At 69.8% G+C, this 53,695-nt stretch carries 50 protein-coding genes and 9 pseudogenes; 36 read left to right on the plus strand and 23 right to left on the minus strand.

Features of this window, described 5'->3' with window-relative positions:
• A pseudogene (locus ACFYYN_RS41630) lies at positions 1-1,653 on the plus strand (hypothetical protein); the annotation flags it as partial.
• Between the two features lie 272 nt (positions 1,654-1,925).
• On the opposite strand, the gene ACFYYN_RS41635 reads toward ACFYYN_RS41630, so the two are convergent.
• Together ACFYYN_RS41635 and ACFYYN_RS41640 are read right to left on the minus strand one after the other, a co-directional pair.
• Positions 1,926-2,960, minus strand: coding sequence for a hypothetical protein (locus ACFYYN_RS41635; protein ID WP_500549944.1), 1,035 nt, complete (start codon positions 2,958-2,960; stop codon positions 1,926-1,928).
• Between the two features lie 243 nt (positions 2,961-3,203).
• Positions 3,204-4,007, minus strand: a complete 804-nt coding sequence (locus ACFYYN_RS41640; protein WP_500549945.1) for a hypothetical protein — start codon at positions 4,005-4,007, stop codon at positions 3,204-3,206.
• Positions 4,008-4,036: 29 nt separating this feature from the next.
• On the opposite strand from ACFYYN_RS41640, the pseudogene ACFYYN_RS41645 reads away from it, so the two are divergent.
• Positions 4,037-4,255: pseudogene (locus tag ACFYYN_RS41645) on the plus strand (transposase); the annotation flags it as partial.
• Positions 4,256-4,400: 145 nt separating this feature from the next.
• Here the strand turns inward: ACFYYN_RS41645 and ACFYYN_RS41650 are convergent.
• The 3 genes from ACFYYN_RS41650 to ACFYYN_RS41660 form a co-directional block, all read right to left on the minus strand.
• Positions 4,401-4,562, minus strand: a complete 162-nt coding sequence (locus ACFYYN_RS41650; RefSeq protein WP_500549946.1) for a hypothetical protein — start codon at positions 4,560-4,562, stop codon at positions 4,401-4,403.
• Positions 4,563-5,255: 693 nt separating this feature from the next.
• Positions 5,256-6,005 carry an aquaporin gene (locus ACFYYN_RS41655; RefSeq protein ID WP_500549947.1) on the minus strand — a complete coding sequence of 250 codons (750 nt, stop codon included), beginning with the start codon at positions 6,003-6,005 and terminating at the stop codon, positions 5,256-5,258.
• A gap of 37 nt (positions 6,006-6,042) precedes the next feature.
• A complete protein-coding gene (locus ACFYYN_RS41660; RefSeq protein ID WP_500358350.1) occupies positions 6,043-6,357 on the minus strand; it encodes an ArsR/SmtB family transcription factor in 315 nt (104 codons plus the stop codon).
• 71 nt (positions 6,358-6,428) lie between these two features.
• On the opposite strand from ACFYYN_RS41660, the gene ACFYYN_RS41665 reads away from it, so the two are divergent.
• Both ACFYYN_RS41665 and trxB read left to right on the plus strand, forming a co-directional pair.
• Positions 6,429-6,842, plus strand: a complete 414-nt coding sequence (locus ACFYYN_RS41665) for an arsenate reductase ArsC (protein WP_500549948.1) — start codon at positions 6,429-6,431, stop codon at positions 6,840-6,842.
• Positions 6,839-7,774, plus strand: coding sequence for a thioredoxin-disulfide reductase (gene trxB / locus ACFYYN_RS41670; protein WP_500549949.1), 936 nt, complete (start codon positions 6,839-6,841; stop codon positions 7,772-7,774). The genes ACFYYN_RS41665 and trxB overlap by 4 nt, the downstream gene beginning before the upstream one ends.
• Before the next feature lie 86 nt (positions 7,775-7,860).
• Here the strand turns inward: trxB and ACFYYN_RS41675 are convergent, their stop codons facing one another.
• Positions 7,861-8,451: a hypothetical protein gene (locus ACFYYN_RS41675; protein WP_500549950.1), complete on the minus strand. Its 591-nt coding sequence runs from the start codon at positions 8,449-8,451 to the stop codon at positions 7,861-7,863.
• Positions 8,452-8,542: 91 nt separating this feature from the next.
• Here ACFYYN_RS41675 and ACFYYN_RS41680 point away from each other — a divergent pair, with 91 nt between their 5' ends.
• Positions 8,543-8,881 (plus strand): PadR family transcriptional regulator, encoded by a 339-nt coding sequence (locus ACFYYN_RS41680; protein WP_500549951.1) that lies wholly within the window; start codon positions 8,543-8,545, stop codon positions 8,879-8,881.
• The gene (locus ACFYYN_RS41685) at positions 8,863-9,435 is read left to right on the plus strand and encodes a hypothetical protein (protein ID WP_500549952.1); all 573 of its coding nucleotides are present in this window, start codon (positions 8,863-8,865) and stop codon (positions 9,433-9,435) included. The genes ACFYYN_RS41680 and ACFYYN_RS41685 overlap by 19 nt, the downstream gene beginning before the upstream one ends.
• Before the next feature lie 335 nt (positions 9,436-9,770).
• On the opposite strand, the gene ACFYYN_RS41690 is transcribed toward ACFYYN_RS41685, so the two are convergent.
• Positions 9,771-10,136, minus strand: a complete 366-nt coding sequence (locus tag ACFYYN_RS41690) for an ArsR/SmtB family transcription factor (protein ID WP_500332056.1) — start codon at positions 10,134-10,136, stop codon at positions 9,771-9,773.
• Positions 10,137-10,404: 268 nt separating this feature from the next.
• Here ACFYYN_RS41690 and ACFYYN_RS41695 point away from each other — a divergent pair, with 268 nt between their 5' ends.
• From ACFYYN_RS41695 to ACFYYN_RS41715, 5 genes and pseudogenes are all read left to right on the plus strand, one after another.
• On the plus strand, positions 10,405-11,775 hold the full coding sequence (locus ACFYYN_RS41695) for an NAD(P)-binding domain-containing protein (protein ID WP_500549953.1): 1,371 nt from the start codon (positions 10,405-10,407) through the stop codon (positions 11,773-11,775).
• A 31-nt stretch (positions 11,776-11,806) separates the two neighbouring features.
• The gene (locus ACFYYN_RS41700) at positions 11,807-12,355 is read left to right on the plus strand and encodes an ArsI/CadI family heavy metal resistance metalloenzyme (protein ID WP_500549954.1); all 549 of its coding nucleotides are present in this window, start codon (positions 11,807-11,809) and stop codon (positions 12,353-12,355) included.
• Between the two features lie 329 nt (positions 12,356-12,684).
• Positions 12,685-13,454, plus strand: a pseudogene (locus ACFYYN_RS41705) (TSUP family transporter).
• 118 nt (positions 13,455-13,572) lie between these two features.
• A complete protein-coding gene (locus ACFYYN_RS41710; protein WP_500549955.1) occupies positions 13,573-14,946 on the plus strand; it encodes a rhodanese-like domain-containing protein in 1,374 nt (457 codons plus the stop codon).
• Between the two features lie 154 nt (positions 14,947-15,100).
• A complete protein-coding gene (locus ACFYYN_RS41715; RefSeq protein ID WP_500549956.1) occupies positions 15,101-15,844 on the plus strand; it encodes a sulfite exporter TauE/SafE family protein in 744 nt (247 codons plus the stop codon).
• 58 nt (positions 15,845-15,902) lie between these two features.
• Here the strand turns inward: ACFYYN_RS41715 and ACFYYN_RS41720 are convergent, their stop codons facing one another.
• Positions 15,903-16,181, minus strand: coding sequence for a metal-sensitive transcriptional regulator (locus tag ACFYYN_RS41720; protein WP_500332061.1), 279 nt, complete (start codon positions 16,179-16,181; stop codon positions 15,903-15,905).
• 56 nt (positions 16,182-16,237) lie between these two features.
• On the opposite strand from ACFYYN_RS41720, the gene ACFYYN_RS41725 reads away from it, so the two are divergent.
• Positions 16,238-16,822 carry a rhodanese-like domain-containing protein gene (locus ACFYYN_RS41725; protein ID WP_500549957.1) on the plus strand — a complete coding sequence of 195 codons (585 nt, stop codon included), beginning with the start codon at positions 16,238-16,240 and terminating at the stop codon, positions 16,820-16,822.
• Positions 16,823-17,386: 564 nt separating this feature from the next.
• Here ACFYYN_RS41725 and ACFYYN_RS41730 read toward each other — a convergent pair.
• A complete protein-coding gene (locus tag ACFYYN_RS41730) occupies positions 17,387-20,161 on the minus strand; it encodes a heavy metal translocating P-type ATPase (protein ID WP_500549958.1) in 2,775 nt (924 codons plus the stop codon).
• Between the two features lie 186 nt (positions 20,162-20,347).
• On the opposite strand from ACFYYN_RS41730, the gene ACFYYN_RS41735 reads away from it, so the two are divergent.
• The 6 genes from ACFYYN_RS41735 to ACFYYN_RS41760 all read left to right on the plus strand — a co-directional run bounded on the left by ACFYYN_RS41735 (position 20,348) and on the right by ACFYYN_RS41760 (position 25,662).
• A complete protein-coding gene (locus ACFYYN_RS41735) occupies positions 20,348-20,689 on the plus strand; it encodes an SHOCT domain-containing protein (protein WP_500549959.1) in 342 nt (113 codons plus the stop codon).
• 16 nt (positions 20,690-20,705) lie between these two features.
• Positions 20,706-20,978, plus strand: coding sequence for a hypothetical protein (locus ACFYYN_RS41740; RefSeq protein ID WP_500549960.1), 273 nt, complete (start codon positions 20,706-20,708; stop codon positions 20,976-20,978).
• A 97-nt stretch (positions 20,979-21,075) separates the two neighbouring features.
• Entirely contained in the window at positions 21,076-21,486 is a 411-nt protein-coding gene (locus ACFYYN_RS41745; RefSeq protein WP_500549961.1) for a DUF6153 family protein, read from the plus strand.
• A gap of 90 nt (positions 21,487-21,576) precedes the next feature.
• Positions 21,577-22,236 (plus strand): DUF305 domain-containing protein, encoded by a 660-nt coding sequence (locus tag ACFYYN_RS41750; protein ID WP_500549962.1) that lies wholly within the window; start codon positions 21,577-21,579, stop codon positions 22,234-22,236.
• Between the two features lie 632 nt (positions 22,237-22,868).
• Entirely contained in the window at positions 22,869-24,407 is a 1,539-nt protein-coding gene (locus ACFYYN_RS41755) for an alkaline phosphatase D family protein (RefSeq protein ID WP_500549963.1), read from the plus strand.
• On the plus strand, positions 24,400-25,662 hold the full coding sequence (locus tag ACFYYN_RS41760) for a hypothetical protein (protein WP_500549964.1): 1,263 nt from the start codon (positions 24,400-24,402) through the stop codon (positions 25,660-25,662). The genes ACFYYN_RS41755 and ACFYYN_RS41760 overlap by 8 nt, the downstream gene beginning before the upstream one ends.
• A gap of 1,363 nt (positions 25,663-27,025) precedes the next feature.
• On the opposite strand, the gene ACFYYN_RS41765 is transcribed toward ACFYYN_RS41760, so the two are convergent.
• The 3 genes from ACFYYN_RS41765 to ACFYYN_RS41775 all read right to left on the minus strand — a co-directional run bounded on the left by ACFYYN_RS41765 (position 27,026) and on the right by ACFYYN_RS41775 (position 30,070).
• Complete coding sequence (locus ACFYYN_RS41765; RefSeq protein WP_500549965.1) at positions 27,026-27,850, minus strand: enoyl-CoA hydratase/isomerase family protein; 825 nt, start codon at positions 27,848-27,850, stop codon at positions 27,026-27,028.
• A 511-nt stretch (positions 27,851-28,361) separates the two neighbouring features.
• Positions 28,362-28,730: a DoxX family protein gene (locus ACFYYN_RS41770; RefSeq protein WP_500549966.1), complete on the minus strand. Its 369-nt coding sequence runs from the start codon at positions 28,728-28,730 to the stop codon at positions 28,362-28,364.
• 803 nt (positions 28,731-29,533) lie between these two features.
• Positions 29,534-30,070 carry a GNAT family N-acetyltransferase gene (locus ACFYYN_RS41775; RefSeq protein WP_500549967.1) on the minus strand — a complete coding sequence of 179 codons (537 nt, stop codon included), beginning with the start codon at positions 30,068-30,070 and terminating at the stop codon, positions 29,534-29,536.
• A gap of 603 nt (positions 30,071-30,673) precedes the next feature.
• Between ACFYYN_RS41775 and ACFYYN_RS41780 the strand changes: the two genes are divergently transcribed.
• The 3 genes and pseudogenes from ACFYYN_RS41780 to ACFYYN_RS41790 form a co-directional block, all read left to right on the plus strand.
• Positions 30,674-30,919, plus strand: a complete 246-nt coding sequence (locus ACFYYN_RS41780; RefSeq protein ID WP_499516439.1) for a plasmid mobilization protein — start codon at positions 30,674-30,676, stop codon at positions 30,917-30,919.
• Positions 30,916-31,290: a fic family toxin-antitoxin system, toxin component gene (locus tag ACFYYN_RS41785; RefSeq protein ID WP_499516440.1), complete on the plus strand. Its 375-nt coding sequence runs from the start codon at positions 30,916-30,918 to the stop codon at positions 31,288-31,290. Before ACFYYN_RS41780 ends, ACFYYN_RS41785 begins: the two co-directional genes overlap by 4 nt.
• 238 nt (positions 31,291-31,528) lie before the next feature.
• Positions 31,529-31,763: pseudogene (locus ACFYYN_RS41790) on the plus strand (IS110 family transposase); the annotation flags it as partial.
• A 119-nt stretch (positions 31,764-31,882) separates the two neighbouring features.
• Here ACFYYN_RS41790 and ACFYYN_RS41795 read toward each other — a convergent pair.
• The gene (locus tag ACFYYN_RS41795) at positions 31,883-33,112 is read right to left on the minus strand and encodes a serine/threonine-protein kinase (protein WP_500549968.1); all 1,230 of its coding nucleotides are present in this window, start codon (positions 33,110-33,112) and stop codon (positions 31,883-31,885) included.
• An 801-nt stretch (positions 33,113-33,913) separates the two neighbouring features.
• Positions 33,914-34,288, minus strand: coding sequence for a cupin domain-containing protein (locus ACFYYN_RS41800; RefSeq protein WP_500549982.1), 375 nt, complete (start codon positions 34,286-34,288; stop codon positions 33,914-33,916).
• Between the two features lie 468 nt (positions 34,289-34,756).
• On the opposite strand from ACFYYN_RS41800, the pseudogene ACFYYN_RS41805 reads away from it, so the two are divergent.
• Positions 34,757-34,927, plus strand: a pseudogene (locus tag ACFYYN_RS41805) (transposase); the annotation flags it as partial.
• Positions 34,928-34,952: 25 nt separating this feature from the next.
• Here the strand turns inward: ACFYYN_RS41805 and ACFYYN_RS41810 are convergent.
• Positions 34,953-35,855 carry a LysR family transcriptional regulator gene (locus ACFYYN_RS41810; RefSeq protein ID WP_500549969.1) on the minus strand — a complete coding sequence of 301 codons (903 nt, stop codon included), beginning with the start codon at positions 35,853-35,855 and terminating at the stop codon, positions 34,953-34,955.
• A gap of 124 nt (positions 35,856-35,979) precedes the next feature.
• Here ACFYYN_RS41810 and ACFYYN_RS41815 point away from each other — a divergent pair, with 124 nt between their 5' ends.
• Together ACFYYN_RS41815 and ACFYYN_RS41820 are read left to right on the plus strand one after the other, a co-directional pair.
• Positions 35,980-36,861: an NmrA family NAD(P)-binding protein gene (locus ACFYYN_RS41815; RefSeq protein ID WP_500549970.1), complete on the plus strand. Its 882-nt coding sequence runs from the start codon at positions 35,980-35,982 to the stop codon at positions 36,859-36,861.
• Positions 36,862-37,091: 230 nt separating this feature from the next.
• Positions 37,092-37,364 (plus strand): annotated as a pseudogene (locus ACFYYN_RS41820) (transposase); the annotation flags it as partial.
• Between the two features lie 22 nt (positions 37,365-37,386).
• Here the strand turns inward: ACFYYN_RS41820 and ACFYYN_RS41825 are convergent.
• Positions 37,387-37,764, minus strand: a complete 378-nt coding sequence (locus ACFYYN_RS41825) for a MerR family transcriptional regulator (protein WP_499516444.1) — start codon at positions 37,762-37,764, stop codon at positions 37,387-37,389.
• Between the two features lie 76 nt (positions 37,765-37,840).
• On the opposite strand from ACFYYN_RS41825, the gene ACFYYN_RS41830 reads away from it, so the two are divergent.
• Complete coding sequence (locus ACFYYN_RS41830; protein WP_500549971.1) at positions 37,841-38,569, plus strand: SDR family oxidoreductase; 729 nt, start codon at positions 37,841-37,843, stop codon at positions 38,567-38,569.
• 168 nt (positions 38,570-38,737) lie between these two features.
• On the opposite strand, the gene ACFYYN_RS41835 is transcribed toward ACFYYN_RS41830, so the two are convergent.
• Positions 38,738-39,907 (minus strand): alpha/beta hydrolase family protein, encoded by a 1,170-nt coding sequence (locus tag ACFYYN_RS41835; RefSeq protein ID WP_500549972.1) that lies wholly within the window; start codon positions 39,905-39,907, stop codon positions 38,738-38,740.
• A gap of 100 nt (positions 39,908-40,007) precedes the next feature.
• Between ACFYYN_RS41835 and ACFYYN_RS41840 the strand changes: the two genes are divergently transcribed.
• The gene (locus ACFYYN_RS41840; RefSeq protein WP_500359969.1) at positions 40,008-40,628 is read left to right on the plus strand and encodes a TetR/AcrR family transcriptional regulator; all 621 of its coding nucleotides are present in this window, start codon (positions 40,008-40,010) and stop codon (positions 40,626-40,628) included.
• Between the two features lie 332 nt (positions 40,629-40,960).
• Here ACFYYN_RS41840 and ACFYYN_RS41845 read toward each other — a convergent pair whose 3' ends face one another.
• Both ACFYYN_RS41845 and ACFYYN_RS41850 read right to left on the minus strand, forming a co-directional pair.
• Positions 40,961-41,272: a hypothetical protein gene (locus tag ACFYYN_RS41845; RefSeq protein WP_500549973.1), complete on the minus strand. Its 312-nt coding sequence runs from the start codon at positions 41,270-41,272 to the stop codon at positions 40,961-40,963.
• A gap of 130 nt (positions 41,273-41,402) precedes the next feature.
• Positions 41,403-41,563 (minus strand): annotated as a pseudogene (locus ACFYYN_RS41850) (IS256 family transposase); the annotation flags it as partial.
• Positions 41,564-42,532: 969 nt separating this feature from the next.
• Between ACFYYN_RS41850 and ACFYYN_RS41855 the strand changes: the two are divergent.
• The 5 genes and pseudogenes from ACFYYN_RS41855 to ACFYYN_RS41875 all read left to right on the plus strand — a co-directional run bounded on the left by ACFYYN_RS41855 (position 42,533) and on the right by ACFYYN_RS41875 (position 44,263).
• Positions 42,533-42,733 (plus strand): hypothetical protein, encoded by a 201-nt coding sequence (locus tag ACFYYN_RS41855; protein ID WP_499516492.1) that lies wholly within the window; start codon positions 42,533-42,535, stop codon positions 42,731-42,733.
• Between the two features lie 123 nt (positions 42,734-42,856).
• Entirely contained in the window at positions 42,857-43,147 is a 291-nt protein-coding gene (locus tag ACFYYN_RS41860; RefSeq protein ID WP_500549974.1) for a hypothetical protein, read from the plus strand.
• 66 nt (positions 43,148-43,213) lie between these two features.
• Positions 43,214-43,504: pseudogene (locus ACFYYN_RS41865) on the plus strand (uracil-DNA glycosylase family protein); the annotation flags it as partial.
• A gap of 280 nt (positions 43,505-43,784) precedes the next feature.
• Positions 43,785-43,991, plus strand: a pseudogene (locus ACFYYN_RS41870) (hypervirulence associated TUDOR domain-containing protein); the annotation flags it as partial.
• The gene (locus ACFYYN_RS41875) at positions 43,919-44,263 is read left to right on the plus strand and encodes a DUF3140 domain-containing protein (RefSeq protein WP_500549975.1); all 345 of its coding nucleotides are present in this window, start codon (positions 43,919-43,921) and stop codon (positions 44,261-44,263) included. The pseudogene ACFYYN_RS41870 and the gene ACFYYN_RS41875, both read left to right, overlap by 73 nt.
• Positions 44,264-44,357: 94 nt before the next feature.
• On the opposite strand, the gene ACFYYN_RS41880 is transcribed toward ACFYYN_RS41875, so the two are convergent.
• Both ACFYYN_RS41880 and ACFYYN_RS41885 read right to left on the minus strand, forming a co-directional pair.
• Positions 44,358-46,607: a catalase gene (locus ACFYYN_RS41880; RefSeq protein WP_500549983.1), complete on the minus strand. Its 2,250-nt coding sequence runs from the start codon at positions 46,605-46,607 to the stop codon at positions 44,358-44,360.
• A gap of 378 nt (positions 46,608-46,985) precedes the next feature.
• Positions 46,986-47,546, minus strand: a complete 561-nt coding sequence (locus ACFYYN_RS41885; RefSeq protein WP_500549976.1) for a hemerythrin domain-containing protein — start codon at positions 47,544-47,546, stop codon at positions 46,986-46,988.
• A gap of 343 nt (positions 47,547-47,889) precedes the next feature.
• Here ACFYYN_RS41885 and ACFYYN_RS41890 point away from each other — a divergent pair, with 343 nt between their 5' ends.
• Positions 47,890-48,345, plus strand: a complete 456-nt coding sequence (locus ACFYYN_RS41890; protein WP_500549977.1) for an HD domain-containing protein — start codon at positions 47,890-47,892, stop codon at positions 48,343-48,345.
• Positions 48,346-48,700: 355 nt separating this feature from the next.
• Here ACFYYN_RS41890 and ACFYYN_RS41895 read toward each other — a convergent pair whose 3' ends face one another.
• Both ACFYYN_RS41895 and ku read right to left on the minus strand, forming a co-directional pair.
• Positions 48,701-49,672 (minus strand): TIGR03557 family F420-dependent LLM class oxidoreductase, encoded by a 972-nt coding sequence (locus ACFYYN_RS41895; protein ID WP_500549978.1) that lies wholly within the window; start codon positions 49,670-49,672, stop codon positions 48,701-48,703.
• A 324-nt stretch (positions 49,673-49,996) separates the two neighbouring features.
• Positions 49,997-50,716, minus strand: coding sequence for a non-homologous end joining protein Ku (ku, locus tag ACFYYN_RS41900; protein ID WP_500549979.1), 720 nt, complete (start codon positions 50,714-50,716; stop codon positions 49,997-49,999).
• Positions 50,717-50,809: 93 nt separating this feature from the next.
• Here ku and ACFYYN_RS41905 point away from each other — a divergent pair, with 93 nt between their 5' ends.
• The 4 genes from ACFYYN_RS41905 (at position 50,810) to ACFYYN_RS41920 (ending at position 53,218) form a co-directional block, all read left to right on the plus strand.
• On the plus strand, positions 50,810-51,097 hold the full coding sequence (locus ACFYYN_RS41905; protein WP_326570015.1) for a hypothetical protein: 288 nt from the start codon (positions 50,810-50,812) through the stop codon (positions 51,095-51,097).
• A 400-nt stretch (positions 51,098-51,497) separates the two neighbouring features.
• Entirely contained in the window at positions 51,498-52,106 is a 609-nt protein-coding gene (locus ACFYYN_RS41910) for a hypothetical protein (RefSeq protein WP_326570011.1), read from the plus strand.
• 366 nt (positions 52,107-52,472) lie between these two features.
• Entirely contained in the window at positions 52,473-52,913 is a 441-nt protein-coding gene (locus tag ACFYYN_RS41915; protein ID WP_500549980.1) for a CBS domain-containing protein, read from the plus strand.
• Between the two features lie 101 nt (positions 52,914-53,014).
• The gene (locus ACFYYN_RS41920) at positions 53,015-53,218 is read left to right on the plus strand and encodes a hypothetical protein (RefSeq protein WP_500549981.1); all 204 of its coding nucleotides are present in this window, start codon (positions 53,015-53,017) and stop codon (positions 53,216-53,218) included.
• Positions 53,219-53,695: the final 477 nt, after the last annotated feature.

The following is a 53,695-nucleotide window of genomic DNA, read 5'->3' on the forward strand; positions in this document are numbered from 1 at the left end:
GCGCCCGCCGGCATGTTCACCGCGGACGACCAGGTCACCGTCCCGGCGCACGGCGAGGCGACGGTGAAGGTCACCGCCGACACCCGCCTCGGCGGCGACGCGGTCGGTCTCTTCACGGGACGGATCACGGCCACTGGCGACGGGCAGACCGTAGGCACCGCGCTGGCTGTGCAACGTGAGTCGGAGATGTACACCGTCACGGTGAAGCCGCTGGACCGCAAGGGCGAGCCCGCGCCCGCCCCCGCCTGGGACGTTCAGATGCAGGGCCTGTCAGGACCCGCGATGGGAGTCGGCGCCGTGCTGTACGGCGACACGTACTCGGTGCGTGTCCCCAAGGGCCGGTACTTCCTCAACAGCATGGTCCGGGTCGACCCGGCGGGTTCGAACGACCTCGGCGGTGACTGGTTCAACCAGCCCGACCTCGAGGTCAGCAAGGACACCGTGGTGACGGTGGACGCGCGCACCGCCAAGCCGCTCGACATCACCGTCCCCGACCGCTCCGCCCAGCAGGTATTCGGCTACTTCGGCGCAGGCGTCGAGCTGCCGGACGGATCCGGTGCCTACTTCGGGGTCTTGACCAGCACCCTCGCGAAGTACCGCACCGGCCACCTGGGCCCCAAGGTGGCCGCGGACGACAAGCTGAGCCAGAAGCTCGTCGCCAGCTTCTCCACCGGCGGCAACGGGCACGACGAGTACCACCTGGTGTACCAGCCGACCGGTGACAGGTACCTCACCGGCTTCACCCACCACGCCAAGTCCAGGGAGTTCGCCGAGGTCCAGGTGAAGCTCGGCGCACCCGCCAAGGGCAAGTTCGGATTCATCACGCCGATCACCGAGGGCGGTGGCGGCCGCGGCACCGTCCACGCCCTGCCCTACACCGGCACCCTGCATCTGCTCTCGGGGACCAACGCGTGGCAGCTGGGCTTCATGCAGGTCGACGCGAACGACTCCTATGAGACCCGCTATGACGCACTCACCAGGACCTTCAAGCCAGGACGTTCCTACCAGCACGTTTTCAACGTCGGTGTCTTCGGTCCCGATCTCCCGGAAGGCACCGGACTGCTCCGGGCCGACGAGGCGATCGACGGACGGCTTCCGCTGTTCTCGGACAGCGAGGGGAACATCAGCAACAACCGCTCACCGATCGAGAGCGCGCGAACGTCCCTCTACCGCAACGGTGAGCTCGTCAACACCAGCTCCAACCCGATGGACGTCTTCTACATCGCGGAGAACGAGCGGGCCGACTACCGGCTGACCGTCTCGGTCAAGCGCGGCACGGTCGCCGACGTCTCCACGAGCATGACCGCGAGCTGGACGTTCTCCTCCGAGTTCGCCCCGGGGATCACCAAGCTCCCCACCTCCGTCGTGCGCTTCACCCCCGCCCTGTCCCTCGACAACACGGGCAAGGCACGGGCGAAGGTGTGGGTCCCGGTGACCGTCCGCGGCACCGCCGCGGGCAGGAACCTCAAGTCCCTGAGCGTGTGGGCCTCCTACGACAAGGGAGCCCACTGGCAGAAGCTGAGCGTGTGCGACGGCCGGGTCCAGGTCACCAACCCCAAGGCCGGCGACAGCGTCTCGTTCAAGGCCCAGGCCGTGGACAAGCAGGGCAACACCGTCGACGAGACCATCGTCGACGCCTACCTGACGAAGTAGCCCACGCGCGGGCCGGAACAGCGGTACAAGGCTCGTGCCCTCCGTGGTTCCGGCCCGCGGACGTCGCTGCACCGACGGGCCCCGCAACGGCGGGGGCCTCTCCCGTCATGGCCAACGGGCGGCCTACCAGGCCACCAGGCTCGCCCGCGTTCCCAAAGGGTTGGCCGAAGCCCGTTGGGACGCGGCAGACAGCAGGTCACACCGCATCCCAGTGCTAAAGACGCCAAGAGCACCGCAGGGGACCGCGGCTGGCCATCGGCCGAGGTCGTGCGCTATTGGATGGCGCAGCGGTGTGGGTGTCCGGGGTTATCGGGGCAGGTGAAGATGTTGAGTTCGCCCCAGCGGCCCACGGTGATCTGGGTGGGGGTGGCGGTGTGGTCTAGGGGTAGTACCTGGTCCTCCTCCAGGGGCCGCCAGCTGCGGCTGCCGCCGTCCCACTCGGAGCTGTCGATGGTCAGCAGCAGGTGCATCGGTGTCGTGCAAGTCAGGCAGTCCATGGGGTACGGGTCGGTTGCGTGCCATGAGGCGAAGCCCCCCACGCGCCAGCCGGGCGGGATGGACAGGTCGTACTGGTAGGCGAGCTGCTCTTGTGTGGTCTCGCCTGCCGATTGCTCGCCCCCCTGTTCAAGGGCGTCTTCCCAGGTGTCGATCCGGGCGAGCAGTTTCTCGGGCAGCAGGCCGGCATAGGGGTAGGTGTCCACCTGCTCCGGATGGAGCACGCAGGGCTCGGGCACGAAGCCGTCGGACTCGACGACCAGCGGCTGTGGCGGCGCGGTCAGTACCTTGCTGACCTCCCGTGACCGCCGCCAGCGCAGATGCACATTGAGGTCGTACCGGCTTGGGCCGTGCGCGTTGAAGGGGCACCAGAACACTTGGAGTAGATCGCAGTTGCCCGGCCCGGCCGGCAGGTCGGGGACATCCCGCCGGTACAGCTGCGCGAGGCCGATCATCGGCAGCGGGTCGGCCTCGGATGCCCCGGGGATCCGGTGTTCGCGGTGCAGTTCGTGCAGGAGCTCCCGTTCTTCGTCTGTAGGGCCGGTGGCCTGTTCGCGGGCCCATGCAGCAGCCAGGATCTGCCGGTAGCGGTGGATGTCGGCTGGCCGTCGCCCCCGCCCGCGCCCGTGGGCCTCGTCGCATACCGGCCATGGCTCGTCCGCCGGCCACAGCATGGGACCGCCCACGGAACTGGCTGACAGGTCGGGTGTGCCCGGCCGTGGATGAAGCCGGGTTGTCGTCCCCCGCAAAGCGCCCAGCTCCGGGAAGAGCGCCTCGACAACGACAGGGCGCGGCGGCGTGGTCCTCATCATGGCCGCGACCTTAGACATCTGACAACCCCGGCCATCAAAGACCCCCGGCAGCGCCCCCTCGCACCGGTGCCGGCGACGCCTTTCCTGCCGGCAGAAAGCCGAAGGCTTGGGCTGCGCCCCGGCTCGGCCTCCCGTGGGCTGAGGCCGCAGGGCCAGATGCACCCTCACGCATCCCCAGGATGGTGTGCAGCCAGTCCGGATTGTCAGTGGTGGGGGCAAGGATGTTCGTGTCATGACGGGCGATCAGGGAGGGGCAGGCGTGAAAAGCACGAGGAGGGCCGTGGTGGCCGCGGTGCTGGCGGCCTTTGTGGTGGCTGGGGCGGGCCCGGCGATGGCGGTGGCTGCTGGTGCGGCCGGCATGACCGGTGCCGACGCTGTGGCGACGTCCGTGGCGGCTGGGGGACTTCTTCCGCGTCCGGGTCCGGAGGGTCTGGTGTGGGTCGAGGAATGGCGGGGCGATGGGGGAATGGTGTCCGGGGGAGCGTGGGAGGGACTGCCGACGGTGCTCACGGTTGCTTGCGAGGGCGCGGGCAGTGTGGCGGTGACGATGCACTGGCAGGGGGAGCAGGTAGCCGAGTTCCCGGTGGACTGTCCGGTCGGTAGCCCGGCGGTGGGTTCGGTGACGATGGATGCTGGTGTGGTGGGGTCGGGATCCTTCTCGGTGGGGGTTGACGCATCGGATGAGAACATCCGGTGGGCCCTGACGGTGACCCAGCCCGAATAACCCAGCCGGCCGGGCATCTCCTCGCAGCCGCAGCCGGAGGCACTGCGTGCGGAGGTGTAGAAGTCGTCGATGTCCCTCGCGGCGCGCTGGACCAGCTCGATCGCCTGCCGTTTGCCGTTGCGGGTTCTGGTGGCTCGCCCGATCGCGGTCTGCACGTCCGCGAATGAGCCGCGTGCCGCCTCGAGGGCAGCCAGCCTCTTCAGCGTGTGGGAGCGTCGGCGGGTCGGCAGGTCCAGTTCCGTGTCGCCTGGATACAGGTTCGAGGCCCCCTTGGTGCGGTAGGCGATCCGCTCGACCTGCAGCGCGCCGAACTGCGTGAACAACAGCCGGCGGCGTACCACTCCGTCGCTATAGGCAGATCCGCGGCACCTTCCGCTCACACCCACAAGCCCAGATCATCGAATCGCTGCCAGGCATGGGGACCATCCTCGGCGCCGAGTTCGTCGTTGCCGCGGGAGACCTCGCCTCCTTCGCCGACGCCGGGAACCTCGCCTCCACCGCCGGCCTCGTGCCCGTCCCGCGAGACTCCGGACGCCGCACCGGGAATCTTCACCGGCCAAACCAGCATCATGTCCAGCATGGGCACATCGTCGCTGGTGGCCGCCCAATGCAGCGCGGTCTCCGAATGCGAGCCTGCGAACGAACCGGCCTTCCAGATCTGCCCCTGCCTCGACCAAAGCCGTCACGACAGCCGGGCCGTTGGGGTAGTTGCCAGGTCAGTCCGTGGCCACGTGCAGCAGGGTCCGCGACATCCTCTCGTCGCCCAGCCGCACCGACGCCAGGCCCGGATGCTCCGACAGCAGCACGTGCAGCGCCGGGACATCACCTGCCTGGATGGCCTCCACCGCTGCGATCGCCAGCGGATCGTCCGTACTCATCAGCACCGCGTCACCCCCTCTTCCCTCCCTTGGGCACCACCTTTGGCACCCGTAGGCAGCAGACCCGGCGGTTGGTGAGCGGGCCGTCAGGCGATCGCGGCAGCACCGTTCGAGACCCTCCGGCAAGGGCAGAGCGATGGCGTCGCCCGGCAGGCAGGGCTTGGGCCGGCGCGGCTCGCGGACGCTAGCGCCACCTGGCCCCGGGCCGCCACCAGGGGCTGGGCAGGTGGGCGCGAGTCGCATGATCCGCAACGTCCATGCCACCCAGGTCAGGGCAACACCAGCAGCGACCAGCCCGGTCGACGGCAAAACCCCTGCGACCCCGCTGCCCACCAGCAGTCCGACAACCACCAGCCAAGCCGCAACAGACCGACGCAGGCGCCCGCGATAGGTGATGACAGTGCGACCGAGGCGGGCGACGCTGCGTGGCACCTGCCAGGTGGAACAGGGTGTGCGCTCACAACGCAGACACGACGAACAACGCGCGGACCGACGGGAACGACCTGTACCCACCGCCACCTCCAGGGCCTGGAGCCCGGTGCTGTGCTCACCATCAAGGGTGGGCTGGGCGTGGCAGGCCCCTCCCGGGGTGTTCTGTGCGTCGAGGATGACGAGGTTGAGACGACGCAGGTGGTAGCCGGAGGCGAGGCCCGGTCGGCCTACGCCGAAGGACGACCACCTGCGTCGTACGGATCACTTCTCGGTGCGGGCGAAGAGCAGCGCGACCAGGGCCAGGCCCACGACGCCGCCGACGAGTTGCATGCCGATGAAGCCGGGCACGGAGGCCGGGGCGATGCCGGCGAAGGTGTCGGAGAAGGCCCGGCCGATGGTGACTGCGGGGTTGGCGAAGGAGGTGGAGGAGGTGAACCAGTAGGCGGCGCCGATGTAGGACGCGACGGCGACCGGTGCGAAGTGCAGTCGCTGTGTGCGGGCCAGGCCGAAGATCAGCAGCACCAGGCCCGCGGTGGCGACGACCTCGCCGAGCAGCAGATGCCCGGCGGAGCGGTCGTGGGTGGACCACTTCACCAGGGGCTCGGCGAACATGGCATCGGCCAGGATCGCGCCGGCGATCGCCCCGACGATCTGAGCCGGTATGTAGGCGGCGGCTTCGCGGGCCGTGACGCCGTCCCCGCCCTCGCGGCGGGAGGTCCACCACTCGGCGAGGGTGACGACGGGGTTGAAGTGCGCGCCGGAGACCGGGCCGAGCAGGGCGATGAGCACACCCAGGCCGAAGACCGTGGCGATGGCGTTGGCCAGTAGTTGGACCCCCACGTCCTTGCTGAGCTCGGTGGCCTGGATGCCGGAGCCGATCACGATGGCGACCAGGGCGGCGGTGCCGACCAGCTCTGCGGCTGCCCGGCGGGTCAACGGGACACGCGGTGTGGGGACGACGGCGGGGGCGGGTTCCGCCGTGATCTCGGGGGCGGTCTCGGTGGCGCTCAACGGGACTCCTGTCGGCGAGGCGCGAGGGGGACGGGGATCAGGGGCAGGCGCGTTTGGTGTTGTTCTCGGCGGTGGCCCGCGCGGTGGCGGCCAGATCGGTGAAGGACCCGGCCAGGCTCTCGATGACCTCCGGCCGCAGCCGGTAGTACGTGAACCGGCCGCACGGCTCGGTCTCGACAACACCGGCCTCCCTGAGCACCTTCAGGTGGTTGGAGAGGTTGGTCTGACGGGCGCCCGTCTCCTCCACGAGATGCGTCGTGCACAGCGTCTCGCGGGCGAGCAGGCTCACGATCCGGAGCCTGAGCGGGTCCGCCAGAACCCGGATCAGATCAGTGTCGACTGACGTCAGCATGGGCTGATACTGTCACATCAGCCGGGGCTGATGCCAGCCCGGGCATCCCGTCGTAGACAAGAGAGACCACCATGTCCGACAAGCCCTCCGTGCTCTTCGTCTGTGTCCACAACGCCGGCCGCTCCCAGATGGCCGCCGCGTGGCTCACCCACCTTGCCGGGGACCGCGTGGAGGTCCGCTCGGCCGGCTCCGCCCCTGCCGACCAGGTCAACCCGGCCGTCGTCGAGGCGATGAAGGAGGTGGGCATCGACGTGTCGGCCGAGACCCCGAAGGTGCTGACCGTCGAGGCGGTCCAGGCCTCGGACGTGTGCATCACCATGGGCTGCGGCGACGCCTGCCCCGTCTTCCCCGGCAAGCGCTACCTGGACTGGACGCTGGAGGACCCGGCCGGTCAGGGCGTCGAAGCCGTCCGCCCCATCCGTGACGAGATCAAGACCCGGATCGAGGGCCTGATCGCCGAGATCGCCCCGGAGCCGAAGGCATGAGCGAGCAGGTCCGCGAGGTCATCGTCATCGGCTCCGGTCCCGCCGGGTACACCGCCGCGCTCTACACCGCCCGCGCCTCTTTGAAACCGCTGGTCTTCGAGGGCTCGGTCACCGCCGGCGGCGCGCTGATGCAGACCACCGAGGTCGAGAACTTCCCCGGTTTCCGCGACGGCATCATGGGCCCGGACCTGATGGACGACATGCGGGCCCAGGCCGAGCGGTTCGGGGCCGAACTCGTCCCGGACGACGTGAGTGCGGTCGACTTCAGCGGGGACGTCAAGACCGTCACCGACTCCGAGGGCACCGTCCACCGGGCCAAGGCCGTGATCGTCGCCACCGGCTCGCAGCACCGCAAGCTCGGCCTGCCGAACGAGGGCGAACTGTCCGGCCGGGGCGTGTCGTACTGCGCCACCTGCGACGGGTTCTTCTTCCGCGAGCACGACATCGCCGTCATCGGCGGCGGTGACACCGCCATCGAAGAGGCGACGTTCCTGTCCCGCTTCGCCAAGACCGTCACCATCGTCCACCGCCGCGACACCCTGCGCGCCTCCAAGGCCATGCAGGCGCGGGCCTTCGCCGACTCGAAGATCTCCTTCGCCTGGGGTAGCGAAGTCGCCGCCATACACGGCACCGACGGCAAGCTGTCGGGCCTGACACTGAAGGACACCAAGACCGGCGACACCCGTGAACTGCCCGTGACCGGCCTCTTCGTGGCCATCGGCCACGACCCGCGCACGGAGCTGTTCAAGGGCGTCCTCGACCTGGACGAAGAGGGCTACCTGAAGGTCGACGCGCCCAGCACCCGCACCGCGATCCCTGGCGTCTTCGCCGCCGGCGACGTGGTCGACCACACCTACCGCCAGGCCATTACCGCCGCCGGCACCGGCTGCGCGTCGGCCTTGGACGCCGAGCGCTATCTCGCCGCCCTTTGACGGTCGCGCGGACACTGACGGGCCGGCACCCGGTAGGAACGCCGGCCCGTCGAAGTCTTGGCCGACTGCGACCTGTTGAGGCCCCGTCATCCGTGTCCGACACCGTCAGGGCTCGGATCTTCCTCGGAAAGCCGTCCAGGGGCGTCCTCCGGGAGGAACCGCGTCTGCCCGATGTTGAGGGTGGAGGTCCGCGCGCGGGCACGGCGGTCGGCGCGCCAGATCAGCGGGGTTCCGACTGCGGCGGGCAGTAGCCAGTAGGCCACAGTGGGCAGCCGATCCCAGACCGGCAGTTGAGGACCGTTGTCCACGTAAAACGCGGTCAGCATCGCGACGTAGGAACCGCCCATGCCGATGATGTGCGCCGCATCGCCGGACCAGCGCCGACGCCTGGCCGTACGCCCGAGACCTGCCCCGGCGAACGCCACCGAGCCGATCAGGAACAGGTGGTAGTCCTCGCGCGGGCGCATGGCCGTCAGGGCCGTGGAGGTGGCGAAGACCGCGCAGATCGCCCAGAAGTACACACCGCCGAAATTGCTGTGTCGCCCGCCGCCCTTGCGCCGCACCAGCGCAGCCGCCGCTCCGGCCACCACGGCCACCAGCGCCGCCACCACGTGCACAGCCAAGAAGCCCAGGAAGACCGGCGAGGTCTCCGGCACGTGGATCCCGAAAAGGTCCATCCGTCGCCCCTGAGTAGTGTGGCTACCTATATAGGAACGCTACTGCTCGGTCTCTGGTCCGGGAAGCCCTGGGCGAGTAGCGTCACTACGCATGAGGGCAGAAGTACTGAAAGGTCACTTGGATGCCTTGCTGCTGGCCACGCTCGAAGAGGGCCCCCGGCACGGCTATGCGGTCAAGGAGGCACTGCGCGACCGCTCGGCCGGACGCATCGACCTGCCCACCGGCACCATCTATCCGGCGCTGCGCCGCCTGGAGGAGTCCGGTCTGATCAGCGGCACCTGGGACACCGACGGCCCCCGTCCCCGCCGCAGCTACACGCTCACCAAGGCCGGCCACGCCGCCCTGGCCGGCGAGCGCACCGGCTGGCAGGAATTCTCCGCGCTCGTGACGACCCTGTTGGAAGGACAGCCGTGGCCACGCCCCACCTGATCGGCGCCTACCTGGACGCTCTGCGCGACCGGCTGCCCGCCGACATCGCCACTGAACTGACCGACGGCCTGCTCGCGTCTTACGACGACCTCCGCGACCAGGGACTCGCCCCCGACGCCGCGGCCACGGTGGCCATCGCCGATTTCGGCACCCTCGAACAGGTCACTGCCGCTTTCGCGCACATCGCCCCTGGGCGCCGACTCGCCCGCGGACTGCTTGCCACCGGCCCCCTGGTCGGCGGCTGCTGGGCCACCGTGCTTGTCACCACGCCAACCTGGCGAACCATGCCCGCCGCCGCGCACGCGGCCCTGCCGCTGGCCCTGCTCGTCGTGGTCAGTGCGCTCGCGGTCGCCTGGCGAGGACCGTACCGCCGCATCCGGCCCGCTGCGGTCGTGGCCGGTACCGGCCTGGTGACTCTCGACGCCGCAGCGCTGACCATGTTCGCCCTGCTCGCGCCGACGCCCACCGGCCCCCTCGTGCTCGCGGCCACCGCAAGCGCCTGTCGGCTCGCCCTGACTCTGCGCGCACTTCCGCGCCTCCGCCCAGTCGCCTGACGTTCCCTCCACGCAGGGCGATCCTGTGCCCAGGGCCCGATGGCTGTACCTGGGTACCGGATGCAAGTCCCGTCCGAGCACCCGTGCACGCGGCCCCGACCGACAACCGGCATGCGCCTGCGGCAACAGGGAAGGCGGTCGCGTTGCCGGGCACAGCGAGGACTGCTGCGCCGCCCCGGCTGCAACTGGTGACGCCCTGGCGCGGACGGGCGCCAAGTCACGCGTTTTCGTAGATGGTAGATGGCGGGCGAGCGTGAACCTGAGGGCTGGTGCAGTGCGTGGCCCAGCTCGCGGAGACCAAACGCTGACGGCGAACCGGGCGGCTCGTCGGAGCCTCAGGCCGCCGCGGCGCCAGCCAGAAGCTTGCTCATCGCGGCCACTACCGACGGTTCGACGCGGTAGTAGACCCATGTGCCGCGTCGCTCGGAACTGAGCAGACCGGCTTCCTTGAGCTTCTTCAGATGGTGGGAGACGGTCGGCTGGGACACGCCGACGTCGGAGATGTCGCACACGCACGCCTCGCCGCCCTCGTGGGAGGCGACCGCGGAGAACAGGCGGAGCCGGACCGGGTCGCCGAGTGCCTTGAACATCTTGGCGGCCCGCTCGGCCTCCTCCGCGTCCAAGGGCCGTTCGGTCAGCGGCGGGCAGCACGGCACGACGACCTCGGAGTCCAGGACCGGCAGCAGCTCCACATTCGACATACGTCTATGTTGACATACGTCGAACTATAGAGGCGAGGGGCCGACCTCGCCGGCGCGGACAAAACGTCCGGCCGGTCCGTGGGCCGTGGCGGCACGGGCCCTGCCCGTCCCGCGCACCGCGTGCACGACCCGGCCATCACGGCGTCGATCCGCTCCACGGATGAATCTTCTGATTCTATGGATGTCTATGTTGACGTTCGTCGAAGCAACTGCAATCCTGGCGGCGCAAAGCATGTATCGACAGATGTCGAAACACCGAGGAGTCGTCGTGAACGCGCCTGTCACCACCGAGCTGCCTGTCGTCGTGATCGGAGCCGGGCCCGCAGGGCTTGCCGCTGCCGCCAACCTGGTGGAGCGAGGTATCGAACCCCTGGTGCTGGAGGCCGGCCCGGTCGCAGGCAGCGCGGTGCGCGAGTGGTCGCACGTGCGGCTGTTCTCCACCTGGGCCGAGGTCACCGCCCCGGCGGCGGAGAAGCTGCTCGCCCCCACCGGGTGGGTCCGCCCGGACGGCGCCACCTACCCGACCGGCGGCGACTGGGCCGAGCAGTACCTGCAGCCGCTCGCCGACGTCCTGGGCGACAAGGTCCGCTACGGAACCACGGTGACCGGGGTCTCCCGGGCCGGACGCGACCGGATCGTGGACGCCGACCGGGAAACGCAGCCGTTCGTGGTGCAGATCGCACACGCCGACGGCCGTGAGGAGCGCGTCACCGCCCGCGCCGTCATCGACGCCTCCGGCACCTGGGCCGTGCCCAGCCCGGCCGGCGGCAACGGACTGCCCGCCCTGGGCGAGAGGACAGCGGCCGACCGCATCACCTACCGCGTCCCGGACCTGAACGACCCTGCCGTACGCGCCCGCTATGCGGGCAAGCGCACCGCCGTGATCGGCTCCGGCGCCTCCGCCTTCACCGCCCTCGCCTACCTCGCCGACCTGGCCAAGGCCGACGACGGCACCGGCGCGCACGCCGTGTGGATCCTGCGGCGCGGCATCTCCGGTGACACCTTCGGCGGCGGAGCAGCCGACCAGCTCCCCGCCCGCGGAGCCCTCGGCCTGGCCGCCAAGGCGGCCGTCGACAACGGCCACGCCAACGCCGTGACCGGCTTCCGCACCGAAGCCATCGAACGCGACACCGACGGCCGCCTCGTCCTGGTCGCCGAAGACGGACGCCGCCTGGAACCCGTCGACGAGGTCATCGCGCTGACCGGGTTCCGTCCCGACCTGACGTTCCTGTCGGAGATCCGGCTCGGCCTGGACGAGCGCCTGCAGGCCCCGACCGCCCTCGCCCCGCTGATCGACCCCAACGTGCACTCCTGCGGCACCGTCTACCCGCACGGCGTGAACGAACTGTCCCACCCCGAGCAGGACGTCTACCTGGTCGGCATGAAGTCCTACGGCCGCGCCCCGACCTTCCTGGCCATGACCGGCTACGAGCAGACCCGCTCCGTCGCCGCCGCCATCGCCGGCGACCGCGAGGCCGCCGAACGCGTCGAGCTCACCCTCCCCGACACCGGCGTGTGCGGCGGTGCCGGCCTGTTCGACCAGCCCGACACCACCCAGGACGCAGGTGGCGGCTGCTGCGCTGCCCCGGCTGTCCTGCAGATCGGTGTCGGCGCCCCCGCCACCAGCGGCGGCTGCTGACCCCCACCCCGCAGGAGAGAAGAGGCACGTCATGTCCCGCGTACAGCTCGCCCTCCGCGTCCCCGACCTTGAGGCGTCCATCGCCTTCTACACCAAGCTCTTCGGCACCGAACCGGCCAAGCTCCGCGACGGCTACGCCAACTTCGCCATCGCCGAACCCCCGCTCAAGCTCGTCCTGTTCCAAGGCGAGCCCGGCGAGGACACCCGCATGGACCACCTCGGCGTCGAAGTCGCCTCCACCGACGACGTCACCGCCGCCACCCGCCGACTCGACCAAGCAGGCCTGGCCACCACCGAAGAGACCGACACCACCTGCTGCTACGCCCTGCAGGACAAGGTCTGGGTCCACGGCCCCGGCAAGGAGCCCTGGGAGGTCTACGTCGTCAAGGCCGACGCCGTAGACGTGAGCAACCGGCCGGCACCTGCTGCAGCACCGACGCCACCCCGGCCGAACCCCAGGCCACCGCACTCGGCGGCTGCTGCTGACCACGTGACCAACCTCCCATCACGCGCGGCCTGGACCGGAGAAGGGGGCCGGTCCAGGCCGCGCGCCGCCCTGCCCGCACTCTGCCTCACGTAGATCGCCGGCTGGGGCGCCGCCTACCACGCCTTCCCCGGCCCCGGCGGGGACTCGCACCCGGCCAGCACGCCCTCAACCGGGCGTCGGCGGTGGGACGCGCAACGCGGTCATACGCCGTCTCCTGCGGCTTCGGACCCGACTTCCGCGGGGCGGTCTCGGTGGCATTCCCGGAAGTGGGCGGCTCGCTTGGCGGATCGGGCAGGTTCTGGCGCCAGTGTCCTGGAGCGCCCATCCGCCGGACGACTGCAGGGCGGGGCCCTGATGGAGGGAGGACAGGGCCCCGCATGCGCCTGTTGATGTGTGACGGCATCTGGCGTCTGACCTCATTGATGCTGTCCGGTCTGGCCCGGCTGGCCGCCGGCCTGCTGATCGCACCGGTGACTGCACCGGTCGGGGTCTCGGGGGTGATCCTCCTGCTGCCGGTGCAGTTGAGCGTGCTCGGCGTGCCCAGCCCGGCGGCCACCCCGACCAATTTGCGTTCAACGTCGTGGCCGGTCCCGGAGCACTGGCCCGCTACCACCGTGACGGTCTGGTGCACGGACCGCTGACCCGCCGGCTGGTCCGCGGAACACTGCCGGGCGTCGTCGTCGGTGCGGTCATCCGCGTCATCGCCGTTCCCGGCCCCGCCGTCTTCCGCCTCCTGGCGGCAGCCCTGCTGCTTCCCCTGGGCACGTGGTTGCGTTCGCACGCTACGGCCCGCCCGGCGGGCGGCCGGGCGGCTTTCCGCCCGCGCCGTGACCCGCCTAGCCTTCGTGGTCGGAACCGCGGCGGGATCTACGGCATCGGCGGCGGCTCCATACTCGGCCCGCTTCTCGTGGCGCGTGGCATGCCCGTCGCGCAGGTCACCCCGGCCGCGCTCGCCTAGACCTTCGTCACCTCACGGGCAGGTGCCGGCACCTTCGCGTTGCCGTCGCTGGCCGGCTCCGACACCACTGCTCCGAACTGGTACCTCGGGCTGGCCTGCGGACTCGGCGGCCTCATCGGCGGTCACCTCGGCGCCCGGCTTCAGCCCTGATTGCCCGAGACCGCACTGCGTATGACGCTGGGAACCCTGGCCGCGGCTATCGGTGCCCTCTACGCCGCCCAAGCCCTGCACTGACCGTGTGTTCCTGCTGCTGAGACGGCGGCCACCACACCCCCGAAAATACCCCCCGGGGTATCTGTTACGGTGGTCAGTAGATACCCCCGGGGGTAAAGACGTGAGGAGGGAGAGGACCGTGTTCTTTGCCGACACCCTGGAGACCGAAGGACTGGGAAACCGCAGCTACCTGGTGGGCGGAGCCCGCCGCGCGGTCGTGGTGGACCCGCCGCGGGACATCGACCGGGTGATGGCCGCGGCCGCCCGGCACGGGGTGCGGATCACGGCAGTCGCCGAGACGCACCTGCACAACGACTACATCACCGGCGGCCTGGAACTGGCCCGGCTGACCGGCGCCCGTTACCTGGTGCCCGCCGGGGCGTCGGTGGCCTACGCGCGGATCCCGGTGAGCGACGGGGACGTGGAGCACATCGACGACGGGCTTGTGCTGCGTGCCGTGGCCACCCCGGGCCACACCCCGCACCACACCTCCTACGTGCTGGAGGAGAACGGGCGAGCGGTGGCCGCCTTCACCGGCGGGTCGCTGCTGATCGGCAGCGTGGGACGGCCCGACCTGGTGGAGCCGCGCCTGACCGGACAGCTGGCCCCGGCCCAGCACGCCTCGGTGCACCGGCTCGCCGCAGAACTGGACGATGAGGTGCCGGTGATGCCCACGCACGGGTTCGGCAGTTTCTGCTCCTCCACCCAGTCCGGGGGCGAGCACAGCACCATCGGCGCAGAGAAGGCCTCCAACCCGGCGCTGGTCCAGGACGTGCAGACGTTCGTGGTTGGGCTGCTGGCCTCACTGGATGATGTGCCGGCCTACTACGCGCACATGGGTCCGGCCAACGCCGCCGGTCCCGTACCGCTGGACCTGACCGCGCCGCAGCATGCCGAGGCCGGCGAGATCGCGCGGCGCCTCGCGGCGGGGGAGTGGGTCGTCGACCTCCGCAGCCGGGTGGCCTTTGCCGCCGGTCACCTGGCCGGGTCGTACAACTTTGAGGTCGAAGGGCAGCTGGCGACCTATCTGGCGTGGATGATCCCGTGGGGCAAGCCGGTGACGCTCCTGGCCGGCAGCGCCGAGGCCCTCGCCCGCGCCCAGCGGGAACTGGCACGCGTGGGCATCGACCGCCCGGCCGCGGCCGCCGTCGGCTCACCGGCCGACTGGGTCACCGCACACGACCAGCTCGTGTCGTTCCCGCGGGCGCGGTTCGCCGACCTGGCCGCTGCACGCGAGCACGCCGAGGACACCGTGGTTCTGGACGTGCGCCGGGACAGCGAGCGGGCCGGTGGATGGATCAAGGGCAGCGTGCACATCCCCATCCACCAGGTCCACCAGCGCCTGAACGAGGTGCCCGCGGGCACGGTGTGGGTGCACTGCGCGGGCGGGATGCGCGCGGCGATCGCCGCGTCCGTTCTCGACGCCGCCGGCCGGTCCGTGGTGGCCGTCGACGACGGCTACGCAGCCGCCGCCGACGCTGACCTCCCGCTCGTCACCCCTGCCCGGATCTGACCGCACCGCCTGCCTGCCGCCGCCCCGAGTGGCCGGCAGAGCAGGAGCACCCAAGGACCAATGCCATGCTCTTCCCCCGACGCAGTCCCGGCCGCATTCTCCCCGCGCCGGCCCCGCACATGTCCCGCGCATGCCCGGCGGCGGGCAGCGCCACATGACCGCGCTGATCCTCGCCCTGACAGCCGGCGCCACCGTCGGCCTGGCGATGGGCTCGCTTGGCGCGGGCGGCAGCATCCTCACCGTCCCGGCGCTGATCTATCTGCTGGGCTTCACCCCTGCTGCGGCGACCACCGCCAGTTTGATCATCGTGGTCGTCACCTCGCTCACCGCACTGCTGGCTCATGCCCGCGCAGGGGCGGTGCGCTGGCGGGCGGGCTTGCTGTTCGCGGCGGCCGGTCTGCTGCCCGCGGCAGCCGCCGGGGCGGTGTCCGCGCGTGTTCCCGCCCCCGTGCTGACGCTGGCTTTCGCCGTGCTTGCTGTGCTGGCCGCGCTGCGCATGCTGCGCCGCCGGACGCCACCGGTGAACGTGGCGGTGTCGGCACGCCGCGCGGCGACGGCCGGGGCCGGGCTGGGCGCGGTGACCGGATTTCTCGGCGTGGGCGGTGGGTTCCTCGCCGTCCCGGCCCTGGTGACCGTCCTGGCGGTACCGATGAACGCGGCCGTGGGCACCAGCTTGCTGGTCATCATCACCAACGCGCTGGCGTCCCTGCTGGCCCGGGCGGCCACCGCCGCCACCTTGGACTGGGCCCTGGTGATGCCGTTCGTCGCAGCCGCAGTCCTGGGCGCCTGGGACGGCAAGAGGCTCAGCGCCAAGGTCTCACCGGCCACACTGCAACGCGCCTTCGGCGCCCTGCTGATGACCGTGGCCGTGGCCATGGGGATCGGAGCACTGCGATGACCGCCGTACGCGGCCCGCCGCAGCCGCCAGGAACCCCGGGCCACGGCAGGCCGGGGGCTCAGGCCAGCGACAAGAAGAGCTTCTCCAGGCGGGCCCGCATCTGCGCGGAGTCCCGCACCGCCGGGTCCTCACTGGTCATGCACTGCTGCAGGCCCGTCGCGATGAGCGAGAAACCGGCACGGTCCAGAGCACGCGAGACGGCAGCCAGCTGCGTGATGACGTCCTCGCAGTCCCGGCCCTCCTCGATCATCTTGATGACCCCTGCGAGCTGGCCCTGAGCCCGCCGCAACCGGTTCAGCGCCGACTTCAGCTCGTCGGCACTCATGTTGAGTTCCACGCAACCTCCCAAATACCCCCGCCCGTATCTTAACGCTCACTGAAAGGCATGGTTCCGTGACCGCCCCCACCGCACTCTCCCCAGGCCAGGCCACCGTCCGCTACGGCGAGTTCACCGTCATCGACGTGCGCACCCCCGGCGAATACGCCACCGGCCACCTGCCCGGCGCCCACAACATTCCTCTGGATCGCCTGGAGGAGGCCGCCGACGGGCTGAAGACCGTCGCGGCCCGCACTCCCCTGCTGATGGTGTGCGCCTCCGGGAACCGCTCGGCCAAGGCCTGCGCCCAGCTGGCCCGCCTGGGCATCGAGGCCGTTACCTTGGACGGCGGCACGAGCGCCTGGCGGGCGGCCGGCCACGACGTCGAGCGGGCCGCCGGAGCCCGCGCAACCTGGCCCATGGACCGCCAGGTCCGACTGGCCGCAGGGTCCCTGGTGGTCATCGGTTTTCTGACCGGACTGGCCTGGTTGCCCGCGCATTGGATCTCCGGCGCTGTCGGTGCCGGACTGGTCTTCTCGGGAGTGACCAACACCTGCGGCATGGCTGCTCTCTTGGCCAGGCTCCCCCACAACCGGGCCCCCAAGAGCGGAACCTCCGCGTTGTCCGTGCGTGCCGAGACCGAGGAGACCAGTCATGGCTGACCTGCCGCCCAACACCGACCCCGATGGCTCCGCGGTCGACGTCACCGAGGGCGGTATGCCGCGGTGAAGGTGTTCGACGTCATCGCATCGCTGCTGACCGGGCTGGTCCAGTCATGGGGCACCGCTGGGGTCTGTTCCGGCATTACCGGGTCTTGACAAAGCTCGTGATGACCGTCCTTGCCACCGTTTTGCTGCTGGTGCACATGCGCACATGCAGGTTGTCGACCGTGTGGCGGGCGCGGCAGCAACGTCTGCGCTGTCCGGGTCCGATCAGGAGCGGATGCGGGTGCAGCTGGTGGTTGACGGGGGGCTGCCCTGGCGGTGCTGCTCGTGGCCGTGGCGCTGTCGGTGTACAAGCCGCGTGGCAAGGCCAATGGCCTGCGGCCGGATCCGGGCGGACGAAGGCTCGGGTGATCAGGTGGATGGGCCGGCGAGGAACTTCTTGCAGGACAAGAGTGGTGTTTCTGATTGGCGGCTGGAGTCGGGGGACGGACTTCACCGCGGTGACCGCTGCACGCGGTTTCGCCGGCGCTGCTGCGTTGCTCACCGCGGGTGGTTTCCCTCCTATTGCCGGCCGCCTGACGGGGGACCGTAGCGGCCCGGTTCGGCGTCGAAGGCGGCCGCGCACTCGGGGGAGCAGAACCAGTTGCTTTCCTCAGCGCTTTCGCGGCGGTCGGTGGCGGCTGCCGGGTCGATGCGCATCCCGCACACCGGGTCCACCACGGTCGCCTGGCCGGGTTGTCCGGGCCCCTCCGGTGACCGGCCGGCAGCGGATTCGACCTGCGGCTGAACGCCCGTCGGCCGCGGGGCGGGCGGCAGGGCGGGCGGGTGCCAGCGGCGCAGGCGGGAGGCGTTGGTGACCACCGACAGGGAGGACAGGGCCATGGCGGCGGCGGCGATGATCGGGCTGAGACGGATGCCCCACAACGGGTACAGGACGCCCGCGGCGACGGGCACCCCGACAGCGTTGTAGATCAGCGCGCAGAACAGGTTCTGGCGGATGTTGCGCATGGTGGCCCGCGACAGCCGGATCGCGGTGACGACGCCGGTCAGGGAGCCGGAGATGAGGGTGACGTCGGCGGCCTCGATGGCCACGTCGGTGCCGGTGCCGATGGCCAGGCCCACATCGGCGGCGGCCAGCGCCGGGGCGTCGTTGATGCCGTCGCCGACCATGCCCGCCGTCCTGCCTTCCCCCTGCAGGCGGCGGATCTCGTCGGCCTTGTGCTCGGGCAGGACCTCGGCCAGCACCCGGCTCACGCCGACCTGCTCGGCGATGGCGGCGGCGGTGCGGGCGTTGTCGCCGGTGATGATGACGACCTCGATGCCCAGCCGGCGCAGGGCGGCGATCGCGGCGGCGGAGTCGTCCTTGACGGTGTCGGCGACGGCCAGCACGCCCGCCGGACGGCCGTCGACGGCAGCCAGCACCGGGGTCTTGCCCTCGGCAGAGAAAGCGGCCGCGAGGGCAGTGAGGCCGGAGGTGTCGATGCCGACGTCGCCGAGCAGCCGGGCGGTCCCGACCAGCACGGGCCGGCCCTCGACGGTGGCCTGCACCCCCTTGCCGGTCACCGAGTCGAACCCGGTCGCCGCGGGCCAGGACACACCGCGTTCGCGGGCGCCGTTGACGACGGCCTGCGCGAGCGGGTGCTCACTGTCCGCCTCTGCTGCCGCCACCAGGCGCAGCAGTTCACCCTCGCCGAACCCGTCGGCGGTGTGCACGTCGGTCAGGACGGGTTTGCCCGCGGTGACGGTGCCGGTCTTGTCCAGCACGATGGTGTCCAACTTGTGCGCGGTCTCCAGGGCCTCGGCGGAGCGGATCAGGATTCCCGCCTGTGCGCCCTTGCCGGTGCCGACCACGACCGACAGCGGTGTGGCGAGCCCCAGCGCGCAGGGACAGGCGATGATCAGCACCGCCACGGCGGACACCAGTGCGAGTGTCAGCGTCGGCGGCGGCCCGAGGGTGAACCACACGGCGAACGTGGCGACGGCGATCGCGATGACGACGGGCACGAAATAGCCCGAGACCGCGTCGGCCAACCGCTGGATGGGCGCCTTGGACGCCTGGGCGGCCTGCACCAGGCGGATGATCTGCGCGAGCATCGTGTCGGCGCCCACCTTGGCGGCACGAACCCGCAGGGAACCGGTGCCGTTGACGGTCGCGCCGATCACCGTGTCCCCAGCGTGCTTGGTGACCGGCATCGGCTCCCCGGTGACCATCGACTCGTCCACCGCCGAGGTTCCGGACAGGACCTCGGCGTCCACCGGGACCTTCTCCCCGGGCCGGATCACGACCTCGTCACCGACGGCCACCTCCTCCACCGGTATCTCCGCCTCGGAGCCGTTGCGGACCACCCGGGCGGTACGCGCCTGCAGGCCCAGGAGCGCGCGGATGGCCTCACCGGTGCCGGCCTTGGCCCGTGCCTCCAGCAGCCGGCCGAGCAGGATCAAGGTGAGGATGACACCGACCGCTTCGTAGTAGACCTCGCGCAGGTCGCTGGGCAGCTGGCCGGGAGCGACCGTCACCAGCAGGCTGTAGCCGTACGCGGCGGTCGTGCCCAGCGTGATCAGCGAGTTCATGTCGGCGCCGCGATGACGCAAGGTCAGCCAGCCGATGGAGTGGATCGGCCACCCGGTGTAGAACATCACCGGCGTGATCAGCACCAGTTGCAGCCAGTGGTTCAGCAGCCAGCCCGGCACCCACTGGGCGCCGAACAACTCGTGTGCCATCACCGCGAAGAGCACCGGAAGGGTCAGCACGGTTCCGACGGCGACCCGACGCGTGAGGTCCGCGATCTCCGCCTGCCGCTCGGCGGCATCCGCGGCCTCTGCCTCAGCCGCCGCCCTGCCCTGATCGGGCGGGCCGCCACCCGCAGCAGGTTCTGCCCCGGCGGGGCCCGCCGGGACCGGACCCGGCGGCGCCGTGGTGCTGCCGCCGCCGGGGGAGGGGAGGGTGGCTTCAAGGCCCTCGGCGGGCTCGACCAGGAGCGTGCCGTGGATCATGTGCATCCCGCAGTTGAAGCTGTACGAGCCGGCCCGGTCGGGGCTGAGCCGTACCGCGGTACGCGTGTGCGCGGGCAGTCCTGCACCGATCTTGAAGTCCGGGAAGACCACGCGGGAGGTGCACTCCCCGGACTCCTGCCGGTCGAAGACGACCTCCACCGGCGTTCCCTGGCGCACGCGGATGACATTGGGGCTGTAGCCGCCCCGCACCGTTACCTCCACCCGCTGCACGCCGTCCTCGAGCCGGGCGTTACGGGCGCGACGCGGCCCGAAGAAGAACCAGCCCAGCGCAGCGATCAGCACGATGGCGACGACGATCACGATCACATCGAGAACACCCATGGCACGTTCGCCTTCTTGGATACCTCCCCCGTCCACTGTGCCTCCGGCCTGCCCCACCCGGTATGGGCTGCCCGGCCCAACACCGGGGAACATCGGCCTCCTGCGCCCCGCGGCCCCAGGCGAGAAGGTGGCCGTAAGCAACGGACCACCGCAGACGGTCCCTGGTGAACCGGAGAGGTGAGGGCGATGTTCTGGTACGGCCACGGCATCGGCGGCTGGGGCTGGTTCGCGATGGCGGTTGGCATGATCGTGTTCTGGGCAGTGATCATCACCCTTGCCGTGCTGCTGATCCGGGCCTTCACCCGCCCCGACCTGCCGCAGGGACCCGCTGCCCCCAACCCACCGCAGGGGCCCGCCGCCCCCGCCCCCACGCAGGTCCTGGCCGACCGGTTCGCCCGCGGTGAGATGGACGAGGAGGAGTACCGGCGCCGCCTGGCCACGCTGCGCGGCTCCGACGACGACCCGCACAGCCCCGAGGGCGGCCGCGCCGGGCCACCGCGCTCTCAGCCACAGGCCCGGCACCGGTGACAGGCGGACGAAGGGCATGGGCGCGGCATGGGTGCCGATCGTGGTCGGCGTGCTGGTCGTGACGGCCATGATCTACGACACGGCACGGCTGATCACCACCGGGGAAAGCCGATGCCCGGAGCTGTTCCGGCTGCGGGGGCACCGCGCGGCGCTGGAGGCCGCCCAGGGATGGTGCACCGGCCTGTGGCCGCACGGCCGGATCGACGCGGCCACCCATCAGCACAGGATGAGTGCCGTAGCCCACGGACACCGCAGGGTTGCGGAGCGCCCACCGGCGAAGAAGCGTTAAGGACGCGCCGGACGGCGCGTCGGCGCCCGCTGGACCGGCGGGGCGCGTTGCGGATCTCACCCGCCAGGAGCCGGTCGGCTCCGCTTAGGATGACGCCGTGAGCCCGATCAAGCCGACGCCGTCTGCACGGCCCCGTCGCAGGCAGCGGCGGACGCCGGTACTGCTGGTGCTCACCGTGCTGATCGGGCTGCTGGGCATGCACGGCCTGGCTCTTGCCAACCCTGTGCCGGGAGGGCACACCGGGACCCACACCTCGCACATGGCGCCGGCCGAGACCGGCGGGCCGCATGCATGCCACGACGGCGGCGGCATGGACGGCCATGGCGCCCACGTCCACCAGATGTGTTCCTCCGGGTCCCTTCCCGGCTCGGCCGCCGTCCCGGCGCTGACCGTTTCGGTGACCGGCGATCCCGTCACGACATCGCACCCCGTCACCCGGGTGCCCCACGAGCCTGCCGGGGGACGTGGCCCGCCCTCGCTCGCCGAACTCCAACTCCTGCGGATCTAGGCAAACTCCCGCGGCGCGCGCCTTTCCCCACCGGCGTGCCGCCGTGCACAGCCATGCCCTGATCCCCTCCACTCCTGGAGTTCCCCAGTCATGACACTGAGCCGTTCCCTTTCCCGCCGTGCTGCCCTGGCCGCTGTCGCTGCTGCCGCCACGCTCGTCCTTGCCGCCTGCAGCGGCACCGACCACGCCGGAGGGACCCACCCCACCCACGCTGCTGCCACCGCCTCCGCATCGGCCTCGACCTCGGCCTCGGCGGGCCAGCACAACCAGGCCGACGTCACCTTCGCGCAGCAGATGATCCCGCACCACCGCCAGGCCGTCGCCATGGCCGAGATGGCTGCGACCCGCGCCTCCTCCAGTGAGGTCAAGTCCCTCGCGGACAAGATCAAGCAGGCGCAGGACCCGGAGATCAACACCATGTCCGGCTGGCTGACGGCCTGGGGCAAGGACGTCCCGCAGGACATGGGCGGCATGGACCACGAGATGCCCGGCATGGACCACGGCGACGCCTCGTCCATGCCCGGCATGATGGGCAGCGATCAGATGGGCGACCTGGACGGCGCCTCCGGCAAGGTCTTCGACACCATGTTCCTGACCATGATGATCGAGCACCACCAGGGCGCGATCGACATGGCCAAGACCGAGAAGGACCAAGGCGCTCACGCCCCCGCCAAGGCTCTGGCAGGCGACATCGTCACCGCCCAGACCGCGGAGATCACCCAGATGCGCAAGATGCTCGACGCCGGCTGACCCGCAGCCACCGCGGGGGGCGGCACGCCCGTGCCGCCCCCCGCTCGCCTACGTCACCGCCGTCACCGACCCGCTTGCCGACCGGGCTCCCGGCTTGCTGAAGATCGGCTTGGTTGAGGGCGAACCAGACTCACACGTCCCCATGGGGGTAGCCACCCATCGCCACGTCGTCGCAGCACGCCTCGCAGAACCTGTCGTGTACGGATGCGGGCTCGTCGAGAACGGAGATGAGCTCGCGAATCTCGTCCGCCGCTTCCTGTCGCCTCTCTTCTTCGTCCTCCCCGTAAAACGGGAAACGAGCGATCACTGCCGCGACACATTGGTGGAGGGGGGACCGGCTGGGCTCCCGGTGGGCGACATGACGGCTCGTCAGGACGTGTCGCTGGTTGGTCGAGGCATGTCAGCAGATGAAGGACGGGTTGCGTGTCAGCGCCGTCATTGGACGGGTGGTTAACGGACGCCGAGGATGTGAACAGTGCGGCTGAACCGCAACGGCTGGTCAGGGGCTGAGTTCCAGCTCCGGCACCCGCGATAGCCGTATAAAAGCCCCCCAACTCGCGCTTCGCTCATGTCACTTGACCGTCCTCATCGCAGGGCGGGAAGTTCACCTGCGTTCGCGAGCATCTGCGGCCATGAGCAACCTCAGTCGCCGCATCTTCATCCTAGGCGGGCTCACCACCGCGAGCGTCGCAGCGCTCCAGCTCGGGGCGATGGCCCAGCCAGCCGCCGCCTCTACCCCCTTCCCCTTCACGCTCGGTGTCGCCTCCGGCGAACCGGACGACAACAGCGTGGTTCTCTGGACGCGTCTGGCTCCCACACCGACCAACGCGGACGGTCAGGGCGGCATGCCCAACGCCGACGTCGCCGTCGACTGGCAGGTGTCGGCCAACCAGAACTTCACCACCCTCATCAGCTCCGGCACGTTCACCGCGCGCTACGCACAGGCCCATGCGGTGCACGTGCTGGCCGGTGGACTCGCCCCGGACTCGGAGTACTACTACCGGTTCCGGGCGCAGGGATTCATCTCCCCGGTGGGCCGGACCCGCACCGCGCCGGCTCCGAACACGGTCGGGCGAGACTTCACGATGGCCTTTGCCTCGTGCGCCCACTACGAGCAGGGCTACTACACCGCCTACCGACGCATGGCCGACGACCGCCCCGACCTGATCCTGCACCTGGGCGACTACATCTACGAGAGTGGCGCCACCGCCGGCGCCGTGCGTCAGCACCTCGGCAGCGAGATCGTGTCGCTGGCCGACTACCGCCGCCGCTACGCGCTCTACCGCAGCGACCCCGACCTGCAGGCCGCGCACGCGATCGCGCCGTGGCTGGTCGTGCCGGACGACCACGAGGTGGAGAACAACTACGCCAACATGGTCCGCGCCGACAGCAGTCCGGTGCTGACGGCGGCCCAGTGGACCGCGCGTCGCACCGCCGCGTACCAGGCCTACTTCGAGAACATGCCGCTGCGGGCCGCCGCGGCGCCCTCCGGCAACACCATCCAGCTCTACCGCCGGGTCCGCTGGGGCACCCTCGCCACATTCCACATGCTCGACACCCGCCAGTTCCGCGACGACCAGGCCTGCGGCGACGGGATGAAGGTCTGCGCCGACGCCGACCTGCCGGCCCGTTCGATCACCGGCGCGAACCAGGAGGCATGGTTGCTCGACGGACTCGGCCAGCACCTGAGCACCTGGGACCTCATAGGCCAGCAGGTCTTCTTCGCCCGCAACGTCAACTCGGCGGGTGCGATGAACATGGATGCCTGGGACGGGTACCGGGCCAGCCGGGCGCGGATCCAGCAGGGCATCATCGACCGCGGCGTGCGCAACCCGGTCGTCCTCACCGGTGACGTGCACACGGCATGGGCCAACGACCTCAAGGCCGACTACGCCAATCCGTCGTCGGCGACGATCGGCTCCGAGCTCGTCTGCACCTCCATCACCAGCACCGGCAACGGAAGCGCCACCACGACGATCCCCAACGGATCGCTCAACCCGCATCTGCGCTTCTACTCCGAACGGCGCGGCTACGTCCGCACGCGCATCACGCCGTCGCAGCTCACAGCCGACTTCCGGTCGGTGGCGACGGTGACCGAACACGGCGCGTCGGCGACCACCGCCCGGGCCTTTGTCATCCACGACGGAAAGCCGGGGTTGGCCGATGCGTAAGCTCTCCGTAATCGGCGCAGCCGTAGCCGGCCTGGTCGCCGTCCTCGCCATGGTCGCCCCGGCCTCGGCGGCGGGTCCCTCGTCCTGGACGACCGCGAACAGCGACTCCGCCGGTGACCAGGACACCGCCTCGCTCGCGGCCGACCGCCTCGGCGACGTCGCGGTGGTGTGGGAGGACGACCGCGACTCGACCAGCCCGGGCGACAACGCCCACAGCGACGTGTGGGTGCGGATGTACCGCAACGGCGCCTCGGCCTACGAGAAGAAGCTCTCGGCCGGCGGGACCGCGGGCGTGGCCTGGCGGCATCTCCAACCCGACGTGGGACTCGACGACCGGGGCAACGCCGTCGTCGTGTGGGCGGAGGACCCGGACGGCAACGGGTTCTACAACATCACCTACCGTGTGCTCTCCCCGGCCGGCGCGCTCCTCGGCTCCGGCCAGGCGAACGCGAGCGCCGACGGCCAGCAGATCCATCCGCGCGTCGCGGTCGATCCGGACGGCGCGCCCAACAGCAGCACGGCGGTCGCGTTCTCCGTGGTGTGGGAGGACGTCCAGGGCACAGCGGCGGCGACGGTGAAGGCAGCCGGGTTCACCGGGACCACCACCAAGGCCTACGAGGTGACGGTCAACGCGGCCGGCGGCGCGCACCACAACCCGGACGTCGCGACCTCCGCCTCGGGCGACGCCGTCGTCGTCTGGGACGAGGACACCGACAACGACGGCGTCTACCAGATCGGTCTGCTGAAGCTGGCCAAGGCGAACGGGGCGGTCACGCTCAGCCGCCGCAGTGCCAACAGCCTCGGCGACGGGCAGCAGCAGCGCCCGGCCGTGGCTGCCGACTTCAACGGCGACTTCGCCGTGGCGTGGGAATCCGATCACACCGGGACCCGTGGCGTCTGGGCCCGATCGTTCACCGCGACCGGTACCGCCGGCTCGGCCGAGGTCGAGGTCTCCAGCGGAGCCGGAGCGGGCAACCCCACCGTCGGCATCGACGACCAGCGCGACGCCGTGGTCGGCTGGAGCGTCGCCGGCACCGAGCCGGCGGTCTGGGCCCGGGGCCTCAACCCCGACGGTACCTTCACCGGCCGGTTGCCGGCCCAGTCCGTCAGCCAGGTCACGACCGGTCGGCAGGAGCAGCTCTCGCTGGCTTCCTCCCCGTTCGGCACACTCTCCATGTCGTACACCGATGACAACGACGGCAACACCTTCGACCAGGTCCTGCTGAGTCTGGGGGCGACCAACTCGGACTGGTGACGTCCGTTCGATCCGCGGACGTCCACCGGGCCACCCCGGGTGGGGAGATCCGGCAGTCGGTTCCGGAACCGCGCAAGAACGCGGCCCTGCGGCACCGCTGCCGGATCACCTCCGCGGAGCGGCCCGGAACCGGCTGTGCCCGTCGGGGCTTCAGGAGTCGCCGCGGCCCCATCGCCAAGCGTTCGGTTCCAGGCCCGCGTGAACGCGCAGAGGACGGTCTGAAATCCGGACTGGATCGAGGCGTAGTCCGAGGCTCCGAGCGATTGCCGCGAGACGCCCTTCAACCGGGGGAGTGAGGGGTACCGGGATGCGTTTTGGTGGTCTGGGGCGCTTGTGGGGTGCTGCTGGGGCGGCTTGTTGCTGTTCGGGCTTGCGTGTTGTGGGCGGTGTGCTGGCGGCTGGATTTGCCGGGGGTCTGCGGTGCCGTGGGGTTGGCCGGCGCCTGTGCCGCTGCCCCCCGTGCTGCTGTGCTCAGCCTTGCGGTGTGGCGTGGGTGCGGCGGGCCTGGGTCGTGGGCTTCCTTGTCGGTCGTCAGGGGTGTGGTGGGCGTTGTCGTGGTGTGCGTCAGCTCGGGTGAGGCGGCGCGCCGGCGGTCTGTGGCGTGAGGTTGCGGCTGCTGGTCTCGGTGTCCTGTCAGGAGTCGGGCTGGTTCGTCCTGGCGGCTGTGCTGGTCTGGTTGGCGGGTCGGGGCCGGCGGGTGGACAGTGCCGGCCGGTCCCGGATGTCCGGTTGGTGTGCCCGGCGTGGTGGCACACGGCGTCAGTTGCGTTGTGGCCGGGCCGCGATGTGGGTGGAGGTCGCCTTTGTGGCCGTAGGAGCCGACGACGGGAACTGGTGGTGCGCTTCCGACCCGGCCACCGCGACTGTGCGGCTTCTGCGCAATGCCCTCGGCCACGAGGAGCCCGTCCCGGTGCTCGCCTCCGGCGTCACCGTGCGACCGCTCCCTCGGCTACGGCCGTAGGCCGTGTGCCACCCCGTTGTCGCTGGTGGGTCGAGTTGGCGGGCAGCCCGTGATGTTCTCGGCTTTTCGGAAGTGGGGCTCGGCCCGCTGGGCTCGTGGAATCCCGCCGTCTTCCGCCGTCCCGGGATCTGTCGGCGCCGGCGGCTTTGCCGAGCGGCGGAACAGGCCGCCAGTAGCCGCAAGGGGTGACGGCTTCGACCAGGCCACTAGGGAACAAAGTGACCGGTCATCTATAGGCGTGGCCTGTTCCGCGCGCGCCATCGCAGGCTAGCAGCTATGAATATAGGAAGTAAAGTCAGGTCCGGGCGTCGTCCACCGATCCTGGGGGAGGGGTGGCCAGGCGCCTCGGGGGATGAGCTCGATGCTGGGGCCGGGGCTTGCCTGGGAGTGCTCGCGGGCGGGTCAGGAGGGGAGACCTACTTCTCGGCCGAGGTCGAGTTCGACGCCGTCAGGCTGCTGGAGGCCGCCGTCGAAGAGGCGCTTGATGCGGTGGGCGTTCTCGGGCCTGCCGGAGGTCCGGAAGAAGGCCGCCAGGGCCGCGCCGGCCTCCTGTGCCGGCGGCTCGGTGACTGCGTCGACAAGTGCCTTGGTCTCCTGTACGGCCACCTTGTCGAACCCGGCGACCCGGCGGGCGAAGGCGTCGACGAACCGGTCCAGATCGTCCTGCGGCACGACGCGGTTGACGTAGCCGTATGCCGCTGCCAGATCGGCGGGGAAGTCGTCGGCGCCCAGGAGGATCTCCAGGGCGCGGCCCCGGCCCAGGATGCGCGGCAGACGGCCGCTGGGGTTGCCTCCCGGGACCGACCCGATACCGACCTCGAACTGACCGAGTATGGCGCCCGGCCCGGCGAAGCGGATGTCGGTGGCCAGGACGAACTCGCTGCCTGCGCCGCGGGCGCGTCCGTCGATCTCGCTGATGGTGACGGCGGGCACCATGGCCAGCCGGTGGAGGTTGTCGGCGAAGGGGTGGAGACCGGAGGGGGCCGGCTTCATCGCGGCCACGCGGGAGCGGTCGGCCAGCATGTCCCAATGCGCCATGAAGAAGTCGGGGTTCGCGCTGCGGAAGACGACGGCGGTGAGGTCGGGAGCCTGTTCGATGCGGGTGATCAGTTCCGCGAGCTGCTCGATGGTGTCGGGGTCGATCAGGTTGATCGCACCGTTGGAGAAGGTCACCCTCCAGTAGGACGGGCTGACTTCCTGGACCTGGAACTGCTGATGTGCGCTCATGAACTCGTACCCGTTCCTTGCTGATGGTGTCGGAGGTCGAGGCACGGTCCTGTGGGGTTCGTGCCGGTCGTAGCTTCTGACTTTAATTTCTATAGCAAGGGTAAGGGGGCTACGGCGGCTTGCGAAGAGACCGCGGTCACACTCGCGGATCGGCGAAGCGCCCCGGGGTTCGCCGCGAGCCCGGCACAGGTCGGGCCGGGCGGCGCTGTGGCGGTGGGTCGAGAGCGGCCGGAAGACCAGGTCCCCGAGGTGATTCGGAGACCTGGCCTGGCACGGAAGGTGATCCGGATGGCATGCGAGTCATGACCGTGCGCCGCGGTGAGGTGCCCGGGGTCGGGTGTGCATCCGACCGGCGACCTCGGGTGCCGCGAGAACGGCCGGCCTGCGCGGACGGCGACCGCGCCTGAGGCGGCCCTACCGCCTCCCGTCGACGTCCACGGCAAGGGCGGGGAGGGGAGCCGTCGCGGCGACTACCGCGGCCGAAAAGCTCGCGGCGCGGCCGGGCGGGCTCCTACAGGGACGCGGCCAGCGTGATGGCCGCGGCCGCGGCCACGGGGAGCAGCGCGATGGGGGTGATTGCGGCATTGCGGGTGGCGCTGTCGCTGTACTCGCCCTTCTTGACGTGGAAGCAGATTGCGCCGACGAGTACCACCACCGTGCCGGCCGCGGCTGCTATGCCCAGCGGCTGCCACCAGATGCCGACACCCAGCCCGGCGGCCGCGGCAACCTCGGTGAGTCCCACGAAGCGGACCAGGCCGGAGCTGAGCCCCTTCTGGATGAGGCCGTCCGGGACGGCGCCCTTGAGTTGCACCTTGGGAGCGCCGGCGGCGAGGAAGACGAGGGCGAGCAGGATGCTGAGGATGACAGCGGCTATGTACACGATGGTTCCTAGTCGAAGAAGAGCAGTGGGTTGGCGCGAAGAGTCCTCGCGATGCGCCCCGGTGAGTTTTGGCTCGGCCGGCGAGTGGCCTTCACTCGTCGGCGAGGCAGGCCTGGCGGTAGCGACTCCGTTGAACCCGCCCTCCTGCGCCTTTCGGCGATCGACGATGGGGAGCGAGTCATCCGGAGGCGTTCGGTCCTGCCCGGCCCGGGTTCGGCGTGACCGGCCGGGCTGTTGACGCCGCGCCCGGACTCTTCAACCTCGGGCGGGTGGCAGAGCGACACACTTCGGGGGTCGAACCCTTCGTGCGCCATGAAAGCATTACTTGACACGTCAAGCAACTTTGGGTGTTCATGGGTCATCGCGAAGCGAGGTTGGCTTCACGCTCGGGATCGTCGTCCTTGGTGCGCGTGGCATCATTGACGCGTCAAGGAGTTATGCTGTGGCAGCAGGTGCCGACCGTGTCCCCCCGTCGCGGTCGGCGCTTGTCTCTGCTGGTCAGGCTTCGCCGCCCCGTGGTGCGTCAAGGGCATGCAGTCGCTATGCGGCATGGTGGACCGGCTCCTGGGGCCTGAACCGTCGCAAGGACATGCTGGGCACCGCCGGCCACCGTAGTGGCGGCGTTGGGGCAGATGAGTTGTCCGGCTGGCCGGCGCCACGGCGAGCCGGCCGATACGCGCGGGTCCGGGAGGCAGTCGGGACCTGGACGGCTACTTCACGAGGGCTTTCACGAGCCACTTGGCCCTGACCGGGCGTGTGGGCAGGGCTTCGTCAACGTTCCCCCCTGCCGCTCGTGCTGCTGTTCAGCCCCGGGGTGTCCAATCGTTCGCGAGGAGGCCGAGGACGGCTTCGTCGGCGTATGTGCCGTACACCCATGCGGAGCGCCGCAGTGTTCCCTCCCGGGTGAACCCGACCCTGCTTGCCGCCGCGAGCATGGGGCCGTTGTCCGTGAGGGTCTCGATCTGCAGGCGTTGTAGTCCGCGTACGGCGAATCCGTACTCGCACAGTGCGCGCAGGGCATCCACGCCGAGCCCGCGACCGCGGAACGCGGGGCGCAGGGCGATCCCGACGTGAGCCGTCCGGTTGTGCGTGTCGATGCCCCAGAGGAGGGCCTCGCCGGCCAGCTCATGCGACTCCAGCTCGACGACGGAGAAGCACGCCGCCTCGTCCGATGGCCCGGTCACGGCGAAGGGCGAGTGGCCCAGACCCGGTGGGATGGGTCGCCACGGGCGGGAGTCGGCGCGTGACCGCGTGGGCACGTCGTCGTACAGCTCGGAGTGGAGGACTGGGACGTCGTTCTCGTGCCGGGCACGCAGCCCGATCCTTTCGCCACGTATCACGGGGCATTGCTATACCAGGGGCGCCAGCCGATCAACCACGTTTCCCCACCTGATCCCTCCCCGATGACCGGCCGCAGGGCACGGGCCCCCTCGCGGCCGAGGTCGGTGTGGCCGGTCCGGAGATGGCGATCGGAAAGGCGGTGCCATGACGGTCACGAGAGAACCCGGTCGCGCCGTGTTCCGGTGGGCCACTGCGGCGACCGTGCCCGCGGTCCCCTCGGCTGATCGTCTCTGGTGTGCCCAAGCGCGAAGAAGCCCGCCCTGCCTGTCCGGCGTCGGCGGCGCAGGGCCGGCACCCTGTGCCTCATGTGCCGCGAACCCCGCCCTCCGTCAAAGGGCCCTGTCCAGTCGCCCCAGTGTGCCGACAGATCACCCGAACGAGAGCCGGGCACGGGTGCCGCGGGGCCAGGCTGCCCGAGGGCAACGGCGAGGTGACGTCCGAGGGGAGCGCGCCGACGAGCTGACACGCCCGTGCCCAGTCGGGGCGTGGCGCGACAGGGGCCGACGGCAGCATCGATCAGGTGGACTCGCGCGGGGCGTGGTGCCACGGCGCGCCCCCGAAGACCGGTGTAGCGGCTCGTACGGGGCGCTACCATGAAGGGCATGAGCAGTCAGAAGCAGATCAACGTACGGGTGGACGAGGCGACGGCCGCCGGGATCGAGGCGCGGGCCAAAGCGGCGGGTATGAGCGTGCCCGACTACGCGCGTCAGGTCCTCGCGGACGAGGCGAACGACCTGCGGCACCGGTTCCTCGGCGCGGGCGCTCACTTCGCGGACGCCTGGGGCGACACCTTCGCCGAGCAGTTCGGGCACCCCAGGGCCGATGGCAGCGCCGGGGCCGCTGCGTGATCGTCCACATTGACCGGGCGTGGCTGCTGGACCTCGCGCACCGCAACATGCCCGGTGACCCCGACATCACCGACTTCGGGTCGATGGCGGCCGCTGTGGCGCGCCACGCGGACAAGGTGATGGGCACCCCCGTCTACACGGAGGTGCACCACCGAGCGGCCGCGTTGATGCACCAGCTCATCCGGGTACCGGCGCTGGAGTACGCCAACGAGTTGTTCGGGGCGGTGGTGGCGGCGGCCTACCTGACGGCGAGCGGGGCCATCGTGACCGTGGGCGCGAAGGAAGCGGCGGAACTCGCGACGCGGATCGACCGGGACGCGTTGGACGTGCGGGCGGTCGCAGAGGCCATCCGGGGATGGGTGGCGGCGTAGGCGGTCGCGCTCGCAGGCGTCGGAGGACCCCGGCCCTGTGTGGGCCGGGTGCCGGTGGTGACGTCGTAGTGCACCCGGTGCCCCACCGATTGTGCTGTCCCACTACGTGAGCGGACCCTCAGGGGCCGGCCGCAGCGCTTACCGCGTGTCGGCGGAAGTGACCAGGAGGTCGTCGGCGAAAGGTGTGGTGTGGTGGGGTTGAGGTCGTGCGGGGTGCCGCCGGGGTGGTGGGCCGGGTCCCGGTCTCGGAATGAGGCAGGGGGTCTCACCGGGCCCGGCGGATGCCGGTGATGCCGCCGTCATCGGGATTTCGCACGCGTCATGCCGCACACACACCCGGCGCTCGCTGGGGCGCTGACCGACGAGGGCCCTGCCGAGCTGACCGTCCTGGCCGGTTTCGACCAGGCCCTGGTGGCCGACGCGACCCGCGCACCTCCCACCGCATCCGTGCCCTGCTTCTGTTGTACCGGCCCGGCACCCTGGGCGCCTTCACGCCCGGCACGGGCCTGACCCTCGACGCCCAACGTCACTCCGTCAAGCCGAGGCATCAGTGCACCGCGCCAAGGGCACTTGGGGAGTGGCGTCGCGCCCGTCAGTCGTCGTGACCGTGCTTCTTGCGGTCCTTGCCTTTGTGCTCCTCACCCTTGCCGCGAGGGCCTGGCGGAGTCCGGGAGGTCGGCGACGTGCCGCCGGCCGGCGGTGAGACTTCGGCGGAGGGTACGGGGGGCACAGTGACAGCAGGGGAAGGAGACGACGCCGGCCCGGGTGACGAAGCGCCGTCGTCGTCGGAGCTCCAGGCCGCACCGACGGCGGCCGCAGCCCCGAACACGGCAAGTCCGGCGACACCGACCAGGATGCGAGTGCGCCGCGGCTGCGCGGCACCTCGCCCGTACAGGCGGGACGCGGCCGCGTCGGGGAGGGTCGCCGTGGGTGTCGGCTCGATGCCGGCCGGCGTCGCTGACCGCCGCTCGGGGTGCTGGCCTGCCGAGGCGGCAAGCCAGTCGGCTATCTGGTCGGCGGTGGGACGCTGGCCCGGGTCCTTGGCCAGGAGGGACAGGATGTAGTCCGCCAGCGCGCCCGACACCGCCGGGTTGAGCTGCCTGACGGGTACCGGCGCCGCGTCGACGTGCTGGTGGATCACCTCCAGCGGGGTCTCGCCGACGAACGGGGGCCGGCCGGTTGCCAGCTCGTACAGGACGCAGCCGAGGGCATAGACGTCCGAGGCGGGTTCGGCCGGGCGACCCAGCGCCCGCTCGGGGGCCAGATAGCCGCTCGAGCCCATCACCCGGCCGGTGGCGGTGAGCGCCCGGGACGCCTCGTCGGCGAAGCGGGCGATCCCGAAGTCGGCGATCTTCACGGTGCCGTCAACGGTCACCATCACATTGGCCGGTTTGATGTCGCGGTGGATGACGGCCTGCCGGTGCGCCGCAGCCAGCCCCGCCGCAGCCTGAGCACCTATGTCCGACGCCCGCACGGAGTCCACCGGGCTATGCGCAGCGAGTTCTTGAGCAAGGCTGCGCCCGTTGACGAGCTCCATCACGAGGTACAACTGGCCGTCATGCGAGCCGAAGTCGTACACGCTGACGACGTGGGGATGGTTGAGACGGGCCGCTGTCCGGGCTTCCAGGCGGAACCGACCGGCGGCCTCGGCATCAGCGTCGCCGAGCATCAGTTTCACCGCCACCGCTCTTCCGAGTACCTGATCGGCGGCCCGCCATACCTCTCCCATGCCCCCGCGCCCCAGTGACTCCTCCAGCCGATACCGCCCCGCCACCAGCACGCCCGCACCGTTCCTTGACCCACGACAACAGTCCCGCGCCACACCTACCCATGAGTAGCATCTGCGGCGCGGCGCCATCCAGCGTACAAACCCGGCGCGAGTGCGCCGACCGCCCCTGCCTGCCACCCGGGTGGGCATGCAAAGCGGCGTTCGCGGCGGAGCAGGCATGGGCTGACGGATGCGCCCGCCACACGCACGTGGAGGACTCCCGCATCTGCGCCGAACCGTTTTCACGCCGACGATCCGCAGGTGAGGGAAGGCCGGCCCGAAGGACACATCCGAACACCCACGGTCGGCCCGGAGGCGTTGTGCGGACCGCCCTGCGGGACGATCCGCGTGGGCGCCGGTAGGGGCGCCCTGCCGGGGAGACCGTCGCGCGCTGACAGGTTGTTCTCCCGAAGCCCGCGGCGCGCCGGCATCATGGAGCGCCTTCCTGTGCGCGGGAACGCTCCGGAATCGGTGTCCGCCGTGTCGGCGCTCACGGGGATGTTCCGGCCGGCCACTGGGGGAACCGTGACCGTCCAGCCCAAGGAAGTCACCTTCCGTATGCCGTGGGAACCCTTTTCCGGCATGGCGTTCGCGCTCCTCGACGAGCGGAGACGGTGGCGCGAGGACACAGGCCGCCGGGCACCTTCGGGTAGGGATGTCGAAGCCCGCGGCCGCGACATCCATGAAGGAAGGTCGGCTCCTGAGTGACCGATCCCGACAGGAGGAAACACTCGAGTGGCGTGGCGGCACTCCGTTGCCCCGCCAGGCACGGTCACCCGACCGACGTCCGCCGGGTGACCGAAGCGGCCGCCACGCACCACTTCGCGGGCGCCTTGAGATTTGTCGCCTCGCGGGTCAGTCCGCGGAAGGGCGCGGAGCCCGCAGATGTGCCCGTCCCTTCAGCTCCTCTTCGTCGACCAGCGTGAGCATCGGCTGACCCGGCGCGCACACCATGATCACTACGAATTTGGTCGGTGCGTCCGCCAAGGCGTTACCGTCCTGGTAGTGGATCACATCACCACCTGGCTCCCAGAACGTCCCGCCGGCCTCGATCACACGCTCCGGCTCACCCTCGAGTTCGAACCGGATCGCGCCCTCCATCACGTAGCCGAATGACGGCCCCGAGTGGCGGTGCGGAGGGAGCCCGGGGTGGCCGGGAGGCCATTCGACGAGGATGGTCATTCCCGAACCGCCTTCGGGGAAGAAGGGCGGAGTGACTTCCTGGAGCATCTTGACTTCGGGTGGCAGCGAGACCTCGTGCCTCTCGGCAGCGGGCGCGTGTACCGGGTTCTCCTCTGACATGTACGACACCTCCGTAAGCCCGCCCGGAGTGGACGATCTTGCGTCGGCCACGCCTTCCGGGCCTGTGTACTACTGAGCCACCCGTTCGGCGGCGAGCGACCTCGCCGGGTTCCGGGCTCACACCTCGTGCTTCACGATGAGGACGGGGCCGCATCCGTGAGACGCCGTGCGCCTGTCCCGAGACCACCCTGCCTCCTGGGGGCGGCCGCCACAATCCGGCGATGGCGGCATCAGGACCCATCGCACCGTGTTATCGGTGGGCGCCTTACAGTGACGACAGTGCCCTGCCCAACGCCGTACCCGCCATCCTGGGCCGGTCCGATCGCCGTCCGTCACCGGTCATCGCCGTCACGAAGCGCAGGGACGCCCGGCAACGGGAGGAGGCCTGCCTGATTCAGCCATCGACTCGGCCGCCGCAGGTGGGTCATTGAGCGCACCATGTCCTGGCTCACCGGCTACCGCCGACTCAACCACCGATACGAACGCGATCCCCGCAACTACCTGGCCTTTCTCGGCCTCGCCGCTGCCCTGTGCTGCTACAAACGGCTCGTCCGCCTCACCACATAGGACACGGTCTTAGTGGCGGTGGACCTCAGGCGGTCGTGCTCTGCATCTGGGGCTCGGCTTGTGCGCGCTGGGTGGCTGCGATCGTGCATGCGACGCGTACGAGGGCGGCAACGGCCGGGGAGCGGGCGTCCTGGGGCCACGCGATGGCCAGTGTGCAGTTCGGTAGGTCGCTGACCGGCCGGTAGGCGACCCCAGGTCGCGGGTTGCGTTGGGCGACCGAGGCAGGTGCGAAGAACACGATGCTGCCCGTTTCGACGAGGTTGAAGATCTCCGACAAGTTGGAGGCCGGCCTTGTCGCCCCGGGCTGGCGCGGCTCGGCGCGGCCGGCCTCGGCTGGCGCACCGCTGGGGAGTTTCCGGCCGGCCAGGTCCGCCAGGCACAGCTGGGTCTTGGCGGCCAGCGGGTCGGTGGCGGCCATGGCGACCAGGACCGGCTCGGTGATCAGCGGCTCGCTGTCCAGCCCGCGGTCGTCCATGGGGCAGAGCACGAGTGCCACGTCGGCCAGGCCATCGCGCAGTGCCTTGGGCTGATCGCCGAACCCTCCGAGGATCAGTTCGGGGGGCAGGGCGGCGGGGTCGGTGCTGTAGGCGTCCAGGATCTGTGGCAGCAGGCCACCGTCGATGTCGGCCTTGAGTGCGATGCGCAGCCGGGGCGAGGTACTGCCTGCGTGCCGAGCACGGTGAGCGGCGGCGGTGATCGCCTCCAGGGCGGTTCTGGCGTCGCGCAGCAGAACCTCCCCGGCGACAGTGAGCTTCACATGCCGGGTGGTCCGCTCGAACAGCGTCACATCGAGCTGCTGTTCCAGGTCCCGGATCGTGCGGGACAGCGGGGGCTGCGCCATGCCCAGCCGGGCGGCGGCGCGCCCGAAGTGCAGTTCCTCCGCGACCGCGACGAAGTACCGGAGCTGCCGTACCTCCAGATCATTCATATCCCCAGGGTATCAATCGCGACCAGGTTGGTCCTTCACCTGCAACGTTGCGCCGGGTTCACTCGAGAGCACCTGCCCGGCGCCCTTGGGGTTCGCCGTCGACCACCACGCATGGAGGCAATTCATGATCGTCATTACTACGCCGACCGGTGACATCGGCCGACAGGTCCTGGACCGCGTCCTGGACAGCGGTGAGCCGGTCCGGGTGATCGTCCGCGACCCCTCCCGCCTCCCGGAGCACGTGCGCATGCAGGTTGACGTGGTGGAGGGCTCCCACGCCGACGCGGACACGATCGCGAAGGCACTGCAGGGCGCTGAGCGGCTGTTCTGGCTCGTGCCCCCGGCCGGTTTCCGTGACGCCGGCCCCGCCAGGCGCTACTACCTGGACTTCGCTCGGCCAGTAGCCCAGGAGGCCGCGAGCCGGAACGTACGGATGGTGCACGTCACCTCCCTGGGCCACGGCTACCAGGACGAAGCCGGACTCCTGTCGGCCGCGCTCGACATGGACGAGCTGATCGCGAGCACCGGCGTGCAGTACCGGGCCCTGGCACTGCCGTTCTTCATGGAGAACCTGCTCCGTCAGGCCCAGACGATCACAGAGCAGGGGGTGTTCTCCATGGCGAACGCCGCGGACCAGCCGCTGTTGACCGTCGCCACCCGGGACGTGGCTGCCACGGCGGCAGCGCTCCTGCTGGACACCGCCTGGAGCGGACAGGCCCGCGTTCCACTGGTCAGCCCCGACAGCCTGACCCCCGCCGCCATGGCCGAGATCATCTCCGAGACCTTGGGCCGCACGGTGCGCTACCAGCAGGTCCCGCTCGCGGACTTTCAGGCCCGCATGGTGCAGTACGGCGCGAGCCCGGCGCTGGCCCAGGACATGGCCGACATGGTCAACGCGCAGAACAACGGAATCTACGACGCCGAACCCTGCGACCCCGCCTCCGCCACCGCCACCGATTTCCGCCAGTGGTGCCAGGGCATCTTGAAGCCGTCCGTCCAGTCCTGATCAGCGCGCCGGTCGGTGCCCGGCACAGCCGCCCAATCCAGCACCGAAGGAAGCGGCCCCGAACTTCAGCATCGGGCGATGCCGCCCTTCGAAAGGTTGGGTCCCTGGAAGGGGTGTACGGGTTCCTACCTGATCCGGGTGTTTGCCCCGGCATCTAGGTGAGGGTCCGGATATAGAGATGGCCACCGGCTGATCTTCGAGATGTCTAAGTTTCGAAGGAGATCAGCACGATGACCGCACCGGAGAGTCTGCCCCTGCACGCCCTGACCGAGGAGAACCGCGCAGCGGCGAGTCCCGATCTGCTGCGCGCGATGGTCAAGACGTTCGCCGACGCGCTGATGTCCGCGGAGGCCGATGCCCTGTGCAATGCGTGATGCGGGCAGGTCCGTGACGAACGCGTCAACCACCGCAACGGGTATCGCCCGCGCGAGTGGGACACCAGGGTCGGCACGGTCGAGCTGGCCATCCCCAAGCTCCGCAGCGGCAGTTACCGTAGTCGCTGGTGAGACGTCTGGCCGACCGTGCCTACGGGTGCGTGTCCGTGATCGCGATGACCTCGTCGAGGCGGTCCAGGGCGGCCTGCAGGTCGTCGATCTTGCCCTGGATGCGCTCACGCTCGGCGCGCAGCATGGCTCGTTGCTCGGCGTCGGTGTGCCCGGAGACCCAGCACGGAAGGAGTTCGCTGATCCTTCGGCTGGTCAGGCCGGCGGCGAACATCTGCTGGAAGAAGCGGACCAGGAGGATGGCGTCCTGCCGGTACAGGCGCTGACCGGACGGGCTACGCTCCGCGATGAGCAGCCCCTGCTGCTCGTAGTAGCGCACGGCGCGTACCGAGACGCCGGCCCCCCGTGCCACCTCGCCGATGCGGATCAACCGCTCGGCCGCGGCCGCTGTAACGGTCATGGTGATTCCTCTCACCCCTGGCCCTGACGACCAGCACTTGCCTCTGACGTCAACGTCAGGTTTTAGCGTACCGGACATGGATATCAACAACTCCGTCGCCCTTGTCACCGGAGCCAACCGCGGCCTGGGCCGCGCCTTCGCCCAGCGCCTGCTCGAACGCGGCGCCCGCAAGGTCTACGCGACGGCCCGCCGACCGGAGACCGTGGACCTGTCCGGGGTCGAGGTGCTGACCCTTGACATCGCCGATCCCGCATCCGTGAGGGCCGCCGCCGAGGCCGCCCCAGACGTCTCGCTGCTCATCAACAACGCGGGAATCTCCACGGGGACCGACCTGGTGACCGGTTCGTTGGACGCGGTGCGGCACGAGCTCGAGACCAACATGTTCGGCCACCTGGGAATGATCCGGGAGTTCGCGCCGGCGCTCGCCGGGAACGGCGGGGGCGCGATCGTCAACGTCCTCTCCGCCATGTCGTGGTTCGGGGGCAAGGGCGCCAATGCCTACCACCTGACCAAGGCCGCCGCCTGGGCCATGACCAACGGCGTCCGCCTGGAGCTCGCCGAGCAGGGCACGCTCGTCACAGCGGTACACCTCGGCTTGGCCGACACCGACATGGCCGCGGGCTGGCCCGTGGACAAGATCGCGCCGTCGGACCTGGCCGACGCGGCGCTCGACGGAGTCGAGGCGGGCTCCGCCGAGGTCCTCGCCGACCAGTGGAGTCGGGACGTCAAGTCCCGTCTGCCCCTGACGCCCGAGGAGTTCAACGCCGCAATGGACCGCGCCCTGGCGGCCCTGATGGCGGCCTGAGGGTCCCCTCGGACCGCACGGACCTCGGTCGGCTGCTTCTCGATCGGCCTCTCGAACTCCTCCAACTGAACGTTCCGGGTTCGGCAGTGCTCGGTGCCCGCCTGCCGGAGCGGCGATCCGCAGCCGCTCCGGCAGCACTCGACCTGATCTGCGGCCCGCACTCCGGGGTCAGTGGGCGAGCAGGGTGTCGAGCCAGTCGAAGGTGCGCTGGTGGAAGAGGGAGATGGCGCCTTCGTGGCAGTGTTCGCCTGCGCCTTCGTCCTCGCGGAAGAGGATCAGTTCCTTCTGGCAGGTCATCTCGTCGACCAGGCGCTGGGGCTGGCCTTTGAAGAACTGGTCGTTCTCGGCGTCGAGGACGAGTGTCGGGCAGGTGATGCGGTCGGCGATGCCGGCCATGGTGTACGGCTCGGTCGTCTTGACGAGCTCGTCGAAACCGGACACACCCAAGGTCCAGCGGCCGTTGCGCACCACCCAGCGGACCTGGGTGTCCCGCGCCATCATTGCCTCGATGCCGCCGGGCGTCTCGGCGGCGCGGGCGGCCAGGGTCTTGACGACGGTGTGGAAGTCGCAGACCCCGTCGTGCAGCACGCACGCTGCGATGCGGTGCTCGAAGGCGGCGGCCCGGGCGGCGAGGTAGCCGCCGAGGCTCGTGCCGACCAGTACGAGCTTGTCGGGGTCCAGCTCGGGCACGGTGAGCGCGAAGTCGACGGCCGGGGTGACCACGGCCTCCCAGTCGGGCCTGAAGTGCAGGCCCTGGTCGCGGACGGTGCTGCCCTGGCCGGGGCCGTCGAAGGTGAGGACGTTGTAGCCGCGGCGCAGTGCGCCCGCGGCCAGCGCCAGGTAGTTCTCCTCCAGGGTGGAGTCGTACCCGCCGTGGTAGACCACCGTCGGACGCGCAGTCCCCGAGTCGTCGGCGAAGAACAGATAGCCGGGCAGCGTGGTGTCCTCGTAGGGGATGCGCACGGCGCGTGCCGGGGTGTCGAGCAGGGCGGCCGCGTCGGCGAACGTCTGCTGCGATGCTTTGGCCAGCCGCGCCGACTCGGCGTCGGCCGCGGGATCCTCGCGACGGTAGAAGTCAGCGGCCCGGTAGTAGTTGGACGCGCGCAGCAGGGCTTCGCGGGCGCTGACCCGGTGACCGGCGGCCAGCGCGTCCCGGCCGATGCGCTCGACACGCGCCGCCGTCGCGCCCCACCGGGCCGACCAGGCTTCCTCGTCTCCCTCGGGAATCTCCCGGCAGGTGACCAGCACCTCACCCAGGTCGGCGCCGCCGTAGGCGGCATACCCTGCGGCCCGCAGCGCCTCGAAGGAAAACGACTCGTCGTCGTAGAGGAACTTCATCTCCGGCTCCCTTCCACTGAGGGAACGGAACAGCACCGTTCCGTTTATCTCCGACCATAGCACATGGAACGGTGCCGTTCCGTTCGCTATGCTCGTGTGCGTGGCAGTGCAGCAGAAGAAGGGCCGGCCGGTGTCCGGCGGGGCGGTCCTGCGCGAGCGGGTGACCGAGGCGATCACCGAAGCGGCCTTCGGCGAACTCGCCGATGCCGGGTATGCACGGTTGTCGATGGTGGCGGTGGCCCGGCGTGCCGGTGTGGGCAAGGCCGCGCTCTACCGACGCTGGCCCTCGAAGCAGGCAATGATCACAGAGTTGATCCGCAGCAAGGTCACCGAAACGCTCCCCCGCACTCCGGCTACCGGCGACCTGCACACCGACCTGCGCGAACTGCTCGCGGCTTACCGCAGCCAACTGGCCAATCCGCTGCTCGCCCTGATCGGGGCCGAACTGCTCGCCGAATCCCGCCGCGACAGCACCCTGGCGACCATGCTTCACACGGAAGTGGCCGCGCCGCGGAGGCTCGCGGCACGCGCGATCCTGCAAGACGCGATCGACCACGGCGAACTCCCGCCCACGCTGGACATGGAACTCGCCACCGACCTGCTCATCGCGCCTCTCGTCTTCCGCATGGTGCTCATCGACGAGCACAGCGACGACGACTACCTCGAAACACTGACAGCCGCCACCCTCGCAGCCCTGAAGGCGGCCGTCCGCCGGCCCTGACCGTCAGGGCGGTCCGGCGACGGGCGCCAGGCTGTTCCACGTGCGGGGCTGGTGGTGAGCGATCTGCTCACCACCGCAGCGTCTGCACACGGTTCACCGCCGTCATGCCGGCCCCTCCACGTGGTACGGATCGGACCCGGGCAGCCTCGGAACCGGCCCCCGCACGTCATCGGCGACAAAGGTCTCCAGCTTCCCGGAACCTGCGCGACGACTGCGCGATGCGGTGCAGAGGCCGGGCGGGCGAGAAGCTGGACGCGTTCAGCAAGCTGGGCGCGCGGGCCCGGTTCTCCTCGCGCCCTGCCTCGAGCCGATGCGAGACGGTGGGGCCCCGATTACTGCATGCGTGGCCGGTGCCTCGGGTCGGCCAGGCAGTAGTAGAACTGGAGGGCGCAGCCGCGCCCAATCTGGATCTGTGTGGGCTCGTAAGCGAGCAGATACGCGCCCGGGTCCGCCTCGACAAGTTCTCGGAGCTCCACCGCGGTCCAGCTTCCGCCACCCGAACCGCGCTCGCCGCCGTCGACCGTCAGCAGCGCCTCCACCGGGCCGCCGCACTCGCCGCAGCACAGCTCATCGCCGGGTCCCGGAAGGTGAACTCCGCCGGCCAGCCGCCCGCCTTCCAGCCGGGCGCGACGGACAGCTCCCACTGGTACTCCAGCGACGCTCGCTTCGACAGCCGTTCCCACTCTGCGTCTGTCAGATCGCCCCGCCCGATGTCCATCAACGACCCGGACATCAAGTAGTCACATGATCGGCCGGACAGCTCCCAGTACTGCAGGTCAGCTGCTGCAAGAGGCCGCCCTCACCGGTCAACTGGAGGCCGCTCGCGCGGGCCCGATCGACCAGCTGCCCGATCAACTGATCGTTCAGCAGATCCGCCGACCGCTCGACCGGGCGGACCTCTTCACCGCCTCGACAGAGGCAGTCACGTCGCTCATCAGTGTTCTTCCTTGATCGGGAGTTACACGGCTTTTTTACAGTCCCCAGGCGGCGGCTTGGGCAGCCGAGCGGGCAGCGGGCCGAGCAGGGTGCGAGCCAAGACGCGCTGTCGGCCGGGTACTCTGCAGGGCTGGTTGCGGCGTGTGAGTAGCGGCCGAACGAAGCACCGGAAGGGGGGAAGCCCTGAGTTCCTCCACTCGGGCTACCACCATGGAGACGACGTTCATTGGTTGGTTCCCTTGTTGGTATGGCAGACAATCAGCGTCCCACGGCGCTTCTTCTCGATCGACTCCCCTTGGTGACCAGTCTCGTAGGAGCCTCGGTGTGGCGTGATGCGGCGAAGGGGTCGGTGCTGCTCCCGGTTGCCCTGGCAAGACTCGTCCTGGGCCTCAGGACGCATCGGGGGCTACTCATCCTGCGCGGGGGCTGCGGTGTGGTACTTGGACTGTTCGGTGCGGCGGTGGCGTTGTTGGCCGGCCAGGCAACGGGAAACGGGCTGTTATACCCCCTCATCGATGACCATGATTACCAGCACTCGTGGGGTGGACCCACGCTAGTGGGGGCTTGGGCAGCGCATGCAGCTCTCGCGATTCCGGTGGTGCTGGTCGCGCTCGGTGCACTGCGCGGTGTCACGGTTGCCGACCGGGCGCTTGACCGGAGTGCCTCCGGTGAACGAGTTCCGTGGTGGCCGGTCCTGCTGGCCGGGGCACTGGGGGTACTGACGGTACTGCTGGTCACAGCCTGGCTTCACCAGCTTTAGAGTCGTCTCATTTGGTGAGTCTGCGATAGCAGATGAGGGTGCAGGCGCTGCTGGGGTTTCGTAGAGGTCTGCGAGGTAAGGCGACCAGCCGGAGCCGCCCGTTTCGCCCCCCGTTCGGGCGGTTCCCCGAGAGGCTCCCCCCTCTCGGCGGTCACGCCTTGCAGGCCGGGGCCTGCTCCACTCAGGCCCCGGCCGGCGAGGAGGTCACATGGACGAGACGACCCGCATGCACCGCCCCGGCGAGAAGGTCCCCGCCAGCGGCATCTACGAATGCACCTGCGGTCAGGGCCACCGCTTCACCATCACCAGCACAAACGTGCAGGGCCACACCTTCCCGCCGGTACCGGAAAACTGCTCCGGAGTCGGCTGGAACCTGCTGATGCCCGCCCGCGCGGAGCGCAGCCCATAAGACAGCCGATGCGCCCGCCTGGCCGTGCGGGGCCAAGACAAGCGGTCAAGGCGGGCCTCAGAAGCGGTCCCGTCAAACGCTGACCCGCCTGCCGCGGCAGGACCGCCACCCTTAGGAACGACCATGCGCATCAACAGCATCACCGCCCGCCGGGTCGCAGCCGCCGCCCTCGCGGCACCTATCCTGGCGCTCGTCGGGGTCGGCACGGCCGCTGCCGCGCCACAGCAGACCGCCACCGCCACTGCCACCCACCAGTCCGTCGTCGACCACGGTGGCTGCTGGGGTTACGGCTGCGGCTACGGCGGATACGGATACGGCGGCTATGGCTACGGACCCGGATTCGGGTACGGACCCGGCTACGGCTATGGCTACGGACCCGGCTACGGCAACGGCGTCATAGTGATATTCGGGTAACCGCACGGCTGGAACCTCATGATCCCCGCCCGCGCGGAGCGTAGCCCGTAGACCCCCAAGCAGCCCACGCTCCGCGAGGTCGCAGCGTGCAAGCCCTGGCTGGAGGCCGAGCTGGAGCGGATCGCCCCGCGCATCGTGGTCGCCCTCGGCGCGACCGCCGCCAAGGCCCTGATGGGCCCGGAGTTCCGGGTCACCCGGCAGCGCGGGAAGCTCCTGACGCCGGGCGTGCCCCTCGACGGGGCGCACGTCCTCGCCACCGTCCACCCCTCCGCCGTACTGCGCGCCGGCGAGAACCGCGAGGAGACGTACGCCGGACTGGTGGCGGACCTGCGCGCGGTGGCCGACGCCCTCGGATGATCCGATTCCGTTTCCTGGGGCGGGTCCCGGGCACAGGCTCAGCAGACGCACTGACCATGCCTCGTTCCGCTGGGGTGCGAGATGCCAGATCGCCGTGCTGGGCGCACGCTGTTACCAGTGAGAGCACCGTCTGAGGGCCGCTGGCCTCTCGCGGCCCTCAACCCCGATGAGCTGGTTTCCGTCCGTGGTGGTGTGGCGGGAACCAGCCCATTGCCGTGGGGCGTGGGCCTGCAGCACCCGTACGGGGCGAGGGCACTCGAGAAGGGCACTGCCGGTGTAGATCACCAGACGAACCCGGGCGCCGGGCCGCACCGTCGACGCCTCGAGCGAGGAACCGCCGTACGAGGTGGAGAGCGACAAGACCGGGCGCTCCGCGGTGCACAAGCCCGGGTCCTGGGCAAGGAGGGGTGACACATGGCCGGGAAGCTCCAGAGCCGGGGCGACCGGAACGACGCCGTGGACGCCTTCGAAGAAGCGGTCAACATGACGGCAGCCCAGCTCGAGAAGTGGCTCGACACCGAGGAGTCGAAGAGCGTCGGCCAAAGCGACGGTGGCGAGAGCGTGGGCCACGCCTCCGGTCGGCGCATCGTCACCCTCCTGCGCACCGACAAGGGCGCCCTCAGCGACGACGACCTGGCGCACATGCGCAAGGTCGTCGGCTATGTCCACCGTCACCTCAAGCAGCGCCCCGGCGGCGACGTCACCGACACGCGGTGGCGCTACTCCCTGCTGAACTGGGGCCACGATCCACTGAAGTGACCGGGACGCCGAGTCGGCGACGCGCCTCCCTCAGCCGGGACGGAGCCGTCTGAGAGAGACTGAGAGAGACGTCGCCACGGCTGTTCGCGACCGCTCAGACCACGCCGTTCTCTGCCGGGGCCGGGAACCGGTCCCATACGCGGTGGGCCCCCAGCAGTGCGGTGACCTCGCGCAGTACGGCCTCGCCGTCGGAGCCGGTGACGACGCCGAGTGCATCGGCGGCGATGCCGGCCGCCTGCAGGGCGGGGCCCGGGTCGTCCCAGCCCCCGATGGGCTTCGCGTGGCGGTACGCCTCCTGGAGCATCAGCACGATGCGCGGGTCCACGGGCGTGGCGGCGAGAGCCGGGGCGCCGGCTTTGGCGTCGCGCCCACCGTGGGCGTCGGCGGCCGGTCCCGGGGGCCCGGCGAGCAGCAAGGCGTCGAATTCCACGGAGCGCGCGGTGGCGAAGCTGCGCTGCACGGTCACGGGATCGGCGCCCTCACCTGTGAGAGTGCCGCCGGTGGGCCCGATGATCAGCGGGACCATGCCGCCTGCCAGCACGGAGCGTCGGACGACGTCCACGGCGCCCAGGTCGCCGGTGCCGTCGGTGACGATGCCGATGACGCGCCCGGCGGTCGGCCAGGTGCGGCCGATCTGCGACAGCGCGGGACTGGGCTGTACGTCGGCGAGCGGCTCGGAGCCCTCCGGAGCGGGCAGGCCCAGGCCCTGGGCGACCTGTCGGCAGAGGTAGGGGTCGATGTTGGCCAGGACCATCAGGGTGCGTTCCTTGATGGCCTGCTCGTAGCACTTACTGAGCTCGAAGGTGTAGGCGGCGACGATGTGTTCCCGTTCGGCCGGGCTCATGCTGAGCCAGAACAGGCGGGGCTGGCTGAAGTGGTCGTCGAACGAGGCCGGTGCCTCCCGTACCTTCGCGGCGGCGGCCATCGGGGTGGGGTGCTCGATGTAGGCGTGGTCCTCGGCGCCGGCGAAGAACGGGCAGCCGCCGTCCAGGGAGTTGGGCTTGTACGGAGCCACGCCGGTGTGCACCGCGTCCTGGTGGAACCCGTCCCGCAGCATGTCGTTGACCGGGGCGTGGGGCCGGTTGATCGGGATCTGAGGGAAGTTGGGGCCGCCCAGCCGGGTGATCTGGGTGTCGAGGTAGGAGAAGAGGCGTCCGGCCAGCAGGGCGTCGTCGGTGATGTCGATGCCGGGCACCAGGTGGCCGACGTGGAAGGCGACCTGTTCGGTCTCGGCGAAGAAGTTGGTGGGGTTGGCGTTCAGGGTGAGCAGCCCGACGGGCTGCACCGGCGCCAGTTCCTCGGGGACGATCTTCGTCGGGTCCAGCAGGTCGATCCCCTGGAAGGTCTGCTCCGGCGTGTCGGGGAAGGTCTGGATGCCCAGCTCCCACTGGGGGTGGGCACCCGCCTCGATGGCGTCGGCCAGGTCGCGGCGATGGAAGTCCGGGTCCATGCCGCTGATCATCTGCGCCTCCTCCCACACCAAAGAGTGCACGCCGGCCTTCGGCTTCCAGTGGAACTTCACCAGGGTGGTGGCGCCGGTGGCGCTGACCAGGCGGAAGGTGTGGACGCCGAATCCCTCCATGGTGCGGAAGGAGCGCGGGATGCCGCGGTCGGACATGTTCCACATGGTGTGGTGCGTGGCCTCGGTGTGCAGGGACACGAAGTCCCAGAAGGTGTCGTGGGCGCTCTGCGCCTGCGGGATCTCCCGGTCCGGATGCGGTTTGCCGGCGTGGATGACGTCCGGGAACTTGATCGCGTCCTGGATGAAGAACACCGGGATGTTGTTGCCGACCAGGTCGAAGACGCCCTCGGACGTGTAGAACTTGGTGGCGAACCCACGGGTGTCGCGGACGGTGTCGGCCGAACCGCGCGAGCCCAGGACGGTGGAGAACCGCACGAAGACCGGCGTGTCGACGTCCTTGGCGAGGAAGGCCGCCTTGCAGACCTCGGCGGCCGTGCCGTAGCCGCGGAAGACACCGTGCGCCGCAGCGCCCCGGGCATGCACCACGCGCTCCGGGATCCGCTCGTGGTCGAAGTGCATGACCTTCTCGCGCAGGTGGTGGTCCTGCAACAGCACCGGACCGCGCGGTCCGGCCTTGAGCGAGTGATCGGTGTCGGGCAGGCGTGCGCCCTGCGCGTTGGTGAGGAAGGGGCCGTCCTGCGCCCGGACCGTCTTGGACGGGCCGTCCGTGCGGCCCGTCGCGCTGAGCGGTGTGGGAACGCCCTGGTCGGGCTTGGCGGGCAGCGGTGCGTGCGGCTCGACCGGTTCCTCCACCGTGGGGGGCATGCTCGCGGGCACGCCGGGGATGTCCGCCCGTCCCGCGGGGGTGAGCTCCGCGCCCATGTCCATGACCTTGTCGACGATCTTCTTCACCGGGCCCGGCTCGTTGGCCATGGAGCTCTCCTGCTCGTCCTCGGAAACCCTGTCGCCTGCGGGTAACCGGTGCCGCTCGCGGACAAACGGCGCCGCGTGGGACATCCGCCGTTCGCGGCGGATGTCCCCCCGGGTGCAGGCTGCGCAGGTGGTGCGGGTTCGGCGGGTGGGCGTGATGCAAGGCCTTGCCCCCTCCGCAGGACGACGCCAATCATGGGAGCTAGCGATCACCGCGCTCCGATTCCCCGTGGCTGTCGCAGGGGCCATCGGGCCGCCATCGAACGACTGCGGGAAGCGACAGACCAGTGGGCCGTTCCGGCGGGCGACCGCCGGAACGGCCTACGCATGTCAGGAGCGGCCGCGGCCGGTGATGAAGTCGCGTGCCCGGTCCACCAGCCCGGTCCCCGGTGCCAGGAGCTTGTTGCCGGGCGGGGTGTCCGGGGCGCTGGGGTGCGGGCGGGTCGGGGCGACCTTCTTGGCCCGGCGGACCTGGTCGCCGAGCTCGTTGAGCTGCTCGGGCGTGCAGGCCTGCGCCAGACTCGGGAAGAGTTGCTGCTCCTCCTCCCGGACGTGCTCGGTGACGTCGGTGACCAGCTTCTGCACCATCCGGTCGAAGCGGGGGTCGTCGATGTCGACGTCCTCCAGGTCCTTGAGGACCTGTTCGACCTCGGCGTGTTCCTGGATCTCCTTGTCGGCCAGGGCGTTCCCGCCGGGCAGGTGCTTGCGGACGGCCGGGTACAGGTACATCTCCTCGGCCACCGAGTGCCGTACCAGCTCGATGGTGACCTCGTCGAGCACCTTCCGGCGTTCCTTGTCGCCCGCGGGCAGGGCCCCCAGACGGGCGAGGTACTCCTCCACCTCGCGGTGGTCGGCCGTGAGCTCTGCGATGACATTTCCGCCGTGACCCATCAGTGACTCCCTTCCAGGTAGGTGTCCGGTCGACTTCCTCTTGGAGGCAGCTTCCCGGCCCCTAGGCGGGCACGCCCCCTTTGTCAGCCATTCGGACGACGATGCTCTGTCGAGGCCGCCGCGGAGACCACGGGATCGAGCAGGATGTCGGCTGCGGTGCAGCCCAATGCCTGGGCGGCGGCTAGCGTCTTCCCGGCTCCGGGAGCTGGCCGCGGGGTGGCGAACTACGGTGACAGTCCGCCCCGGCCCTTGGCGCCGGATCCACCCGCCCGTTGGGCCGGTAGATCAGACGGGTGCGTTCTCCTCCGGACACCCCTGGGCCGGTGCTCGTAGATTTGTACTTATGCCGGACCTTACGCTCGTGCAAATCGAGGGGATTGTCCGCGAAGCCCACGCGCACCAGATGGACAAGTCGGGACGTCCCTATTTGGAGCACGTCCAGGCCGTGGTTGACGGCGTCAGGGAGCGGGGCGGCTCGGACGAGCAGATTGCCGCCGCTTGGCTGCATGACACGATCGAAGACGAGAAGCTCTCGAGAGAGTGGCTTATCCTCGCGGAGCTTTCCCAGCACGTGAAGGACTTGGTCGACGCCATGACCAAGCGACCGGGGGAAAGCGACGAATCATACGTGCGGCGAATCCTTGCCGTGCCGGGCGCTCGCCTCATCAAGGAAGCCGACCTCGCGCATAACGCTGACCCCGCCCGGCTCGCCCTGATCGACGAACCCGCCCGGCGCCAGCTCGAGGAGAAGTACGCGAGGCTGAGGCGGCTGCTCGGCCTGACAGCGGGCGACGTGTAACGGCAACGGAGGCCATCCCGCTCCGCGGTCGCCCCGCGCTAACCGTTTGTTGATGCCGCATGACTGGGTGGGTAGCCGCGCTACTCGGACGGTCTTCGAGCAGCCCGATGCCGACGCCGTCCAGATTCAGCACGCCCTGGTGCCCAGGAACGAAATTTTCCAAGGCACCGGAGCATCTGGGTACGGCCAGCACCGTCTGCTTGCCTACATTGCCCTCCACCCGCGAGATCTGGCGGCAGATCCGACCTACAACGCCCTGTCGAGCTCGGAAGTGCACCAATTCGTCCATCGGTCAGCGAAGCGAACATGTCGCGCCTGCGACGAAGCAAAGTAGGGCACGCGCCCTGCGGAGAACTCAACCGGTGGACGTGCCAGCGTGCAGCCTGGGAAGGACCTCGGCGCGGTAGAAATCGAAGAACTGCTTTTGATCGGGTCCGATCTGGTTCACGTAGACCTCGTCGAAGCCGGCCTGAGAGTAGGCGCTGATCGCTTCGACGTGGTCGTTGGTGGTGTCGCCGCAGACGATGGCGTCGGCGATCATGTCCTCGGTGACGAGGGTGGCGGCCTGCTCGAAGTGCTCCGGGGTGGGGAGGATCTGAGCCAGCTCGCCCGGAAGCTGCTCGTTGGGCCACAGCCGGTGCACGGTTTTCACCGCGCGCGCTCGGTCGGTGTCCCAGCAGACCTTCAGCCCGCCGATGACCGGCTTGCTCCCGCCCCCGGCCCGCCGGAACTGCTCCACCAACGCCGTATCGGGTGTCATCGTGACGAAACCGTCCCCGATGCGGCCGGCCAGCGCGGCGGCTTCGGGCCCGAAGCCGGAGATGTACAGCGGAGCCGGTTCGGCGGGAATGGTGTAGAGGCGGGCGTTCTGCACGGTGTAGTGGGTGCCGTGGTGCGTGACGCGTTCTCCGGTGGAGAGTTTCCTGATGATCTGCACGGCCTCTTCGAGCATCTGCAGGCGCTCGGCGGCCTCGGGCCAAGCGTCGCCGAGAATGTGCTCGTTGAGTGCTTCACCGCTTCCCAGACCGAAGCGGAATCGGCCCTCGGTGAGCACGGCCGCTGTCGCGGCGGCCTGGGCGTTGATCGCCGGATGAAGACGCACCGTGGGACAGGTAACCAAAGTGGTGATCGGCAGCGACGTCACCTGTGACAACGCACCGATCATGGACCAGACGAACGAACTCTCGCCCTGCTCGTCGTTCCAAGGATGGAAGTGGTCGGAGATGGCCAGCGCCTGGAAACCGGCCTGCTCGGCCATGCGTGCCTGGTCGAGCAGTTCCGCAGGGGCGAACTCCTCCGAAGACAGGAAGTATCCGTAGGCGGTCATAGCGTTTCCTTCTTACAGGTTGATGATCAGGCGACGAGCGATTCGGTGTGCAAGGTGTCGCCTCGATGCTGCGCAGCAGCCACGTGGCCCCTGGGTCACATTGGGACATCGCCGTCACCGGCTTGCTGGCTGTGAGGGCTCCGTCGGAGAGCCTGGGCACGGCACTTTGGGCGGGCTGGACATCTCAACCGGCGCCGCTCAGGACCTGCGGGCGGTTCCAGCACGGCCCGCACCTCCAAGCTGGGCACGTTCCATGGCAACGTCCGTATCCCCATCATGCGCGTTTCTGGCGTGCTGGCGCGCGCTGTGAGCGAGGTCCGGTGGTCATGGCAACGCTGAGGAAGGAACTCGGGTTCTGGCGCTGGGGTGACCGTCGTCGAGTGTTCCGGGGTAAGGAGCCGCTCGGGGTGCGATCAGCTGGGCGGATACTGGGCGGTGCGAAGGCTGGCACAGGCTCTCGGTCAATGGATCGCGCGCGTCCGGCTCGCGGATCTCCTCCAGCCACAGCAGTGTGTGCAGCACGAGTATCCCGTGCCTCGGCCTCAGGACCGCCAGCCGCTCCCGGGTGCGTAAGGTGACATTGGCTACCACAACCCGACCGTGCCGGGCCAGCGCCTCCACCAGCAGCGCATACGGCCGCTGGTCCTGCTCGTCGGCCCCAACCCAGTACGCGCGGGAGTAGAGCACCGGGTCGACGCCGCGCTCATCGACGAAGCCGAGGACGTCGACGGCTCGCTTCGTGGGAAGGGCGAGCTTGGCCAGGTCCTCATCGCGGAGCACGACGGTGCGGCCGTCAGGGAACTCCAGGCCGTGCGCGATCTCTGATTGCGGGACCTTGACGCCCTCGCTCTCACAGACCCTCCGATGCCAGATCCTGGAGCCATCACGCGCATGAACTTGATGGAACCCCGCGCCGTGCTCCTCGGTCCCCGAATAGAGGTGGACAGGGATGGTGACCAGCCCGAACGACACGTAGCCGGTCCAGATCGCGCGCATACCGACGTCCAGCCCGCGGCAGCCTGCGCGCGGGGAATGCTCCGGCACGGTGACAGCGGTGGACGTACAAAGCATGTTTATTACGACAATTCAAGGCAAGTCGGGCCCTTGGGGGGAGTCGTTTCAACGAGGGAGCCCGTCATGATCATCCAAAAGATGCACGGCATGGGCATACGCAGCGAGCATGCCTACCTGGCCGGCCTGGCATCCATCGGCCTGTCCATCGCTGCCTGGGCCACCAGCATCACCGCAGAACCCGGAGTCGGCCTGGCCCGAGCCGACCGCTGGGGAATCTACGTCGGCGAGTGGGCCCCCACCTTCTTCGGCCTGGGCCTGGCCCTCAGCCAATATGAGCAGGCGGACGGCACGCTCCAGGAAAGCGACATCCATCACCTCAAGGACAAGGTGCAGGAGAAGGTAGCCGCCTGAGGCGCCCGTGCTCGCGCCCACAATCCAAGCTGCCCGTCCGGTTGTGCGGGGCCTACGCTGCGGCCGGGCGGGCGCAGACGCGGTCCCGCCAGTCCCTCTTTCCCTGCCTGCCGCGGCGGGACCGCCCAACACGTGCGGTCGAGGGCCGGCAAGCCGAAAACAAGGCACCCCGTCGTACCTCCCCTCAAGGCGTCCCGCGGGGCTGGCTGAGGCTCTCGGGTGGTGCTCGGCACATACACAACGGAAGGTCGTCCTGTTTCGCAGGCAACTACCAACACGCGGGGCGAGCGCGCTTGGATGGCCCGTTCGTACTACCTGGAATGGCAAGCGACATCGCTGGGGGCCACGGTGGAAGGCATCGGCAGGCCTGTCGATGCCCCGTGCTACCTGGGAGCGAGCGATGTCCGAACGCAATACCGTGCTGCGCAGCTTGCACGACATAGGACTGGCAGCATGGTTCGGCGGTTCGCTGATGGGCGCGGTCGGGCTGAACGGCGCAGCTAGGACCGAGGGTGGGACATGGGAGTCCACCACCCGGATCGCTGCCTCCGGCTGGTCAAAGTGGACCCCGGTGAATGCCTCGGCGATCGGCGCCCACCTCGTAGGCAGCAGTGGTTTGCTTGCGGTCAATGCCGCGCGGGTCGTAGCCCAGCAGGGCGTCGCCGCCTCCACCCTGGCCAAAACCGTTCTGACCGGAGCGGCACTGGCTGCCACGGCCTACAGCCGCGTCCTGGGCAAGAAACTGGAACTCGCCTCCTCCACTCGTTCCGAAGATGCGGAGAAGGCGGCCAAGCACCCGATCGAAACCGACAAGGCACAGCGACATCTGGCCGTCATGCAGTGGGCGGTACCGGCTCTGACGGGAGGGCTGCTCATCCTCAACGCAGTCCACAACGAACAGCAGCGCCCCTCCCAGCAGGTCCAGGGCATGTGGCAAAGGGCCCTATCGATTGCTCCTCACTTGCCCGCTACCCCGGACTGGCATCACCTGATGCACTCGTCGAGGTAGGCGTGCGCACGTCTCGCAAAGGGCTGCCGGTACGGGCCCGGAACCGTTGCCATCGATCGGCTGTCGCCCAGCAGGTTGGTGCATCCGGTGCCGCTGACGGTCTCATCCCTGGCGATCTCCCTGCAGATGCGAGCCGTAGGGACGAAGCCGATCCTGGAGAGAGAGGGGTGCCTTCGTACAGCGCGCCTCCCGTTGAACGGCAGGTTGCAGCAGGGGCTTGGAACCGCGGCAGGGCGCACGAAAACGATCGACGAGATGGCTCTGACCAGCCTCCCGAGCGTCCGCTGTCAACCGCACCCGACAGCCAGGATCGCAGCACGTGCAGCCCTGGAACACAGGCTCCCTGCGCGGGCGAAGGAGAAAAGCATGACGGGCAACGACCAGCTCACGGCCAGGGACATCATGTCCGGCGGAGTCCAGTGTGTCGGCGCGCATCAGTCGCTCCAGGAAGCGGCAAGGATGATGCGCGACCTGAACGTCGGATGCCTTCCCATCTGCGGGGACGACAACAAACTCACGGGCCTGATCACCGACCGCGACATCGTCATCCAGTGCGACGCAGAGGGTATCGACCCTGCAACGGTCCAGGCAGGAACCCTTGCCGGTGACCTGCGATGGATCGACGCGAGCGCCGGCGCCGACGAGGCATTGCGGATGATGGAACAGCATCAGATCAAACGCCTGCCAGTCATCGACACGGAGCAGGGGCACCAACTGGTCGGCATGATCAGCGAAGCCGACCTTGCGCGCAATCTGACGGACACCCAGATCGCGGAATTCGTGACCCGGGTGTACGTCAACGCCTGATCCGGTGGCGGGTTGCGACGCCTTCCCGGTGCACGCGTCGGGGAGGACATGGATGCACATGCAAGATGCGCCGTCTCCTCCGGGGGAGGCATCCTGAGCGTATGGAGCGGCATCGGGTGGTCGTGTATCCGCCGCCTTCTGAGGGTGGTGGTCGGCGCGTGTGCCTGGACTGCCAGGACCTTGGCATCGCGTTCGACCTTCGGGACCTGATGGAGTTCCTGCGGCGTGCGGGCCTCGATCCCGACTCGATCTATCTGGACGACGAGCTGTTCGACTGGCACAGCGCAGGCCCGACAATATGGTGAGTTCCCTGCCTGACCCGGTAATTGGGATCACTTGGGGCCGGGCAGGGGACCCTAAAGGGCGGCTACCCCCGCTCTGGCGGCTACACCGCTTGCGGCCAGTGGGGAAGCCGCACCGCCAGGTTGATGATCGACACACATTCGGTTGCGGGGATCGCTCGCTCGAAAACGAATCATTCGTCGGGCCGACCGCCGCCGAACATGGTTGCCGTCAGCACGCCGGCGGCAGCACTCGGCAGCATCCTCTCGCCCCAGGAGTGCCACCGGTGTGCCGCTGGCTCAGACACCACCACCGTGATCCGTACTGTGCAGTCGCGGTGGGAGTCGGGGAGCGCAGCCGGATCCGGATTGGCGGTTACTGAGGTTTTCAGGTCGGGGTCGGTGGGGTGATGGTCAGGCTGGTTCCGGCAAGGCAGCCGTTGATGAGGCCGGGCCGGAGCTGGATGTGTCGCAGGCCGCGCCGGAGGGTCTGCGTGAGGT

It is taken from the genome of Streptomyces sp. NPDC001902, from assembly GCF_042891295.1.
Classification (GTDB): Bacteria; Actinomycetota; Actinomycetes; order Streptomycetales; family Streptomycetaceae; genus Actinacidiphila.

Coding starts and splice junctions, on each gene's coding strand:
- ACFYYN_RS41815 (WP_500549970.1), top strand. CDS start 35,980: ATGATCGTCATTACTACGCCGACCGGTGACATCGGCCGACAGGTCCTG.
- ACFYYN_RS41860 (WP_500549974.1), top strand. CDS start 42,857: ATGCGCATCAACAGCATCACCGCCCGCCGGGTCGCAGCCGCCGCCCTC.
- ACFYYN_RS41675 (WP_500549950.1), bottom strand. CDS start 8,451: ATGGACCTTTTCGGGATCCACGTGCCGGAGACCTCGCCGGTCTTCCTG.
- ACFYYN_RS41800 (WP_500549982.1), bottom strand. CDS start 34,288: ATGCTCCAGGAAGTCACTCCGCCCTTCTTCCCCGAAGGCGGTTCGGGA.
- ACFYYN_RS41765 (WP_500549965.1), bottom strand. CDS start 27,850: ATGAGCGCACATCAGCAGTTCCAGGTCCAGGAAGTCAGCCCGTCCTAC.
- ACFYYN_RS41885 (WP_500549976.1), bottom strand. CDS start 47,546: ATGGGTCACGGCGGAAATGTCATCGCAGAGCTCACGGCCGACCACCGC.
- ACFYYN_RS41855 (WP_499516492.1), top strand. CDS start 42,533: ATGGACGAGACGACCCGCATGCACCGCCCCGGCGAGAAGGTCCCCGCC.
- ACFYYN_RS41910 (WP_326570011.1), top strand. CDS start 51,498: ATGTCCGAACGCAATACCGTGCTGCGCAGCTTGCACGACATAGGACTG.
- ACFYYN_RS41880 (WP_500549983.1), bottom strand. CDS start 46,607: ATGGGCGCGGAGCTCACCCCCGCGGGACGGGCGGACATCCCCGGCGTG.
- ACFYYN_RS41660 (WP_500358350.1), bottom strand. CDS start 6,357: ATGCTGACGTCAGTCGACACTGATCTGATCCGGGTTCTGGCGGACCCG.
- ACFYYN_RS41825 (WP_499516444.1), bottom strand. CDS start 37,764: ATGACCGTTACAGCGGCCGCGGCCGAGCGGTTGATCCGCATCGGCGAG.
- ACFYYN_RS41650 (WP_500549946.1), bottom strand. CDS start 4,562: ATGAGTACGGACGATCCGCTGGCGATCGCAGCGGTGGAGGCCATCCAG.
- trxB (WP_500549949.1), top strand. CDS start 6,839: ATGAGCGAGCAGGTCCGCGAGGTCATCGTCATCGGCTCCGGTCCCGCC.
- ACFYYN_RS41755 (WP_500549963.1), top strand. CDS start 22,869: ATGAGCAACCTCAGTCGCCGCATCTTCATCCTAGGCGGGCTCACCACC.
- ACFYYN_RS41735 (WP_500549959.1), top strand. CDS start 20,348: ATGTTCTGGTACGGCCACGGCATCGGCGGCTGGGGCTGGTTCGCGATG.
- ACFYYN_RS41920 (WP_500549981.1), top strand. CDS start 53,015: ATGGAGCGGCATCGGGTGGTCGTGTATCCGCCGCCTTCTGAGGGTGGT.
- ACFYYN_RS41895 (WP_500549978.1), bottom strand. CDS start 49,672: ATGACCGCCTACGGATACTTCCTGTCTTCGGAGGAGTTCGCCCCTGCG.
- ACFYYN_RS41635 (WP_500549944.1), bottom strand. CDS start 2,960: ATGATGAGGACCACGCCGCCGCGCCCTGTCGTTGTCGAGGCGCTCTTC.
- ACFYYN_RS41740 (WP_500549960.1), top strand. CDS start 20,706: ATGGGCGCGGCATGGGTGCCGATCGTGGTCGGCGTGCTGGTCGTGACG.
- ACFYYN_RS41730 (WP_500549958.1), bottom strand. CDS start 20,161: ATGGGTGTTCTCGATGTGATCGTGATCGTCGTCGCCATCGTGCTGATC.
- ACFYYN_RS41715 (WP_500549956.1), top strand. CDS start 15,101: ATGACCGCGCTGATCCTCGCCCTGACAGCCGGCGCCACCGTCGGCCTG.
- ACFYYN_RS41750 (WP_500549962.1), top strand. CDS start 21,577: ATGACACTGAGCCGTTCCCTTTCCCGCCGTGCTGCCCTGGCCGCTGTC.
- ACFYYN_RS41875 (WP_500549975.1), top strand. CDS start 43,919: ATGGCCGGGAAGCTCCAGAGCCGGGGCGACCGGAACGACGCCGTGGAC.
- ACFYYN_RS41890 (WP_500549977.1), top strand. CDS start 47,890: ATGCCGGACCTTACGCTCGTGCAAATCGAGGGGATTGTCCGCGAAGCC.
- ACFYYN_RS41915 (WP_500549980.1), top strand. CDS start 52,473: ATGACGGGCAACGACCAGCTCACGGCCAGGGACATCATGTCCGGCGGA.
- ACFYYN_RS41760 (WP_500549964.1), top strand. CDS start 24,400: ATGCGTAAGCTCTCCGTAATCGGCGCAGCCGTAGCCGGCCTGGTCGCC.
- ACFYYN_RS41830 (WP_500549971.1), top strand. CDS start 37,841: ATGGATATCAACAACTCCGTCGCCCTTGTCACCGGAGCCAACCGCGGC.
- ACFYYN_RS41665 (WP_500549948.1), top strand. CDS start 6,429: ATGTCCGACAAGCCCTCCGTGCTCTTCGTCTGTGTCCACAACGCCGGC.
- ACFYYN_RS41835 (WP_500549972.1), bottom strand. CDS start 39,907: ATGAAGTTCCTCTACGACGACGAGTCGTTTTCCTTCGAGGCGCTGCGG.
- ACFYYN_RS41690 (WP_500332056.1), bottom strand. CDS start 10,136: ATGTCGAATGTGGAGCTGCTGCCGGTCCTGGACTCCGAGGTCGTCGTG.
- ACFYYN_RS41905 (WP_326570015.1), top strand. CDS start 50,810: ATGATCATCCAAAAGATGCACGGCATGGGCATACGCAGCGAGCATGCC.
- ACFYYN_RS41810 (WP_500549969.1), bottom strand. CDS start 35,855: ATGAATGATCTGGAGGTACGGCAGCTCCGGTACTTCGTCGCGGTCGCG.
- ACFYYN_RS41780 (WP_499516439.1), top strand. CDS start 30,674: ATGAGCAGTCAGAAGCAGATCAACGTACGGGTGGACGAGGCGACGGCC.
- ACFYYN_RS41700 (WP_500549954.1), top strand. CDS start 11,807: ATGTCCCGCGTACAGCTCGCCCTCCGCGTCCCCGACCTTGAGGCGTCC.
- ACFYYN_RS41680 (WP_500549951.1), top strand. CDS start 8,543: ATGAGGGCAGAAGTACTGAAAGGTCACTTGGATGCCTTGCTGCTGGCC.